Origin of the sequence: Microbispora sp. H10885 (assembly GCF_014161415.1) — a bacterium.
GTDB classification, from domain to species: Bacteria; Actinomycetota; Actinomycetes; order Streptosporangiales; family Streptosporangiaceae; genus Microbispora; species Microbispora triticiradicis.
Genome location: NZ_JABBWY010000003.1, coordinates 576,715 through 634,385, shown reverse-complemented (window position 1 = coordinate 634,385; position 57,671 = coordinate 576,715). Strand labels below are relative to the sequence as shown.

Here is a 57,671-nt window from a genome sequence, read left to right as displayed (position 1 = left end):
GCGGATGAAGTCGTCGTCGCTCAGCAGGTGCACCCGCTCGTCGCGGAAGGTCGAAGGCGCCCGGCGCCCCGACACCACCAGTGCGCGGGGGGCCGCTCCCTCCTGCGTCAGCCGCACGCCGACCTCGAAGGCCAGCGTCGCGCCCATGCTGTGGCCGTACAGGTAGACGGGCGGGCCGTCGCACCAGGGCTTCACCACAGGAGCCAGCACGTCGGCCAGCACGTGCAGGTCGTCGATCAGCGGCTCGGTTCGCCGGTCCTGCCGGCCGGGATACTGGATGGCCAGCACCTCGATGCCCGGCGAGAGCGTCCTGGACACCGGGAAGAAGTACGTCGAGGCCCCGCCCGCGTGCGGGAAGCAGATCAGGCGGGCGGCGGCGCGCGGCGCCGGGTGGAACCTCCGGACCCAGCCGTCGCTTCCGTTCAGTTCTGACATCTCACTCAGCTTCCCTTCGTCGTCGCACGCCGGGCGGCGTCTCCCCGCCGCCAGGAGGACGGGCCGAGGGTATGCCGCGTCATTCATTGAAACCGTGCGGGAGCGGCGGCGCCACCGGAGATTCGCCCCTAAACACCGGCGCGCGTCCCCTTATCCGGAAAACAGCATGGGTACGGCGTCGCGGGGCACCCGCGACGCCGTACCCATTGAATTAGGTCTGGCTGAATTCAGGATTATGCGCGAATGACTTTCGTCCGGCGGTCAGGTGGGCAGGGCTGCCTCCAGCGGCCGGTTCCGCAGCGTCCGCAGCACCGCGACCAGGGTGCCTCCCAGGGTCAGGACCGCCGCCGCCCCTGCGATCAGCAGGAATATCAGCGGCGACCCCGCCGGCACGAACTTGCCCGTACGCCCGAGGGCGAACGTCACGAACGCGAGCGGCGCGATGACGGCGCCGAGGCCGATGCCGATCAGCGCCGTCAGGGCGCCCTCCACCGCCGTCATCCGCAGCACCTGCCTCCGGGTGGCGCCGATGAGCCGCTGCAGGCCGAACTCGCGCCTGCGGTGGCCGGTCGCCAGGAACAGCGTGTTGATCACGGAGATCGCGATGAAGCCCATCAGCAGCGCGAGGAAGAGGTAGTTGACCAGCTCCTCCGCGCCGAGGTGGTGCTCGAACGACCCGCGCAGGGTGTACCTGTCGACGATCTGCGCCCCGGGGAAGGCGGCGACGACGCCGCTCAGCGCGGCCGACAGCTGCGCGACCGACGTCCCGGGCTGGGGCGCGGCGAGGATGTACAGCGGCAGGCCGGTGGTGGTGTGCTTGGACAGCAGGTCGATCGGCAGAATGATCGACTCGAAGCTCACCTTCTCCGACATCAGCCCCACGATCTTGACGTTCACCCTGGAGTTGTCGCCGAGGCGCAGCGTGATCGTGTCGCCGACGCCCCTCTTCAGCTCCTTCGAGTAGACGTCGTTGATGACGACGGTGTCGCCCTTCAGCTCGGTGAGCGAGCCCGCGGTCATCGTGGCCGCGCCCACCTTCTCGGCGGCGTCGGCGGTGAAGCCCTTGAACTGCCAGCCGCCGAGGTCCGCGCCGGCCCGCGGGTCCGGCGGGTCGTCGACGAACCCGGCGCTCGCGGTGAACTCCGACGCCGCCGCGACCCCGGCCACCTCGCGGATCTTGGGCAGGGCCTCCGGGCCGAACCCGCCCGGCGGCGCCTTGATGATGACGTTGCCGGCCAGGCTCTCGGTGTAGATGTTGATCGACGCCGCCTCCGTCGTGATGACATAGGTGGTGGCGGTGGCGACCGAGGTCATGAGCATGATCGGGGTGATGACCGCGGCCAGTTGCGGCACCCGCGCCTTGGCGTTCAGCGCGGCGAGGTAGCCCGACACCGAAGACATCCGCCGCAGCGGCGGGGTGAGCACCGCGACCAGGACCCGGGTGATGTCCCGGCCGAGGAGCATCACGCCGAGTGCGAACAGGATGGCCGCCCAGTTGGCCGGGCCCGCGATGAAGGGTCCGGTGACCAGGTTCAGCGCGACGAAGACCAGCCCGCCGCTGTAGGCGAAGAGCACCAGGCCGATGATCCGCCGGACCCAGCCGGTCCGCTTGACCGCCGTGTCGGTGCCGGCCATCGCGGCGGTGGGCCGGGCGCGCAGGGCCCGCTTCCCGGCGATCAGGCCGGCCCCGAGCGAGGTCGCCACGGCCAGCACGTACGCGATGACCGGGAGCACCCATCCGCGCTCGTAGGACAGTTCTTCGGGGGCCACGCCGATCCTGACCACCATCCGGTACAGGAACTCGCCGACGAACCATCCCGGCAGGACGGAGAGCGTGGTCGCCAGCAGCGACACCACCAGCGCCTCCGCGAGGATCATCCTGCGCGTCTGCCAGGGCGTGGCGCCGATCGCGCGCAGCACCGCGATCTCCCGCTCCCGGTTGCTGGCGACCAGCGAGAGCGTGGATGCGACCGCGAGCAGCCCGGCGACCAGCGACAGCGCGACGAAGATGCCGGCGATCAGGATCAGGTCGTGGACTTCGAGGGAGGCGGGGAACTCGGCGTTGCCGCGGTCGTTCCCGGTGAGGACCGCGATGCCGGGGCCGCCCACGGCCGCCGTGGCCTTCGCGCTGAGCGCGGCGGCGTCGGTGCCGGGCTGGGCGACGAGGGAGATCGTGTCGACCCGGGCGGGATCCCGCGCGAGCCGCTGGACGTCCGGGCCGGTGAAGAAGATGGAGCGCTCGGTCGTCGGCTGCGCCGGGGCGACGATGCCCGTGACGGTGAACTCGCCGACGGCGCCGTGCGCGCCGATCTTGATCTTGTCTCCGGCGGACACCCCGATCCGGCGCGCGGTGTCGGTGTCGAGCGCGACCTCCCCCGCACGCTGCGGAGCGGCGCCCGCGCCGATGGAGTAGGGGCTGAGCACCGCGGATCCCCAGTCACGCCCGTGGGCCTCCGTGTCGACGGGGCTGCCGTCGCGGAGCACGAAGGTGTCGAAGGCGACGTCGGGGATGGCCGCTTTCACGCCGGGGAGTGCGGCGAGCTTGGTCACCAGGTCGCGGTCGACCTGCACGCGTTCGTTGAGCGCGCCGACCGGGTTGTCGGCCAGGATGTAGCGCGGGTCGCCCGCGACCACCACGTCCGCCCCCGCGAGGCGCTGGGGCAGGACGGTCTGCCGCAGGCCGGTCTCCATCATCCCGCCCGCGGCGACCAGCATCATGCTGCAGAAAAACATCCCGATGAAGGTCGCGACATATCCCCCCCACCGATAGCGGAGGGTTCTCCGGGCAAGCTGGAACATCAGCGACCGCCCTCCGCGCGCGCGACCGACCGCTGCTTCGCCCACTCGCCCAGCCGGGTGAGCTGCTCGGCGACCGACTCGGCCGTGGGGTTGGCCATCTCGGTGACCACCGTCCCGTCGACGAGGAACACCACGCGGTCGGCGTAGGACGCGGCGACGGGGTCGTGGGTGACCATCACCACGGTCTGGTCGTAGAGGCGCACCGACTCACGCAGCAGTTCGAGGATCTCGCGGGCGGTCTTGGAATCCAGCGAGCCCGTGGGCTCGTCGGCGAAGATCACGGCCGGGCTGGCCACGAGCGCCCTGGCGATGGCCACCCGCTGCTGCTGTCCGCCGGACAGCTCGCTCGGCCGGTGGCCGGCCCGGTCGCCCAGGCCCACCTGGGTCAGGACGTCCCTCGCCTTGGCCTTGTCGATCTTGCGTCCGGCCAGCCGCAGCGGCAGGACCACGTTCTGCTCGGCGGTCAGCGCGGGCATCAGGTTGAACGCCTGGAAGATGAATCCGACCTTGTCCCGCCGCAGCAGGGTCAGGGCGGTCTCGCTGAGACCGGTGATCTCCTGGCCGTCGAGCTTCACCGATCCCTCGGTGGGCTCGTCGAGCCCCGCCGCGCAGTGCAGCAGGGTCGTCTTGCCGGAACCCGACGGGCCCATCACCGCGGTGAGCGTGCGCCGTTCGAAGTTCACCGTAACGGATTCGAGCGCGACCACGCTGTTGTCGCCCGTGCCGTAGACCTTGCGAATTCCGGACAGCGACACCGCATGCGGCGTCGGGGATTGCCGACTGCTCATGTGAACTCCTCACATGCTCGTGTGTCGTGTGGGGATGCACTGGACGTCGCCGCGGGCAGAGATTGAACGCCGGGATCGAAGACGCCGAGAGGGAAGAGGGGTCCGGCTTTCCGGCGGCGCCGGTGAAAGCCGGACCCCTGTGCGCGGGCCGGACGGCGAGGGTGGGGTTCGGGTGGGGCTCGCCGGCCGCCGCGTCGTGCCGGTCAAATCGTGGTGGGGACCTCGGGAGTGACCGGCCCGGGGAGCACCTCCTCTCCTTCCTTCGTGTACGTGACGTGGCTCAGCCGGGTGACCAGCAGCACGGCCGACACGAGCGCGATCACGATGCCGAGGATCGCGGTGAGGCTGGTCGCCTTGGCGAACGCCTCACGGGCGACCGCGAGCAGCGCTCGCGCGGCGTCGGGCGCCAGCGACTGGGTCACGGCGACCGCGCCACCCATGGTCTGCCGGGCGGCGCGCACGGCCTCGGCCGGCACGCCGTCGATCCGGGTGCCCAGGTAGTTCCGGTAGATCGCGGCGCCGATGGTGCCGAAGATCGCCAGGCCGAGTGCGCCGCCGAACTCCTGCAGCGTCTTGGTGAGCGCGGAGACCGCGCCGACCTGCCGCGGCGGGGAGATCGCGACCGCCATGTCGGTCAGCAGGGCGAACAGCAGCGCGGTGCCGACGCCGATGCCCACGATGCCGCTCACGACCAGGAAGATGCCGCTGTCGGCGGTCACCTGGGTCATGATCCCGAAGCCGATCGCGGCGAGCACGAACCCGGACGCCATCAGGTAGGCGGGCTTGACCTTGTCGACCATGCCCATGGCGACCGGCACGAGGCTGCCCGAGATCACCGGGGACGCCATCGACCACAGCGCGGCCGGCAGCGGCCGCAGGCCGATGACCTCCATCAGGAACTGCGTGGTGAACACCGAGAACCCGATGACCAGGAAGAACCCGGTGGCGCTGACCGTCAGCACCGGCAGGAAGCCGCGGGTCCTGAACAGCTTCGGGTCGATCATGGGGTGGGTCAGGTGGCGCTGCCGCACCACGAAGATCACCGCGAGCACGAGGCCGCCGACGACCGCGCCGAGCGGGACCGCCTCCACGCCGTTGATCGCGAGCTCCTTGACACCCCAGATCACGCTGAGCACCGCCACCAGCGACAGCAGCGCGCTGAGCCAGTCGAACTGGCCGACCTGGTCGCGCGGCAGCCGGAAGGCGGGGACGAGGAACGGCATCGCGATCAGCAGGATCGCGATGATCGGAGCGTTGATCAGGAAGATCGAGCCCCACCAGAAGTTGTTCAGCAGCACGCCGCTCAGCACCGGCCCGAAGCCCGCGCCGGCCGAGATGGCCAGCGAGAACACCGTGATGGCGGTGCGGCGCTGCTTGTCGTCGGTGAAGATGACCGGCAGCAACGCGAGCGAGGACGGCATCAGCGCCGCTCCGCCCAGGCCCTGCACCGCGCGGCACACGATCAGCATCTCGGGGCTCGTGGCGAACGCCGAGCCGAGGGACGCGAGCCCGAAGATGGTGCAACCGATCATCAGGGTGCGCCGGCGGCCGAACAGGTCGCCGAGGTTACCCATGGTCAAGAGCATGCCGGCCAGCACGAACCCGTAGATGTCGATGATCCACAGCTGCTGCGTGCTGGTGGGCTTGAGGTCTGCCGCGATGGACGGGACGGCGAAGTAGAGCACCGTGATGTCGATGGCGACCAGCAGGGGCGGCACCGCGAGTGCGACGAGCGCCAGCCATTCCTTGCGTCCGGCGAGTTGTTTAGTAGTCATGATTTAATCATACGTCCGTATTAGACCCTTGTATAGACCGAGTTGCCGAGGCGCCCGAGCGCCTGTGATGCCGAGGAGCGAGCAGGCAGGACCGGCGGCACGACCGCGAGCCGCGTGAGGCGCACCGCCGGCGGGCGGCGACCTCGACGCCGAGCGCACCGGGTCCGGCGCCGCGATCGGCCGGTGGACCGGACACCCAGGGCTCTCGGACAGGGCGGCGGGAATCACGATCATGTCGTCGCTCCGTCTCGTCACCCGGGGGGGTGACAGGGAGGTGAACACGGGTTCCGCACCGCAAGACAACCACGCCGTCACGACGATCTGAAGGCAAAAGGCACAGGTCAGGGGTGTAGTAGGGGTCCGGCGCCCGGCGCACCCCTACCGCGCGGCGAGGCCTGGCGACGATGACAGGGGTGCTTGCGGGACGCGACGGACATGCCCGGCACGACATCCTGTTCGGGAGATTCCTTGACGCACATACCACAGGAGGGCCGTATGGGCCGCGTGGAAGGCAAGGTCGTTGCGATCACCGGTGCGGCGCGTGGGCAGGGACGTAGCCACGCCGTCCGGCTGGCGGAGGAAGGCGCCGACATCATCGCGCTGGACGCCTGCACGGACATTGAGGTCGCCCAGTATCCGATGGCCACTGTCGAAGACCTGAAGGAGACCGTCCGCCTGGTCGAGCAGACCGGCCGCCGGATCTTCAGCCGGCAGGTGGACGTCCGCGACCGCGCCGAACTGCAGAACGCGATCGACGACGGTGTGGCGGAGCTGGGCAGGCTGGACGTCGTGATCCCCAACGCCGGGATCAGCGTCCTCGGGCCGGACCGGCCGCTGACCGCGTTCACCGACACCGTCGACATCAACCTGGTCGGCGTGATCAACACGATTCACGCCACGTTGCCGCACCTGAGCGAGACCGCGTCGGTCATCGTGGTCGGCTCCATGGTGGGCCTGATCCCCGACCGCGGGGACCCGGGCCCGATGGGCCCCGGCGGCCTCGGATACAGCCTGGCCAAGTCCACGCTGATCCAGTACGTGAACACGCTGGCGCTCCAGCTCGCGCCCTCGGGCCGGCGGGTCAACGCCATCCACCCGACCAACGTCGACACCGACATGATCCAGAACGAGTCCGTGTGGCGGCTGTTCCGGCCGGACCTGGAGCACCCGACCCGGGAGGAGGGCAACGCCTCCTTCGCCATGATCCACGGCATGCCCATCCCGTGCCTGGACCCGTCCGACGTCTCGCACGCGGTCGTCTACCTCGCGTCGGACGAGTCCCGCTACGTCACCGGCAACCAGTTCAAGATCGACGCCGGTGCCCTGCTCAAGAGGGGCGTGTGGTAAGTCATGCGCTTTGGGTTGTTCTACCACCACCAGGTGCCGAAGCCGTGGACCGAGGACAGCGAGGAGCGGGTGCTCAAGGAGTCCCTTGAGCAGATCGAGCTCGCGGACCGCCTCGGCTACGACTACGTGTGGGAGACCGAGCACCACTTCATGGAGGAGTACTCCCACTCGGCCGCCCCCGAGGTCTTCCTGGCCGCCGCCGCGGCGAGGACGAAGAACATCCGGCTCGCGCACGGGATCGTCTCGATTCCCCCGAACGTGAACCACCCCGTACGCGTGGCCGAGCGCCTGGCGACCCTCGACCTCATCTCCGGCGGCCGGGTCGACTTCGGCAGCGGCCAGGGCAGCACCCAGCTCGAGGTGGGCGCCTTCGACGTCGAGCGGGACAAGAAGCGCGAGCAGTGGCGGGAGGCGATCGACGTGATCACCCGCATGCTCACCGAGGTGCCGTTCACCGGCCACCAGGGCCAGTGGATCAACGTCCCGCCGCGCAACGTGGTGCCCAAGCCCAAGCAGAAGCCCCACCCGCCGCTGTGGGTCGCGTGCAGCTCGCCCGAGACGGTGGAGTACGCGGCGCGCAACGGCATGGGCGCGCTGTCGTTCGCGTTCGTCTCCCCCGAGGAGGCGAAGGAGCGCGTCGAGACCTACTACGACCTGATCGCCTCCGAGGAGTGCGTGCCGGCCGGCTACGCCGTCAACCCCAACTTCGCGCTGGTCATGCCGTTCATGTGCCATGAGGACGAGGAGACGGCGCTGGACCGCGGCGTGCACGGCGCCCACTTCTTCGCGTACTCGTTCCTGCACTACTGGATGCACGGCGCGCACCGGCCGGGCGCCACCGACATCGCCAAGGACTTCGCGGAGAACCGGGACGCCTTCGGCTTCAGCCGGCACCTGCCCCCGGAGACCCGGGCCGAGATGGACCCCGACCTGCTCGCCCGCATCGACAACCTCCGCAAGGCCATCGGCACGCCCGACCAGCTGCGCGAGCTGGTCCGGTCGTACGAGGCGGTCGGCGTCGACCAGATCATCTTCCAGGTGCAGATCGGCGCCAACAAGCACGAGCACATCTGCGAGTCGCTGGAGCTGTTCGCCCGGGAGGTCATGCCCGAGTTCGCCGAGCGCCGCGAGGAGCTCGACGCGGCCAAGGCCGCGCGTCTCGAGGTGCCGATCAAGGACGCGCTCTCGCGTCACCAGCCGGCCACCGTCGACGTCTCCCACGTGGTGATCAGCGCGGAGCAGGCGGAGATGCTGGAGAACACCGACGACGAGGACGACTGACCACGTCGCACGGCAAAGGCCCGGAAGGCGCTACCTTCCGGGCCTTTGTCGTTGCCGGCGGTCGAATGCGCTCGGGAGAACGTACCCGGGCGCTCAGACGTGCTCGGGTTCGGGCTCCCGGGTGCCGCCGTTCCACATCAGGCCGGCGGCGATCTGACGCAACGCCGCGGTGAGGTCGTGCCCGGACGGCGCCCGGCCGGGGTCGATCAGCCACTGGACCATGACCCCGGTGACCAGGGCCTGGTAGAACGACCCGACGGCGCGGGCGGTCTCCTGGTCGGTGTCCTCGCTCACCGTGCCGAACAGCCGGCCGAGGCCCTCCCTGCCCTGCTCCAGCCCGTCGGCGAGCACCTGGCGCACGGTCGGAACATGCTCGATCTGCGCGAACACCTCGATGTTCGCCGCGCACAGGGCCCGGTCGTTGGCGAACAACTCGACGAGGCGGCTCCAGATCGACTCGAACCGCTCCAGCGCGCCGCCGGCCTGGCTCATGGCCGCGGCGAGCGCGCCCTCCAGCTCCTTGCCCCACTCCCCCAGGGCATCGATCAGCGCCTCGTTGAGCAGGTTCTCCTTCGACCCGAAGTGGTACCCGATCGAGGCGAGGTTCGTATTGGAGACCGCCACGATGTCACGGGTCGTGGTACGGGCGTACCCCTTCTCGCGCAGGCAGCGCTTGGCGCCCTCCAGCAGGTCCTCGCGGTGTCCCATAATCGAAATCCTTACGCCGTCTAATACAGTTGTCTTAATCATACGTAAAAATCCGCGGCCGCCAAAGGGCGCCCGCTCGGTGAGCGGGCGCCCAGCAGGGCCATGACCATGGGTTACAGCGTCTCAAGCTCGTTGTCGAGGATCGCGAACAGTTCGTCGGCGGTGGCCGAGCCGAGATCGACCTCCGGCGCCGGGAGCTTGGCGGCGAAGAGGTCCACCAGGTGGCGGGCGACCGCCGCGGCCGTCGGGTAGTCGAAGATGAGCGTGGGGGGCAGCCGGTGCCCGGTCGCCGTGTTGAGCCGGTTCCGCAGCTCCAGCGCGCTCAGCGAGTCGAAGCCGAGGTCGAGGAAGCCGCGGTCCGGGCCGATCGCCGTGTTCCTGTCGTGGCCGAGCACGGCCGCGGCGTGGGTGCGCACCAGGTCGAGCACCACCCGCTCGCGGTCGGCCGGGGCCAGCTCGGCCAGGCTCGCGGCGAGGTCCGAGGCGGCCGGTCGGCCGTCCGCCTCGGCGGCCACCCGCCGGATCCTCCGGCTGCGCAGGCCGCGCAGCAGCGCGGGCACCTCGTCGGTGCGGGCGTCAAGCGCGGTCTGGTCCACCCGCAACGGCACCAGCGCCGGGGTTCCGGCGCCCAGCGCGGCGTCGAACAGCGCCAGCCCGTCGGAGGGTGACAACGGCGGCAGTCCCTGCCGCCGCATCCGCTGCCGGTCGGCCTCGCCGAGCCCCGTGCTCAGGCCGGTGTCGACGTCCCACAGCCCGAACGCCATGGACGTCGCGGGCAGGCCCGCCGCCGTACGGTGGACGGCCAGCGCGTCGAGGAAGACGTTCGCGGCGGCGTAGCCGGCCTGTCCGGCGGCGAGCACCTGGCCGCCGGCCGAGGAGACGAGGACGAACGCCGACAGATCCAGCCCGGCGGTCAGCTCGTGCAGGTGCCACGCCCCGTCGGCCTTGGCTCGCAGCGACAGGTCGACGTCGGCCGGGGTGATCGTGTTGATCAGGGCGTTCTCCGCGACGCCCGCCGCGTGCACGACGCCGGTCAGCGGGCGCTCGTGCGGGACCTCGGCGAGCAGCGCCGCGACGGCGTCCCGGTCCGACACGTCGCAGGCGGCCACGGACACCTCCGCGCCGAGCCCGCGCAGCTCCTCGGCCAGTTCCGCCGCGCCGGGCGCGGCGGGGCCGCGCCTGCCGGCGAGCAGCAGGCTCCGCACGCCGTGCTCGGCGACCAGGTGCCGGGCGATCACGGCGCCGAGCCCGCCCGTGCCGCCGGTGATCAGCACCGTCCCCGTGGCCGGCCACGGGGTCCTGTCCTCGGCCGCGAGAGCGTCGGCGGTCACGGGTGCGGGCACGCGGGCGAGCCTGGGCACCAGGACCTCCCCGCCCCGCACCGCGACCTCCGGCTCGCCGGACGCCGCGGCGGCGGCGATCACCCGCTCGCCGGCCTCCGCGTCGACGTCGACCACGGCGAACCGGCCGTGGTTCTCCGCCGCCGCGGCCCGCGCCAGGCCCCACACGGGCGCCTGGCCGACGTCGATCGCCTCGTCGTGGACGCGGACGCCGTTCCGGGTCAGCAGGACCAGCCGGGAGTCGGCGTACCGCCGGTCGGCCAGCCACGCCTGGACCGCGCCGAGCGCCCGCCCGCAGGCGGCCCTTACGGCGGCGGGCACGTCCGCGGTGTCGCCGCCGTCGCCGAAGCACCGGAAGGCCACCACCTCGGGCACGCTCGCGCCCAGCTCGGACAGGTCGTCCACGACGGGGACCGCGTCCGCGCCCGGCGGCGGGACGTCCGGCCTCGTCCACTCCACCCGCAGCAGCTCCGCGCCGGTCGGCGTGCGCAGCGCGCCGGCGTCCACGGCGCGGGAGACCAGCGCGTCCACCGACAGCACCGGCCGCCCGGACCAGTCGGCCACCAGGACCCCGGTGACCTCCTCGCGGCCCTGGCGGCGGATCCGCACCCGCAACGCGGAGGCTCCCGTCGCGTGCAGCGACACCCCCGTCCACGCGTACGGCAGGAGGGTCTGCCCCGCGCTTTCCTCGTCCAGCAGGTCGGCGTGCATCGCGGCGTCGAGCAGCGCCGGGTGGATGCCGAACCGGCCCGGTTCCACGTGCTCGGGCAGCACGACCTCGGCGAACCAGTCGTCGCCGTCCCGCCAGGCGGCCCGCAGGCCCTGGAACGCCGGGCCGTAGTCGTACCCGCGGTCGGCGAGGCGCTCGTACGCGCGGTCCAGGTCCACCGGAGTCGCGCCGGGCGGCGGCCACTCGGCGAGCTCCGGCTCGGGCGCCGGCGCGACCGCCGCCGAGAGCACGCCCTGCGCGTGCCGGGTCCAGGGGGCGTCGAGCGGCCCGCCCGCGGTCCTGGAGTAGACGGTCACCGCCCGGCGGCCGGTGTCGTCCGCCACGCCGAGACTCACCTGCACCTCGACCGGCGCGTCGCCGAGCACCAGCGGCGCGTGCAGGGTGAACTCGTCCAGGGTGGGGCAGCCGACGTGGTCGCCCGCGGCGATCGCGAGCTCGACCAGGCCGGTCCCGGGGAACAGCACGGTGCCGGAGATGGCGTGGTCGGGCACCCACGGCTGGGCCTGCGCGGACAGCCGCCCGGTCAGCAGCAGCCCGCCGGTGTCCGGCACGGCGACCACCGCGGTGAGCAGCGGATGGTCGACGGCCCGCTGCCCGAGGCCCGTCGCGTTCGCGGTCGTGCCGCACTCCTCCTCGGACCAGTACCGGCGGCGGGCGAAGGCGGTGGTCGGCAGGTCCGCCACGCGCGCGCCGCGGCCCTCGAACAACGCGGGCCAGGAGACGGGCACACCGCCGGTGTGCAGGCGGCCGAGGGCGGTGAGCAGTGCCCGCGTCTCTGGCACGGTGCGGGCGAGCAGGGCGACGGTCTCGGCCCGGCCGGGTTCGAGCATCTCCCCCGCCAGGCCGGCGAGCGCGCCGTCCGGGCCGATCTCGACGAACCGGTCGGCTCCGGCGCCGGCCAGGAAGCGGACGGCGTCGGCGAAGCGGACCGCGTCCCGCGCGTGCCGCACCCAGTAGTCCGCCGACCAGGTGCCGGCGGGCGCCGGTTCGCCGGTCACCGTGGACACGACGGGGACGCGCGGCTCGCCGTACGCGATCTCGGCCGCGACCGCCGCGTACTCGGCGAGCATCGGCTCCATCAGCGGCGAGTGGAACGCGTGCGACACGCGGAGCCTGCTGGTCTTGCGGCCGAGGGCGGCGAAGTGGGCGGCGATCGCCTCCGCCTCTTCCGCGTCGCCGGAGACGACGACGGAGCCCGGGCCGTTGACGGCGGCGACGCCGACCCGGCCGGTGAGCAGGGGCAGCACCTCCTCCTCGGCCGCCGCGACGGCGATCATCGCGCCGCCCGGGGGCAGCGCCTGCATGAGCGTCCCGCGCGCCGCGACGAGCCGCGCCGCGTCGGACAGGGACAGCACACCGGCGACGTGGGCCGCGGCCAGTTCGCCGATCGAGTGGCCGGTGAGGTAGTCGGGCGTCACGCCGAACGACTCCAGCAGCCGGTAGAGCGCGACCTCCAGCGCGAACAGCGCCGGCTGGGCGGACCCGGTCCGGGCCAGCGCCTCCGCGTCGCCGCCCCAGACGACCTCCCGCAGCGGGCGGGCCAGCCAGCCCTCCAGCGCGGCGACCGCCTCGTCGAACGCCGACGCGAAGACCCCGAACGTGCCGTGCAGCTCCCGGCCCATGCCGAGCCGCTGCGTCCCCTGCCCGGCGAACAGGAAGGCGGTGCGGTGCGCGGCGGCCTCGCCGCGCCACAGGTTCGGCCGGGCGCCGCCGTCGGCGAGCGCGGACAGCCCGGCCACCGCCTCGTCCCGGTCCGCGGCGATCACGACGGCGCGGTGTTCGTGGACGGCCCGGCCGGTGGCCAGGGTGGCGGCGATGTCGAGCAGGTCCGGGGCCGACACGGCGGCCGGCCCGGCGACCAGGCGGGTCCGCAGCGAACCGGCCTGCGCGCGCAGGCTCTCCTCCGTACGGGCGGACACGAGCAGGGGGACGACCGGCAGGGGCAGGCGGGCGGGCGCGGGCGGCTCCTCCGGGGCCTCGCCGATGATGACGTGCGCGTTGGTCCCGCTCATCCCGAACGACGACACCCCCGCGTAGCGCGGCCGCTCGCCGGCCGGCCACTGCCGCACCTCCCGCAGCGGCTCCGCCCGGCCGGCCGACCAGTCCACGTGCGGGGTCGGCTCGTCGAGGTGGAGGATCTTCGGGAGCACCCCGTTGCGCAGCGCCTGCACCATCTTGATGACCCCGGCGACGCCCGCCGCGGCCTGGGTGTGACCGAGGTTCGACTTGATCGAGCCGATCAGCAGGGGTGAGCCGTCCTCGGGCCGCTGCCTGCCGTAGGTGGCGAGCAGGGCCTGCGCCTCGATCGGGTCGCCGAGGGTGGTGCCCGTGCCGTGGGCCTCGACCACGTCCACGTCGGCCGGGGAGAGCCCGGCGTTGCGCAGCGCCTGGCGGATCACCCGCTGCTGGGACGGCCCGTTCGGCGTGGTCATCCCGCTGGACGCGCCGTCGGAGTTGATCGCCGACCCGCGCAGCACGGCGAGCACCGGATGCCCGTTGCGGCGCGCGTTCGAGAGGGTCTCCAGCAGCACCACGCCGGCGCCCTCGGAGCAGCCCGTGCCGTCCGCGTCGGCGGAGAACGACTTGCACCGGCCGTCCCTGGCCAGGCCGCGCTGGGTGTTGAAGAAGACGAACATGTCCGGGTTCGCCATCACGGTCACGCCGCCGGCCAGCGCGAGCGAGCACTCCCCCGTACGCAGCGCCTGGGCGGCCAGGTGGACGGCGACCAGCGACGACGAGCAGGCGGTGTCGATCGTGACCGCCGGGCCCTGCAGGCCGAGGGTGAACGCCACCCGGCCGGTGACGTCGCTGCCGCCGCTGGTGCCGAACCCGTAGTCGTGGTACATCACGCCGCCGAACACGCCGGTGGTGCTGCCGTTCAGCGAGGCCGGGTCGATGCCGGCCCGTTCGAAGGCCTCCCAGCTCACCTCCAGCAGGAGCCGTTGCTGCGGGTCCAGCGTCAGCGCCTCCCGCGGCGAGATGCCGAAGAAGTCGGCGTCGAAGTCCGCCGCGTCGTAGAGGAACCCGCCCTCGCGGGCGATGCTGTGGCCGGGTTTGCCGGGCTCCGGGTCGTACAGGCCCTCCAGGTCCCAGCCCCGGTCGGCCGGGAAGGCGGACACCCCGTCCCTGCCGTCCACGGCGAGCTGGAACAGCTCCTCGGGCGTGGTGACCCCGCCCGGATACCGGCACGCCATACCGATGATCGCGATCGGCTCGGTCGCCGCCGCCGCGAGTTCCGCGTTGCGCTGCCGCAACGCCTCGTTGTCCAGCAGAGATTTCCGCAGCGCCGCGACAATCTCCTCAACCGGGACGTCCATGTACCCCTCCTGCTCAGTTCGACCCGGACAACGCCGCGCGCACAAGGTCGCTGACCGTCATGTCGTTGATTTCCTGCATCGTCGGCAGGCTCGGCTCCGCCTGCCCCTCCTCCGGAGACGCCTCGTCGGGCAGGCCGGGCAGCAGCTCCTCCCGCAGGTAGCCGGACAGCTCCCGCGGGTTCGGATAGTCGAACATCAGCGTCGCCGGCAGCCGCAGCCCGGTGGCCGCCGACAGCCGGTTGCGCAGTTCGATCGCGGCCAGCGAGTCCAGGCCCAGCTCGGTGAAGCCCCTGGCGACGTCGATCGCGTCCGGGTCGGCGTGCCGCACGGCCGCCACCTCCGCCCGCACCAGGTCGAGCAGGATCCGGTCCCGGTCGGCCGGTCCGGCGTCCGCCAGCCGCTCGGCGAGGGTCCGCTCCGCCGGCCGCGCCGCCTCGGACCGCGCCTTCGCGGGGACGAAACCGGCCAGCATGGGCGGGACGGACTCCGCGGCGGCGAGCGCGGCCCGGTCGAGCCGGAGCGGCACCAGCACCGCGTCCGGCCGGGTCAGCGCGGCGTCGATCAGCGCCAGCCCGTCCTCGGTGGACAGGGCGGGCATGCCGAGCGCGGCCATCCGGCGCTCCTCCGACTCCCCGTCGACGGCCTCGCCGCCGAGCCCGGTCCGCGTCGCCCAGAGCGGGAAGGCCAGCGACGTCGCGGGCCGCCCGGAGGCCGCCCGATGGGCGGCGAGGGCGTCGAGGAAGCGGTTGGCCGCGGCGTAGTTGCCCTGCCCGGCGCCGATCAGCAGTCCGGCGAACGAGGAGAACAGCACGAAGGCGGTCAGATCGGCGTCGGCGGTGAGCTCGTGCAGGTGCCAGGCGCCGTCGACCTTGGGCCGCAGCACCGCCTCGACCTGCGCCGGCGTCAGCGACCCGATCAGCGCGTTGTCCATCACGCCGGCCGCGTGGACCACCGCGCGCAGCGGCCGGTCCGGCGGGATCGCGGCTAGCACGCCGGCCAGCGCGGCCCGGTCGGCCACGTCGCACGCCGCGATCGTCACCTCCGCGCCGAGGCCGGTCAGCTCGCGCTCCAGGCGCCGCGCCTCCTCGGTGTCCCGGCCGCGGCGGCTGGTCAGCAGCAGGTGCCGCACGCCGTGGGCGGTGACGAGGTGCCGGGCGAGGTGCGCGCCGAGCCCGCCGGCGCCGCCGGTGACGAGCACGGTGCCGTCCGGGTCCCACGGCGGCGTCTCACGGTCCGCGGTCGCCGGGGCAAGCCGGGGAACGCGGGCGACGCCCTGCCGCAGCATGATCTCCGCCTCCCCGGACCGGATCGCGGGCAGCAGCACGGCCGTCGACGCCGGGGTGCCGTCGGTGTCGACGAGCACGAACCGGCCGGGGTTCTCCTGCTGGGCCGCCCGGACCAGGCCCCAGACCGGCGCGTGGGCCAGCCCGTCGGTCCCGTCCGCGTCGCCGACGGCGTGCCTGGTGAGGATCACCAGCCGGGAGGCGGCGAGGCGCTCGTCGGCCAGCCAGGAGCGCAGCACGTCCAGCACCTCGTGGACGGCCGCCCGCGTCCGTACGGGGACCTCGGCGGGCTCGGCGAGGCACTGGTGGATCACCAGGTCGGGCACGGGGGCTCCGGCGTCGATCGCCGACACCAGGGCGGCGAGGCCGTCGTGCGCGCCACCGGCGCGCCGCGCGAGACCGAAGTGGTCGGCCCCGGCCAGCACCGGTGCGGTCCCGGCCGTCGCCCCCTCCAGCGGCAGGTCGCGCCATTCGAGCCGCAGGACCGACCCGCCCCGGGGGTCGCCGCCGGCCGTCCCGGTCACCTCCCGCGCGGCGAGCCGCCGCACCGTGGCGACCGTACGGCCCCTGTCGTCGGCCAGCGTCATGGTGGACAGTTCGTCGCCGCGCAGCCTGCGGATGTGCACCCGCAGCGCGGCGGCGCCACCCGTGTGCAGGGTCGTGCCGGTCCAGGCGAACGGGATGACCGTGCGGCCTTCCCGCAGGCCCTGCTCGTCCAGCAGGTCGGCGTGGAAGGTCGCGTCGAGCAGCGCCGGGTGCAGGCCGAACCTCCGCGCGTCGGCCGCGGCCCGCTCGGGCAGGGCGACCTCGGCGTAGACGTCGTCGCCGTCGCGCCAGGCCGCGCGCAGCCCCTGGAACGCCGGGCCGTACTCGTATCCGCGGGCGGCCAGCAGGTCGTACCCGCCGGTGATCGCCGTCTCGGCGGCTCCTGGCGGCGGCCACTGGGTGAGATCGGCGGCGGCCTCGGCGAGGGCGGGATCGTCCTCGGCGGTGAGCGTGCCGGTCGCGTGCCGCGTCCACCCGCCGCCGTCCTCCGGCCGGGTGTGGATGTGGATCACCCGCGCCCCGGCGGAGTCCGGCGGTTCCACGGTGACCTGCAGCGCCAGTGCGCCGCGGCCGGGCACGACGAGCGGCGCCTCCATGATCAGCTCGGCGACCGTGCCGCAGCCCACCTCCTGACCGGCGCGCAGGGCGAGCTCGACCAGGCCGCTGCCGGGCAGCAGGATCCGGCCCCGCACCCGGTGGTCGGCCAGCCAGGGCTGGGTGGCCGTGCACAGCCGCCCGGTCAGCACCACCCGGTCGTCGGGCATGGCCACGACGGCCGACAGCAGCGGATGCGTGGACGCCTGCTGGCCGAGCCCGGTCGCGTCGGCGGCGACCTGCGGCGCGTCGAGCCAGAACCGGCTGTTCTCGAAGGGATAGGTCGGCAGGTCCACCGGCCGTGCGCCGGTTCCGGCGAAGAACGCCCGCCAGTCGACGGCGACGCCGCCGGAGTGCAGGCGGGCGAGCGCGGTCAGGACGGCGGCCGGCTCGGGCCGGTCGCGCCGGGCGGTGGCCGTGAACAGCGCGGTGTCCGGCGCGCTCCGCTGGGCCAGGGCGGTGAGCACGCCGTCCGGGCCGAGTTCGGTGAAGCGGGTGACGCCCGCCGCCGCCAGGGCCGAGACGGCCGCGGCGAAGCGGACCGGGCGCCGGACCTGGTCGACCCAGTAGTCCGCGGTGCACAGCTCCGCCCCGACGACCTCGCCGGTGACCGTCGAGACGACCGGAATCGCCGGGGCCGTGTACGTGAGCGACACGGCGACCGCGCGCAGGCCGTCCAGCATCGGCTCCATGAGCGGCGAGTGGAAGGCGTGCGAGACCCGCAGCCGGGTGGTCTTGCGTCCCGCCGCCGCCAGCTCGGCCGCGATGGCGAGCACCTCGGCCTCGTCGCCGGACAGCACGACCGAGTCGGGCGCGTTGACCGCCGCGATGCCGGCCCGGCCGGTCAGCAGTGGTGTCACCTCGTCCTCGGTGGCCGCGACCGCGACCATCGCGCCGCCGGGCGGCAGCGCCTGCATCAGCGCGCCGCGGGCCGCCACCAGCGCGGCGGCGTCGGGAAGGGAGAGCACCCCGGCGACGTGGGCCGCGGCGAGCTCGCCGATCGAGTGCCCGGCGAGGTAGTCGGGCCGCACCCCCCAGGATTCGAGCAGCCGGTAGAGCGCCACCTCCAGCGCGAACAGGCCGCTCTGGGCGTACACCGTCTGGTTGACCAGATCGGCGTCCTCGCCCCACAGCACCTCGCGCAGCGGCCGGTCACCGTGGTGGTCGGGCCGCCGGTCCAGGTGCCGGTCGAGGTGCCGGTCCAGCTCGGCGAGCACGGCGTCGAACGCCTCCGCGAAGACCGGGAACGCCTCGTACAGCTCGCGGCCCATGCCGGGACGCTGGCTGCCCTGCCCGGTGAACAGGAACGCGGTCTGCCCGCCGGTGCCGGTCACCCCGGTGACGAGATCGGCCACGCCGGGGTCGACGGTGTCCGCGGCGGCCAGCGCGGCCAGGCCGCGCTCCGCCGCGGCGCGCCCGTCGGCGAGCACCACCGCGCGGTGGGCGTGCGCGGCCCGGCCGGTGGCCAGTGAGAAGCCGACGTCGCGAAGGTCCAGCTCCGGCTGGAGCTCCAGATGATTCAGGAGCCGGCCCGCCTGGGCGCGCAGCGCCCGCGGGGTCCGGCCGGAGACCACCAGAGGCACGATCGGCAGGCCGGCGGGACCGGACGACGGCGTCTCCTCGGCCGAGGACTCCTCGGCCGGCGCCTGCTCCAGGATCAGGTGCGCGTTGGTGCCGCTGAGCCCGAACGACGACACCGCCGCCCGGCGCGGCCTGCCCTCCTCGGGCCAGGCCACCGGCTCGGTCAGCAGCCGCACCTGACCGGCGTCCCAGTCCACCTGCGGCGACGGCTGGTCCACGTGCAGGGTGCGCGGCGCCGTCCCCGCCCGCATCGCCATCACCATCTTGATCACACCGGCCACGCCGGCCGCCGCCTGCGTGTGGCCGATGTTCGACTTCACCGACCCCAGCCACAACGGCCGCTCCCGGCCCTGCCCGTACGTCGCGATGATCGCCTGCGCCTCGATCGGGTCGCCCAGCGTCGTCCCCGTACCGTGACCCTCCACCACATCCACGTCAGCCGGGGAAAGCCCGGCCGCCGCCAGCGCCTGCCCGATCACCCGCTGCTGCGACGGACCGTTCGGCGCCGTCAGCCCATTCGACGCGCCATCCTGGTTCACCGCAGAACCACGGATCACCCCCAGCACCCGATGCCCACGCCGCCGCGCATCCGACAACCGCTCAAGCACCAGCAGACCGGCGCCCTCGCCCCACGCGGTGCCGTCGGCCCCTCCGGCGTACGACTTGCACCGGCCGTCGGCGGCCAGCCCCCGCTGGCGGCTGAAGTCGACGAACACCTCCGGCGTCGGCATGACCGTGACACCTCCGGCCAGCGCCAGGTCGATCTCGCCGCGTTGCAGCGCCTGGTGGGCCATGTGCACCGCCACCAGCGACGACGAGCACGCCGTGTCCACGGTGATGGCCGGGCCCTCCAGGCCGAAGGCGTACGCGACCCGTCCGGAGGCGACGCTGGCGGCGCTGCCGTTGCCGAGGTAGCCGGCCAGCTCCTCGGGGACCTCGCGCAGCCTGCTGGCGTACTCGTGGTACATCACCCCGGCGTAGACGCCGGTGCGGCTGCCGCGCGCGGCCCTCGGGTCGATGCCCGCCCGCTCGAACGCCTCCCAGGCCGTCTGCAGCAGCAGCCGCTGCTGCGGGTCCATGGCCAGCGCCTCACGCGGCATGATGCCGAAGAACTCGGGGTCGAACTCGGCGGCGTCGTACAGGAACCCGCCCCGGCGCGTGTAGGTCTTGCCGGGCACACCCGGTTCCGGGTCGTAGACGCCGTCGTCCCAGCCGCGGTCGGCGGGGAACTCGCCGATCGCGTCGACGCCGTCGGCGACCAGCCGCCACAGGTCCTCGGGCGACCGTACGCCTCCGGGGTAGCGGCAGGCCATGCCGACGATCGCGATCGGCTCGTCCGCGACCGGCTCCGCGGCGCGGGTGGCCGGGACGTCCGCGGTGGCTCCACCGGCCCGGTCCGCCACGCTGTCACCCATCAGGACGGCCAGGCGGTCGGCGAGGTGCACGGCGACCGCGCGCGCGGTCGGGTGGTCGAAGACCAGCGTCGCGGGCAGCGTGAGGCCGCTCGACGCGCCCAGCCGGTTGCGGAACTCCATCGCGGCCAGCGAGTCGAAGCCGAGGTCGGTGAACGGGCGGTCCGGGTCGATCTCGCCGGACCCGGCGTGACCGAGCACCGCCGCCACGTCCACGCGTACGAGATCGAGCAGGATCCGGTCGCGGTCGGCGGCGGGCCGGCCGGCCAGGCGGTCGGCGAGGGCGTTGCCGGCCGCCGGCTTCGTGACCGCCTGCGCCTTGGCGCGGGCGGCGAAGGCGCGCAGCGGCGCGGGCAGTTCGTCGGTACGGGCGCGCAGGGCGGCCCGGTCCAGCCTGATCGGCAGTTGCACCGGGTCCGTGCCGCGCAGCGCGACGTCCAGCAGCGCGAGGCTCTCGTCGGCCGACAGCGGCGTGATGCCCTGCCGTTCGATGCGGGCGATGTCGCTCTCGCTGAGCCCTTCCGCCATTCCGGCGCCGGTCCACAGGTGCCACGGCAACGAGAGGGCGGGCAGGCCGTGGGCGTGCCGGTGGGCGGCCAGGCCGTCGAGGAAGGCGTTGGCCGCGGCGTAGTTGCCCTGGCCCGCCCCAGCCAGCGTGCTCGCGGTGCTGGAGAACAGGACGAAGGCGCTGAGGTCCCGGTCGCGGGTCAGCTCGTGCAGGTGCCAGGCCGCGTCGGCCTTGGGCGCGAAGACGGTGTCCAGCCGGTCCGGGGTCAGCGACTCGATCAGCCCGTCGTCCAGCACCCCGGCCGCGTGGACCACCGCCGTCAGGTCCGGCACCTCCTCCAGCAGCCGCGCCACCGCCTCCCGGTCGGCCACGTCACAGGCCACCACCCGCACCTGAGCGCCCAACCCGGTCAGCTCCGCCGCCAGCAGATCGGCCCCGGGCGTGTCCAGGCCGCGACGCCCGGCCAGCACCAGCGACCGCACCCCGTGCGCCGTCACCAGATGCCGCGCCACCCGCGCCCCGACCCCACCGACACCCCCGGTCACCACCACCGCCCCAGCACCGAAACCCACCGGTTCGGTCTCGGGGGTCACGGTGGTCAGGCGCGGGACCCGCACCTGGCCCGCCCGGATCAGCAGTTCGGGCTCACCGGCGGCAACCGCCGCGGCCAGCACCGCCTCCGACTCCTCGGTCCCGTCGATGTCGGCCAGCACGAACCGGCCCGGGTTCTCCTGCTGGGCCGCGCGGACCAGGCCCCACACCGGCGCCGCCGACACGTCCACGTCCTCACCCGGCAGCCCCACCGCACCCCGCGTGACCACCACCAACGGCCCGCCAGGCTCCGGAACGGCCACCTGCTCCTGCACCCGCTCCAGCACCCCGGCCACCACCGACCGCATCCCCGGAAGCGTCTGCGGGGCACCCGAGACGTCCAGGCGGGTGAACTCCTGCTTACCCGTGGCCGGCTGGACCGGGGCAGTAACCGGGGCGGGGACCCAGTCGACCCGGTAGACCCGCTCCCCCACCGACTGCGCCGACATCGCCCGGCACACATACGACTCCACCGACGCCACCGGCGAACCGGAGGCGTCGGCGATCTCCAACGCCACCGCATCCCCCGCGACATCCGCCACCGGAGCGATCCGCACCCGCACCAGCGACGCCCCCGCCGCGAACACACTCACCCCACCGAACGCGAACGGCAACCGCACCGCCCCCGCATCCACCCCCTCAGAACCACTCACCGGATCGGTGGCCACATCGGTCGCCTGCAACACCGCGTCCAGCAACGCCGGATGCACCGCGAACCCACCCGCCTGCACCCCCTCAGGCAACGCGACCTCCGCGAACACCTCCCCCGAACCCCGCCACACCCTCCGCAACCCCCGGAACGCCGGCCCGTACCCATACCCCCGACCGGCCAACTCCGGATACCACGACGACACATCCACCACCTCGGCTCCCCGAGGCGGCCACTCCGCCAGATCGAACCCCGCCACCCCCACGACCGGACCCACCACACCCGACGCGTGCCGCACCCACACCCCGTCCCCATCACCATCCGGACGGGAGAAGATCTGCACCGAGCGCGTCAGGCCGTCACCGGCGGGGCCGAGGACCACCCGCAGGGCGACCCCGCCCTCGGCGGGCAGCACGAGCGGCGCTTCGAGGACGAGCTCGTCGAGGCTGGGGCAGCCCGCCCAGTCGCCCGCCTGCGTCGCCAGCTCGATGAACCCGGTGCCGGGGAACAGGACCCGGCCCGAGATCACGTGGTCGGCCAGCCACGGATGCGTCCGCGGCGAGACACGGCCGGTCAGCACCGCCTCGCCGGACTCCGGCGACTCCACGGCGGCCGACAGGATCGGGTGCGTGATGTGGTCCAGCCCGGCGGCGCCGACATCGCCCGCGCCGTACGTGTACCCGTCGAGCCAGAACCGCCTGCGCTGGAAGGCGTACGTGGGCAGGTCCAGCCCGGCCGGGGCGTCGCCGCCGAAGTACGCGGCCCAGTCGACCGCCACGCCGTGCGCGTACGCCCGGCCGAGGCCGGCGACGAGTTCGCGCACCTCGTCGCGGCCCTTGCGGGCGACGGCGACGAACGCGGCCGCGTCCTCCGCGACGCAGGCCTGCCCCATCGCGGCGAGCACCGCGTCCGGCCCGAGCTCGACGAAGGCGGTGACGTTCCGGGCGGCGAGGTCACCTACGGCGGCGGCGAACCGGACCGGCTCCCGCACGTGCCGCACCCAGTGCTCCGGCGAGCCCAGCTCCTCGGCCGTGGCCAGTGTTCCCGTGAGCGTGGACACCAGGGGGATGGCCGGAGACGCGAACGACAGCTCCTCCGCGACCCCGCGGAAGCCGGCGAGCATCGGCTCCATCAGCGCCGAGTGGAAGGCGTGGCTCACCCGCAGGGGGGTCGTCCGGTGGCCGTCGGCCGCGAGAGCGGCAGCGGCCCGCGACACGGCCGCCTCGTCACCGGAGATGACGACCGACTCCGGCCCGTTGACCGCCGCGATGTCCACGCCGTCGCCGAGCAGCGGGCGCACCCGCTCCTCGGCCGCGCGTACGGCGACCATCGCCCCTCCGGTCGGCAGGGCCTGCATCAGGCTGCCCCGCGCGGCGACCAGGCGGGCCGCGTCCGCCAGGGACAGCACCCCGGCCACGTGCGCGGCGGCCAGCTCCCCGATCGAGTGCCCGGCGACGTAGTCCGGCCGCGTCCCCCACGACTCCAGCAGCCGGTAGAGGGAGACCTCCAGCGCGAACAGCGCGGCCTGGGCGTAGCCGGTCTGGTTGACCAGATCGGCGTCCTCGCCCCACAGCACCTCGCGCAGCGGCCGGTCCAGATGGCGGTCCAGCTCGGCGAGCACGGCGTCGAACGCCTCGGCGAAGACCGGGAAGGCGCCGTACAGCTCGCGGCCCATGCCGAGGCGCTGGCTGCCCTGCCCGGTGAACAGGAACGCCACCCTGCCCTCGCGGGCAGCCCCGGCGGGCGTGGAGCCGTCCGCCAGCGCGGCGAGGCCGGCCGCGAGCTCGGCCCGGTCCGCGCCGGTCACGACGGCCCGGCATTCGAGCGCGGCGCGTGTGGTGGCGAGGGCGCGGCCGAGCTCGCCGATCTCCGCGTCCGGCAGTGTCTCCAGGTACGGCAGCAGCCGTCCGGCCTGGGCGCGCAGCGCCTGCGGGGTGCGGCCCGACACGACCAGCGGCACGGTCGCGGGGGCGGGCCGCGGTTCCCGTACGGGTTCACCCGGCGCCGACTCGACGATCACGTGGGCGTTGGTGCCGCTGATCCCGAACGACGACACCGCCGCCCGGCGCGGCCTGCCCTCCTCGGGCCAGGCCACCGGCTCGGTCAGCAGCCGCACCTGACCGGCGTCCCAGTCCACCTGGGGTGAGGGCTCCGCGGCGTGCAGCGACCTGGGCAGCTCGCCATGGCGCATCGCCATCACCATCTTGATCACACCGGCCACGCCGGCCGCCGCCTGAGTGTGCCCGATGTTCGACTTCACCGACCCCAGCCACAACGGCCGCTCCCGGCCCTGCCCGTACGTCGCGATGATCGCCTGCGCCTCGATCGGGTCACCCAGCGTCGTCCCCGTACCGTGACCCTCCACCACATCCACGTCAGCCGGGGAAAGCCCGGCCGCCGCCAGCGCCTGCCCGATCACCCGCTGCTGCGACGGACCGTTCGGCGCCGTCAGCCCATTCGACGCACCGTCCTGGTTCACCGCAGAACCACGGATCACCCCCAGCACCCGATGCCCACGCCGCCGCGCATCCGACAACCGCTCAAGCACCAGCAGACCGATGCCCTCGCTCCAGCCGACGCCGTCCGCGCCCGCGCCGAACGACTTGCACCGGCCGTCGGCGGCCAATCCGCGCTGGCGGCTCATGTCCACGAAGGTGTCGGGGGTGGACATGACGGTGACGCCGCCCGCGAGGGCCAGGTCGCACTCTCCCCCGCGCAGCCCGGCGGCGGCCAGGTGGATGGTGACCAGCGACGACGAGCACGCCGTGTCCACGGTCATCGCCGGGCCCTCCAGCCCGAAGACGTACGCGACCCGCCCGGACGCGACACCGGCCAGGCTGCCGTTGCCGTGGTAGGCGGCGATCTCCTCGGGCAGCGGGCCGAGCCGCAGGCCCCAGTCGTGGTACATGACCCCCGCGTAGACGCCGGTGCGGCTGCCGCGCACGGACCTCGGGTCGATGCCCGCCCGCTCGAACGCCTCCCAGGAGACCTCCAGCAGCAGCCGCTGCTGCGGGTCCATGGCCTGTGCCTCGCGCGGGCTGATGCCGAAGAAGTCGGCGTCGAAGTCGGCCGCGTCGTACAGGAAACCGCCTTCGCGGGTGTAGCTGGTGGCGGGGCGGCTCAGCTCGGGGTCGTACACGTCGTGCGGCCAGCCCCGGTCGGTGGGGAATTCGCCGATCGCGTCGACGCCGTCGGCGACCAGCCGCCACAGGTCCTCGGGCGACCGTACGCCGCCGGGGTAGCGGCAGGCCATGCCGACGATCGCGATGTCCTCGGTGGGGGCGATGGCGACGGTGGTCTCCTGACGGGCCCGCACCGGCTTCGCGTCGATCGTCTCGGCCAGGTGGGTGGCGAGCGCGAGGGGCGTGGGGTAGTCGAAGACCAGGGTCGCGCTCAGCTTGAGGCCGCTGATCGCGTTGAGCCGGTTGCGCAGTTCCACGGCCGCGAGCGAGTCGAAGCCGAGTTCGTTGAACGCGCGCGCGGGCGCGACGGCGGCGCCGCTCTCGTGCCCGAGTACGGCGGCTGCCTCGGCGCGGACCACCTCGACCAGGGCGTCGACACGCGCGGCGCCGGACAGGCCGGCCACCCGCTCGGCGAGGCCGCCGGCACCGCCGGTGGAGGCGTTGCGGGCGCCGGCGCGCTTCGTCGCCGGGCGCACCAGGCCGCGCAGCAGCGTCGGGATCCCGTCGGCGCGTTCGCGGACCACCCGGTGGTCCACCCGGACCGGGACCACAGCGGGCAGTCCGCTGCGTATTCCGGCGTCCAGCAGCGCGAGGTTCTCCTCGGACGACAGCGGCACCAGCCCCGAGCGCGCGATGCGCGCCAGTGCGGCCTCGTCCAGTCCTGCGCCCATTCCCGCGCCGGCCCACAGGCCCCAGGCCAGCGAGGTGGCGGGCAGGCCGTGGGCGTGCCGGTGGGCGGCCAGGCCGTCGAGGAAGGCGTTGGCCGCGGCGTAGTTGCCCTGACCGGGCGCGTCGAACAGGGTCGCCGTGGAGGAGAACAGGACGAAGGCGCTGAGGTCCCGGTCGCGGGTCAGCTCGTGCAGGTGCCAGGCCGCGTCGGCCTTGGGCGCGAAGACGGTGTCCAGCCGGTCCGGGGTCAGCGACTCGATCAGCCCGTCGTCCAGCACCCCGGCCGCGTGGACCACCGCCGTCAGGTCCGGCACCTCCTCCAGCAGCCGCGCCACCGCCTCCCGGTCGGCCACGTCACAGGCCACCACCCGCACCTGAGCGCCCAACCCGGTCAGCTCCGCCGCCACCAGGTCGGCCCCGGGCGTGTCCAGGCCGCGACGCCCGGCCAGCACCAGCGACCGCACCCCGTGCGCCGTCACCAGATGCCGCGCCACCCGCGCCCCGACCCCACCGACACCCCCGGTCACCACCACCGCCCCAGCACCGAAACCCACCGGTTCGGTCTCGGGGGTCACGGTGGTCAGGCGCGGGACTCGCACCTGGCCCGCGCGGATCAGCAGTTCGGGCTCACCGGCGGCAACCGCCGCGGCCAGCACCGCCTCCGACTCCTCGGTCCCGTCGATGTCGGCCAGCACGAACCGGCCCGGCCACTCGGCCATCGCCGACCGCACCAGGCCCCACACCGGCGCCGCCGACACGTCCACATCCTCACCCGGCAGCCCCACCGCACCCCGCGTGACCACCACCAACGGCCCGCCAGGCTCCGGAACGGCCACCTGCTCCTGCACCCGCTCCAACACCCCGGCCGCCACCGACCGCATCCCTGACAGGACCCCAGAGGGTGCTTCCGCCTGCGCGTCCGGCAGCGCACTTGACGAGGCTTCGCGGGTGACGGGGACGTCAAAGCGGGTGAACTCCTGCTTCCCCGCGGCCGACTGGGCCGGGGCGGGGACCGGAGCGGGGACCCAGTCGACCCGGTAGACCCGCTCCCCCACCGACTGCGCCGACATCGCCCGGCACACATACGACTCCACCGACGCCACCGGCGCACCAGAGGCGTCGGCGATCTCCAACGCCACCGCATCCCCCGCCACATCCGCCACCGGAGCGATCCGCACCCGCACCAGCGACGCCCCAGCCGCGAACACACTCACCCCGCCGAACGCGAACGGCAACCGCACCGCCCCCGCATCCACCCCCTCAGAACCACTCACCGGATCGGTGGCCACATCGGTCGCCTGCAACACCGCGTCCAGCAACGCCGGATGCACCGCGAACCCACCCGCCTGCACCCCCTCAGGCAACGCGACCTCCGCGAACACCTCCCCCGAACCCCGCCACACCCTCCGCAACCCCCGGAACGCCGGCCCGTACCCATACCCCCGACCGGCCAACTCCGGATACCACGACGACACATCCACCACCTCGGCCCCCCGAGGCGGCCACTCCGCCAGATCGAACCCCGCCACCCCCACGACCGGACCCACCACACCCGACGCGTGCCGCACCCACACCCCGTCCCCATCACCATCCGGACGGGAGAAGACGTCGACCACTCGCCGGCCGGCGTCGTCGGGTTCGGCCACGACGACCTGGACCGACACTCCGCCGCGGTCGGGCACGACCAGCGGGGCGTGCAGGGTCAGGTCCTCGACCTGCGGGCAGCCGGCCTGGTCACCGGCGTACACGGCCAGTTCGAGCAGGGCGGTGCCCGGGAGCAGGACCCGGCCCGAGATCACGTGGTCGGCCAGCCAGGGGTGGGTCCGCAGGGAGAGGCGGCCGGTCAGCACGACGCGGTCCTCTCCGGCGGCGCGCAGCACGGCGCCGAGGAGCGGGTGGTCCGCGGGCGCCTGGCCGAGGCCCAGCGCGTCGTTCGGCTCCTGCGGAGACATCCAGAAACGCCTGCCCTGGAAGGCGTACGTGGGCAGGTCGACGCGGCGGGCCCCCGGGCCGTACGCCGATCCCTCCAGGGCGGCGCCGCGCGTGTGGGCGACGGCGACCGCGGTCAGCAGCTGACGCACCTCGCCGCGGTCCCGCCGCAGCACGGGCACGAAGGCGAGGTCGCCGGAAGCGTCGGCGAGGCAGTCCTGGGCCATCGCGCTGAGCACGCCGTCCGGCCCGATCTCCACGAACGTGTCCACGCCTCTGGCGTGCAGCGCGGCGACGCCGTCGCGGAACCGCACGGCGTCGCGGACGTGCCGCACCCAGTAGTCCGGCGAGCACAGCTCCTCGGCGGTGGCGAGTTCGCCGGTCACCGTGGAGACGACCGGCACGCTCGGCGGCGAGTACGTCAGGATCCCGGCCACCCGCCCGAACTCGGCGAGCATCGGCTCCATCAGCGGCGAGTGGAAGGCGTGGCTCACCCGCAGCCGCCTGGTCTTGCGGCCGTCGGCCTCGAAGCGGGCCGCGACGGCCAGCACCTCCGCCTCGTCGCCCGACACGACGACCGACCGGGGGCCGTTGACCGCCGCGATCCCGGCGCGGCCGGTGAGCAGCGGCGTCACCTCGTCCTCGGCGGCCTGGATGGCGACCATCGCGCCGTCGGCCGGGAGGGCCTGCATCAGACGGCCGCGCGCGGCGACCAGCGTGGCCGCGTCCTCGAGCGACAGCACCCCGGCCACGTGCGCGGCGGCCAGCTCCCCGATCGAGTGCCCGGCGACGTAGTCCGGCCGCACCCCCCACGACTCCAGCAGCCGGTAGGCGGCGACCTGCAGAGCGAACAAGGCCGGCTGCGCGTACGCCGTCTGGTGGAGGAGATCGGCCTCGGGGGTGCCGGGCTCGGCGAACAGCACGTCCAGGAGCGGGCGGTCGAGCTGGAGGTCCAGATATCCGGCGGCGTCGTCGAGGGCGGCGGCGAAGACGGGATACGTCCCGCACAGCTCGCGGCCCATGTGCAGGCGCTGGCTGCCCTGGCCGGTGAACAGGTACGCCAGCGCGCCGCCGGTGACGCTCCCCCTGACCACGTCCGGGCCGCTCTCGCCCTGGGACAGGGCGCGCAGCCCGCGCAGGCACTCGTCCCGGCCGGTGGCCAGGACGACCGCCCGGTCCGGGAACGCCGTACGGGTGGTCACCAGGGAGTATCCGGCGTCGGCGGGCGTCACGGTGTCGTCGGCCGCGAGCAGGTCGTGCAGCCGGGCCGCCTGGGCGCGCAGCGCGTCGTCTCCCCGGGCCGACACCGGAACCAGGCACGGCGCCGTCGTCAGGTCCGGCACCGTCTCTTCGGGCGCCGTCTCTTCGGGCGCCGTCGCCGTGTCCGCGGACGGTGCCGAGGGCGCCGCGGCGCCGTCCACCGGCCGCGTCCCGGTACCGGAAGTGTCGTCCGCCGGCGGCGTGGAGGCGGCGGCGGCGTCCGACGGCGGTTCCTCGATGATCACGTGGGCGTTGGTGCCGCTGACGCCGAACGCCGATATGCCCGCCCGTCGCGGCCGTCCGTTCTCCTGCCAGGGCACGGGCTCGGTCAGCAGCGACACCCGGCCCGCCGACCAGTTCACGGCCGACGACGGCTGGTCGACGTGCAGGGTCTTCGGCAGCACCCCGTGCCGCATGGCCAGCACCATCTTGATCAGGCCGACGACGCCGGCCGCCGCCTGGGTGTGGCCGATGTTCGACTTCACCGATCCCAGCCACAGCGGGTCGTCCTGCTCGCGGCCCTGGCCGTACGTGTCGATGATCGCCTGCGCCTCGATGGGGTCGCCGAGCGTGGTGCCGGTGCCGTGCGCCTCGACCACGTCCACGTCGGACGCCGCGAGCCCCGCGTCGGCGAGCGCCTGCCGGATCACCAGGCGCTGGGCGCGGCCGCTCGGCGCGGTCAGGCCGTTGGACGCGCCGTCCTGGTTGATCGCCGACCCGCGCAGGATCGCGTGCACGGTGTGGCCGTTGCGGCGCGCGTCCGACAGCCGCTCCAGTACCAGCACCGCCGCGCCCTCGGAGAAGCCGGTGCCGTCGGCGGCCTCGGCGAACGGCTTGCAGATCCCGTCCGGCGCGAGACCGCGCAGCCTGCTGAACGCGGTGAACACCCCGGGGCTGCTCAGCACGGCCACGCCGCCCACCAGCGCGAGGCCGCACTCGCCGTTGCGCAGGGCCTGCGCCGCGACGTGCACCGCGACGAGCGAGCCCGAGCAGGCGGTGTCGATCGCGAGCGCCGGTCCGAGCAGCCCGAGCGTGTACGCCACCCGGCCGGCCACCACGCTGGTCGCGTTGCCGGTGATCAGGTAGCCGTCGAGCCCGTCGGGCGCGTCGGCGATGCGGGGGCCGTACTCCTGGGGCTCGACCCCGATGTAGACGCCGGACCGGCTGCCCGCGAGCGAGGCCGGGTCGATGCCGGCGCGCTCGATCGCCTCCCAGGCGGTCTCCAGCACGAGCCGCTGCTGCGGGTCCATGGTCTGCGCCTCGCGCGGGCTGATGCCGAAGAAGTCCGCGTCGAAGAGCGTCGCCTCCGGCAGGAAGCCGCCGCGCCGCAGGTAGGTGGTGCCGGGCTGGTCCGGGTCGGGGTCGAACAGCCGCTCCAGGTCCCAGCCGCGGTCGTCGGGGAAGTCGGTGAGAACGTGCCGGCCGTCGTCGACCAGGCGCCACAGCCCCTCGGGCGAGTCGACCCCGCCGGGCAGGCGGCAGCCGATGCCGACGATGGCGATCGGCTCGTCAGCGGCCTGCCTCTCGCCGGCGACCGGCTCCGGGCCGGTCTCAGGGCCGGTGTCCCCGAGCAGTTCCGTACGGAGGAAGGCGGCGAGGGACGCCGGTGTCGGGTGGTCGAAGGCGGCGCTCACCCCCAGCGCGAGCCCGGTCACGGCGTTGAGCAGGCTCTGCAGTTCGACCAGGGCGATCGAGTCGAGACCGAGATCCCGGAACGCCCGGCGGGGCGAGACCTCGGCCGGGTCGTCCGGCCGGAACTTCCGCAGCACGGCCGCCGTCTGCGTACACACCAGATCGAGCAGCACGCGGTTTTGCTCGGCGAGCGGCAGACCGGTCAGGCGGGCGGCCAGCGCCGCTCCTCCGTCCGGTATGCGCGCTGCCCACGACCCGTCGAACCCAGACTCAGACATGGCGTACCTCTGCCGAAATATAGGTGCCTGAAAAGGCAGACACATCTCACCCACGATCTACGCAAACCCTAAGACAGGGAATCACCCGCCCAATAACCCCTATCGCCCCCTGACTTCGCCCGCGGCGGCGCCGTCGGCCGTTGCCGGAAGTCGCGGTGGAGTGTTATCAAAAAATGGTGATCCATGGCCATATGTCTCTGCACCGGATCCGTCTGGGTAACGATCTGCTGCACGAATTCTTATTGCAATGGGCGGAATGGACGCCGGACAGTCCAGCCGTCATACAGTCGCGCGGCGACGGCGAATTCGACGTCATCACGTACGAGGGCCTGCTGCGCCGGGTGGAGGAGTACGCCGCCGGGCTCGACGCGGCCGGCCTCGACGTCGGCGACCGGGTCGTGCTGGAGTCGGACACCACCGCGGCCGGAATCGCGATGTTCCTGGCCTGTTCGGCGCGGGGCGTCACCTACATCCCGGTGAGCAGCGAGACCCCGCAGGCCCGGCGGCTGTCCATCGTCCAGTCGGCCGAGCCCGCGCTCTACCTGCGCGCCGCCGGCCGGCCGGAGGTCGAGGTGCCGCCGGAGGTCGGGACCGGGGTGTTCGGCCCTGACGGGGTGTGGATCGACACCGCCCCCAGGGGCCGCCGGGCCGAGTGGCGCACGCCGATCCCGTCGGACCCGGCGTACATGATCTTCACGTCGGGCAGCACCGGCCGGCCGAAGGGGGTGGTGATGAGCCACCGGGCGGCGCTCGCCTTCTTCCGCGGGATGCTGGCCCACGAGATCGTCGGCCCCGGCGGGCGGGTGGCGTCCACGTCGCCGTTCCAGTTCGACTTCTCGCTGCTCGACATCGCGCTCGCCCTCGGCAGCGGCGCCGCCGTCGTGCCGGTGCCGCGCGACCTGCTCCGCTGGCCCAGGCGGTTCGTCGGGTTCCTGCGCGACGCGCAGGTCACGCAGGTCAACGGGGTGCCGTCGATCTGGCGGCCGGTGCTGCGGCACGAGGCCGGCGCCCTGGCGGAGCTCAACCGGATCACCGGCATCCTCTACTCCGGGGAGAACTTCCCGCTTCCCGAGCTGCGGCGGATCCAGGAGCTGCTGCCCGGCGTACGGATCGTGAACTGCTTCGGCAGCACGGAGTCGATCGCCGCCTCCCTGACCGACGTGCCCAACCCCCTCCCGCCCGACCAGAAGCGCCTCTCCATCGGCCGCGCGCACCAGGGCGCCGACCTGATGCTGATCGGCGAGTCGGGCAACCCGATCAACACGCCCGGCGTCGTCGGCGAGCTCTACCTGCGCAGCGCCGCCCTGTTCAGCGGCTACTGGGACGACCCCGAGGCGACCGCGAGGGCGCTCGTGCCCGACCCCCTCAACCCGCGCTCCGGCCAGCCGGTGTTCCGTACGGGCGACCTCGCCTATCTCGGCGAGTCCGGCGAGCTGTACTTCTGCGGCCGGGCCGACTCGCAGGTGAAGATCCGGGGCAACCGGGTCGAGCTCGGCGAGGTGGAGCGGCGGATCCTCGAGTTCCCCGGCATCGCCGGGGCCGCGGCGACGATGCTGCCGCGGCCGGAGGGCGACCCGGTGCTCGCCGCCTTCGTCGTGCTGGAGCCCGGCGCGCCCGCGCTGGAACACCGCGACCTGGAGGCGTTCTGCCTGGCCACGCTGCCCGACTACATGGCTCCGCAGCGCATCGTGCAGCTGCGCGAGCTGCCCCTCACGCCCAACGGGAAGGTGGACCGCCTGGCGCTGGCCGCCCAGCACGGGTGAGCCGCCCGGGCCACGAGCCGCGACCGGTCCTCGCGTCAGGCGCCTGACGCGGGGGCCGGTCGCCTTGTCGTCGTACGGGTTCGCCGTACGGAACCTGCACGGCCGGCCCGGCGGCGCGGAGACACGGGCACGGAGACCTGGGTGCGGGCATGCCACGGCCCTCCCCGGTGGCTGGGGGTGGGGTGGGACCACCGGGGAGGGCCGTGCCCTCGGGAGGGTGCTTCAGACGAGTCGGTGCTTCAGTCGGTGCTTCAGTCGATCGCGGCGGCCTCCCGGGCGAGCCGGGCCCGGTCGACCTTCCGGTTGGAGTTCAGCGGGAAGTCCTCGACGTGCCGGTACTCCCGCGGCAGCAGGCCGGACGGCAGCACCCGGCGCAGCCGGCCGGCCAGTTCGGCCTGCTGGGTGGGCACGCCGGTGTAGAAGGTCACCAGCTCGGTGGTGCCCTCGACCGTACGGGTCACCGCGACGGCGTCCTGGACGCCGGGGCAGGAGCGCAGGGCGTGCTCGATCTCGGCGAGCTCCACCCGCCAGCCCTGGACCTGCACCTGCGAGTCCAGCCGTCCCAGATAGACCAGTTCGCCGTTCGGCAGGACCCGCACGCGGTCTCCGGTGCGGTACCACCCGCGGCCGTCGTGGTGCAGGAACCGGCCCTCGTTGTCGTCCGGGTCCAGATATCCGGAGGTCAGCTGCGGGCCGGTGATGCACAGCTCGCCCTCGGTGTCGCTGTGCTCGCCGTCCGCGGTGCGCAGCAGCCAGTCGTGGCCCTCGTGCACAGTGCCGATCGGCGCCAGGCCGTTGACGCACAGCCCCGGCGAGGTCTCCGGCGACCAGCGGTGTCCGGTGACGGTGATGGTCAGCTCGGTGGGACCGTAGATGTTCTCCAGGGTCGACCCGGGGGCGGCGGCCTGCCAGTCCGCGGCGTCGTCCCCGCGCAGCGCCTCACCCGCGAACAGGCTCCAGCGGAGCGTCGGCATCGAGCCGGGCGTGAGACCGCCTCGCTTGCGGACCAGGACGATGCCGCTCGGCGTGGAGAACCAGACGGTCATCCGCCGTTCCGCCAGGAAGGCCGGCAGGTCGAGGTAGGCGGTGGCCGGCACCGGGTGCACGCTCGCGCCCGCGCCCCACGCGCAGAACATGTCGAACATCGCGCAGTCGAAGTTCAGGTCGAACGTCTGCGAGAACACGTCGTCCGGGCCGAAGTCGTAGCGCTCGTCCATCAGCCGGAAGTAGTGGGCGGTGCTGGCGTGCGTGATCGGCACACCCTTCGGCCGGCCCGTCGATCCGGAGGTGAACAGCAGGTACGCGATGTCGGTCGGCGCCACCGGAAGGGGGGCGTCGAGCGCCGTCCCGGCGGCCGGCCGGTCGAGGCCGATCACCGGGATGTCCGTGCCCGACGCGGCGATCTCGTCGAGCATCCGCCGCCCGTGGGCGTCGCCGAGCACCACGGAGACGTCCGCGGCGGTCAGCATGCGCCGGGTCCGCTCGACCGGGAAGTCCGGGTGCAGCGGTGCGACCGCGGCACCGGAGTAGAGACCGGCGAGGATGCCGGCGTAGCTCTCCACGGACTTGCCGGCCAGCACGCCGACCGCCTTCGGCCGCGCGCCCACGACGTCGAGCAGCGCGCCCGCCAGGCGGAGCGCGTGCTCGTGGAGCTCCGCGTAGGTGAGCACCCGATCGCCGTCCCTGACGGCCGGGCGATCGGGTGCCAGCGCGAGCCCGCGCAGGAACCGGGCGTACAGCGCGTGGTCGTCGGTCACGCCGGTCATGTCACGCTGCTGAGCGTCGCCCAGAGCGCGCCCGGAGTGGCGAAGTTGCCGAGGCTGAGCATGTCGTCGCGGAAGCGGACCTGGTAGGTGCTCTCCAGCGACGCGAGCAGGTCGACCATGCTCAGCGAGTCGAGGCCGAGGTCACGCAGGTCGCTGCCCTCCGTGAGCTGGGCCCCGTCCGGCAGGAACGGCAGGTGTTTGCGGAGTATGGTCTCGAATCGCTCGTCCCACATGATGACTCTCTCCACGGGGTGGTCTTCTAGGAAAGGCTCGCCCCGGCTCGGGCGAGGTTCTCTTGCGCGGCGCCGCGCTCCTGGGCGGCGCGGTGGAGCTGGGCCGTGCGGTGCTCCTGGGCGGCGCGGTCCCGCCGGCGCGGGCGCGTGGCCCAGCGCGGGTCGAGCGCGACGACCTCGAAGTTGCGGGTGGTGACGCCCACCCGGCCCCAGAGCTGGTCGGGTCCGGAGACGTACAGCTTCCCGACGCCCCGCTCCCGCAGTGTCCCGACGACGGCGGGCCAGCGGACCGGGCGGACGATCCCGTCCAGCAGGATGTCCCGGACGCCGGCCGCGGTGTCCCGCAGCGAGCCGTCCTGGTCCGCGACGACCGGAATCGCCGGGTCCGTGAACGTGAGCGTGGGAAACAGTTCGGCCTCCACCCTGTCCCGCAGGCCGCCGAAGGCGCGGCAGTGCAGGGGCGGGTCCATGACGTACAGCGGAAGCCCGCCGTGCGCCCGCAGCCGGCTCCGCAGGCCGTCGAGCACGTCACGGTGCACGGACAGCATGTGGAAGTCTTCGTCGACCTGGCAGGAGATCTCGTACCACTCGCCGCGTTCGTCCATCTCGGCGAGCAGTTCGGCCAGCCGCTCCCCGGGCACCCGGACGAACGACTGCGTCACCACGTCGGGGTGCTCGGCCGCGAAGTACTCGGTCTCGTACCGCACCAGTTCGGCGGTGAGCCGCACTCCGTCGGCGAAGCCGAGCGCGCCGGAGTGGACGGCGGCGGCCTTGCCGCCGAAACTCGCTCCGGCGCACAGGCCCGGCTCGACGCCGAACTCCTCCCGCGCCCACGTCGCGAGCGCCACGCAGTTGACGAAGAAGGCGACCTGCGCGTATTCGGAGTAGTCGCCGCTCGTCTCGCGGTAGCGCTCGAAGAGGTCATATCCCAGCACGTCGCCGGCGACCGCCACCAGCCGCCTCGCGACCGGGTTGACCAGCATGAACCTGGCCACGGTCGCGAAGTCGCACGGCCCCATGCCGGGAAAAACGATGGCGCTGTCCATGCTCAGAGGCGGCGGCCCGTGATCGGGAAACCGGGGAACATGCCCGGCTTGACCTGACCGTGCAGGGTGCTGTCGTTGATCGTGGCGGTGAACTTCAGCTTGATCGGCATGGGCTTGGTCACCTTGAGCTTCCAGGTGACGGCGTTGCCGGTGACCTTGCCCTCCAGCAGCTCGGGGTTGGGCTCGTCGGTTCCGGTAAGCGCGCCGACCAGTTCCTCCCCGTTCGACTTCAGGTCGAAGAAAAGGGTCTGCTTGCCCATGGGGCTCTGCATTTCGACCGCCCACTTGCCGTCGACAGGCATGGCATTCCTCACAATCGATTAGCGGCTGATTCGAATTTCAACGTACACCGGCGGGGAACACGGCGGCACCCTTAGTAACCCCAGACGAGACGAACACCGACAATTTCTCCTCGAGCAGGTCGAGTTCGTCGCGGATATGCGGCAGGGAAAGGGGCCGTTCGGCGTAGAGCGCGGCCTCGCGCTGTTCGGCGGTCTGGCCGTAGAGCATGCTGGTCGCCGCGCGGAAGCGCAGCGCGCCGGGGTCGTCGCCGAGGTGGTGGCCGCCGAGCACCGCCACCCCGAAGTCGTCGAGCAGCACCCGCTGCAGGGACGCCGAGTCGGTGACGCCGTGCCAGTCGAGCCTCTCGCGCAGCGGTTCGAAGTCGGGGTAGACGTAGAAACCGCCGGTCGGCGGGCGGCACAGCGCGCCCGCGCCGACCATGATCTCGTGGACGGCGTTCGCCACGATGCCGTGCAGGCGGGTGTCCGCGGCGATGCGGCGCACCACCTCGGGCGGTTCCGCGAACACGTACTCCGCCACGGCCTGCATCGGGCCGGCCAGGGTCGACCAGATCTCGCTGGCGACCGCGAGCACCTCGTCGCGGATCCGCTCGCCCCACGGGCCGGACGGGAACCGGGCGGCGCCGATCCGCCAGCCGCCGAGCGCGATGCTCTTGCTCAGGCCGGTCAGCACGATCGTCCGGTCCGGCACGACCTCCGCCGGGCTCAGCACCGGGCGCCAGGGGTCGTGCACGATGTCGCGGTAGATCTCGTCGGAGAGGATCAGCAGGTCCTCGCTCTCCGCGATCTCGCACAGCTCCCGGACGAGGGCCGGCGAGGCGACCGTGCCGGTCGGGTTGTCCGGCGTGGTGAGGATCAGGATGCGGGGGTTGTGCCCCGACGCGCGCGCGGACCGGATGGTCTCGCGCAGCGCCTCCGGCTCCGGCACACCGCCGCACTCGTCCGGGATCGGCACCCCGAACACCTGCTTGCCGGCCAGCCGCGCCTGCGGCGCGTAGGTGACCCAGGACGGCCTGGCCAGCAGGACGTCCCCGGGGAGCACCAGTTGCAGCGCCATCAGCAGTGGTTTGCTGCCCGGCGCGAGCACCGTCTGGTCGGCGTCGGTCGGCATGCGGCGGCGGGTGAAGTAGCCGGCCACCGCCGCGCGGGCGTCGGCGGATCCGGCCACCGGTCCGTACGCGTTGCGCGACGCGCCCTCCAGCAGGCGGGAGACCAGCGGCCGGAAGACCGGCAGCCGGGACTCGCCGAAGCCCAGGTGCACGATGGCGGCGCCCTCGGCTCTGCGCCGGGCGACGAGCTGGTCGAGCGCGAGGTTCGGGGAGACGTTACGACTGGACATGGGCCGCCTCCCTCGTCCACCGCCCGATCCGGGCCGCCCCGCCGTCGATGGCGGTCATGATGTCGTCGGGGGTGTCCGGGTCGAGTTCGAGCTCGGTGAGCCAGGCGGCCGTCGGCGAGTAGTGCGCCCGGAACGGCCGGCCGACCAGCGACGGCTGGCGGGCCTGCATGAACCGCAGCCGGAAGTAGCGGCCCTGCGGGGTCTCCTCGACCCCGTCCACGATCACCTTGCCGGGGGTCGCGGACATGACCGGTCCGCGCACCGTCCGCGCGAGGCCGGGCAGGGTGCGGAACGCCCCGTGGAAGATCTCCACCGAGCGGGCGAGCGGCACCCGGAAGTAGGCGTGCGGCCCGGTGTCCCGCTCGACGAACTGGTAGTACGGCACCGCACCGGCGGCGAACTGCAGCCGCCACAGCCGGGCCCAGGTGTCCACGTCGTCGTTGACGTACTTGATGAGCGGGGCCTGGCAGTACACCACGGCGCCGGTGCCGCGGACCCTCGCCAGCGCGGCGCGCGCCTCGTCGGTCTCCAGCTCGCGGGGGTGGCTGTAGTGCGCCATCAGCGCGAGCGTCCGGCCGGAGGCCACCACCCGCTCGAACAGCCGCAGCAGGTCGTCGGCGTCGGGATCGGTGGTGTACCGGTACGGCCAGTAGGCGGGCGACTTGCTGCCGATCCGGATCGTCCGCACGGTGTCCACGGCCAGCAGCGGTTCGATGTGGCCGCGCAGCCGCTCCGTCGTCATGATCATCGGGTCGCCGCCGGTGATCAGCACGTCCGAGACGTCGGGGTGCCGGCCGAGGTAGGCGATCAGCTGGTCGGGGTTCGGCGCGGCGAAGCGGAGATCGGCGTCGCCGACGAACTGTGCCCAGCGGAAGCAGTAGGTGCAGTACGCGTGACAGGTCTGGCCCTGGCTCGGGAAGTACAGGACCGTCTCGCGGTACTTGTGCTGAAGGCCGGGGATCGGCTCGTCGCCCAGGGTGGGCACGTTCAGCTCTTTCTGCCCGGACGGATGCGGGTTGAGGTCCGCGCGGATGGTCCGGACGGCCTCCTGGAGGCGGCTCCGGTCGCCGGTGGCGCTCAGCACGGACAGCATCCGCTCCTGCTCGTCCGACAGCATCCCGTGCTGCGGGAACACCAGCCGGTAGATCGGGTCGTCGGGGACGCGGGACCAGTCGATCAACTGGGACAGGACGTAGTCGTTGACCCGGAACGGCAGCACGAGCGAGATCAGCCGGATCGCCTCGCGGGCGTCCTCGGACAGCCCGTACCGGTCACCGATCTCATCAATATGACGAGGGCCGTAGGCGCGGAATCGCCCGACCTCCAAGGAACTGCCAGCAAGCAGCGTCATGCCGAAGTTCCTCCGATCTTCTGAGTCTGCTTGTTGCGAGCAATTGACGATAAATTGAATTCGGTCACCCGGTATACCCCTAAATACTCGTGCAGGCCCTTAGAATTCGCCCACCCGCACGGGCGTCGCACCGCGGTCCGGGATGTTCTCCAGGAACTCCCGGACGACCCGCAGGAAACGCTCCGGCTCCTCCAGATGCGGCAGGTGGCTGGAATCCTCGAAAATCTGCCAGCGGACGTCGGGAATGAGATCGGCGAACGGCTGGACGGCGGCCGGAGTCACCTCGTCGTGCCTGCCGGAGATGAGCAGCGTGGGCACGGCGATGTCGGGGCAGCAGTCGACCACGGAGTAGTCGCGCAGCGTGCCGTTGACGTGGAACTCACTCGGCCCGTTCATCGTGTAGTAGACGGCGGGGTCGTTGTGGATCTCCATCAGGGAGGCGATGAAGTCCCTGGGCAGCGGGTCGAGACGGCAGACGTGCCGGTCGTTGAAGACCTTGACGGCCCGCACGTACTCCGCGCTGTCGGTGGTGCCGGCCTCCTCGTGCCGGGTGAGCGTCTCCGCGACCTCCGGGGGGAGCGCGCGGCGCAGCACGGCCAGTTCGCCCAGCCACAGGGGGTACGACGCCGGGGAGTTCGCGATGATCAGGCCGCGCAGGCCGGCGGGCCGCGTCGCCGCGTGCCGCGCGGCCAGCACGCCGCCCCAGGAGTGGCCGAGCAGCGTGTAGTCGCCGGCGATGCCGAGCGCGCCCAGCAGATTCTCCAGTTCGTCCAGGAACAACTGGGGGGTCCAGAAATCGGCGCCCCGGCCGGGCAGGCGGGTCGAGCCGCCGTTTCCCAGCTGGTCGTAGTGGACGACCGGCCGGCCGTGCCCGGCGAGTTCCGCGATGTTGCGCAGGTAGTCGTGGGTGCTGCCGGGGCCGCCGTGCGCGACCACCAGCGGCGGCACGCCCGCCCGCAGATCGCCGGTCACCCGGTACCACGTCCGGTATTCACCGAAGGGCACGGTGCCCTTCGCGTTCGGCGCGAGAGCCATGGTTATTCCTCGAATCAGCCAGAGCTTGGATCAGCCGGAACCCGAAATCCGGAAATCGGCTGGAACGCGAAATCGATCAGGACTCGGATCAGCTGGAAATGGACTGCAGCCATTCGTCGACGACCCGCGCCGTGACGTGCGCGCGCTCGTCGATCATGGTGAAGTGGTTCGCCTGCACCTGCCGCACGGTGTGCGCCGCGTCCCACGACGTGGCCTGCCACCCGTCCGCGGGCTCGGTGCCGAGGAACGACTCGGTGCACTGCGCGAACAGCACCGGCGCGGACACCGTGCCGATGTCGAGGTCGGGCAGCATGTCGAACCAGCAGCCCATGCCGGAGAGCCGGGCGCTGTCGAAGCCGCCGAACATCTCCTCGACGTCGAACAGGCCGGCCGCGAGCTGCTGCATCGGGATCGCCTGCCCGGCGCCCTCGTGCAGCTTGAAGGTGTCGAGAAGGACCAGGCCGCTGGGCGAGATCCCGTACCGCTGCTCCAGGCACGCGGCGGCCGCGTGGGCGAGGGTGCCGCCGGAGGAGTAGCCGAGCAGCACGAACGGCTCGCCCTCCGCCGCCGCGATGACCGCCTCGGCCAGCGCGAGCACGCCCGCCTCCGGCGTCGCGGGCAGGCTGTCGCCGGCCGCGAATCCCGGCGTCGGGATGGCCGAGACGTGCCGCGGGGTGAGGTGCCGTACGAGCCGGGCGTGCTGGTGCACGCCGCCGGTGACCATCGGCGTCGACAGGCAGATCAGCCGCGGCCTCGCCGGGCCGTCGGCGAGTTGCACCGCCGGGATCGGCCCGCCGAGGTCCGCCGGGGTGGTGAACTTCGGCCGCAGGTTGGACACCGCGCGCAGCAGGTCGAACGCCCCCGCCACCTGGTTGTCGGTGATCGCCGCGCGGAACAGGGCGCTCAGCGTGTCGGGCGCCCGCTCCCCCGCGTTGGGTGTGGCGGCCGCCCCCGCCGCGGGGGCGCCGGACGGCGTGACCGCCATCTCGTCGTGCAGGTACGCCGCCAGCTCCCGCGGCGTCTTGCTGTCGAACACCACCATCGGCGGCAGCCGCAGGCCGGTGGCCGCGTTGAGGCCGTTGCGCAGTTCCATGGCCGACAGCGAGTCGAACCCGGACTCCAGGAAGTCCTTGTCGAGGTCGACGTCGGCCGCCCCGGCGTGGCCGAGCAGCACGGCGGCGACGCCCCGCACCAGTTCCTCCAGCGCGGCCTTCCGCTCCGGCTCGCCGAGACCGGCCAGCCGGTCGCGGAACGCGCCCGGGTCGGCCTGGCCGACGCTCGCCCGGCGCCGCCCCGTACCGGCGAGGCCGCGCAGCAGCGCCGGCGGCTCGCCGGGACGGGAGCGGAGCGCGGCGCGGTCGAGGCTCAGCGGCGTGAGCGCCGGGTACGGCGACGCCAGCGCCGCGTCGAACAGCGCCAGGCCCTCCTCGGCGGTCAGCGGCGGCAGGCCCTGGCGGCGCAGCCGGTGCAGGTCGGTGTCGCTGAGCCACTGGCTCAGCCCGGTGTCCACGTCCCAGAGGCCGAACGCCATCGCGGTGGCCGGCAGGCCGCTCGCGTGCCGGTGGACCGCAAGGGCGTCCAGGAACACGTTGGCCGCCGCGTAGCTGGCCTGACCGGCGGCGAGCACCTGGCCACCGGCCGAGGAGAACAGCGCGAACGCCGTCAGGTCGAGGTCGCGGGTCAGCTCGTGCAGGTGCCAGGCGGCGTCGGCCTTGGGCCGCAGCACGCCGTCCAGCCGCTCCGGCGTCATCGTGGCGACCAGGCCGTTGTCGCCGATCCCGGCCACGTGCACCACGCCGCCGAGCGGGTGCTCGGCGGGCACGGCCGCGAGCAGCCGGGCCAGCTGGTCGCGGTCGGAGACGTCGCAGGCCGCGACGGTGACCGTCGCGCCGTGCCCGGACAGCTCGGCCACCAGCTCGGGGGCGCCCGCGGCGGCCAGGCCGCTGCGGCTGGTCAGCAGCAGGTGCCGTACGCCGTGCCGCACCACGAGATGCCGCGCGACGAGGCTGCCGAGCCCGCCCGTGCCTCCCGTGACGAGCACGGTGCGGTCCGGACGCCACGGCGACTCCGGCGCTTCGGCCGGCGGCGGGACGGGCACCAGCCGGGGCACGCCGGCCACGCCGTTCCGCACGATCACCTCGGGCTCCCGCGACGCGACCGCCTGTGCCACGACGGCGGGAGTCTCACTGCCGTCCAGGTCGAGGATGGTGAACCGGCCCGGGTTCTCCGCCTGCGCGGCCCGCAGCACGCCCCAGACCGGTGCCGGTCGCGGGTCGACGGTCAGCGCGGCAGGTGAGGCGGGGGCGGCGTCGGAGGTCACCACGACCAGCCGGGAGTCGACGAGCCGCTCGTCGGCGAGCCAGTCCCGCACCACGGCCAGCACGGCGTTCGCCGCGCCGCGGACGTCGGCCAGGACGTCGCCGGTGTCCTGGGCGGGGCAGCGGAAGATCGCCACCTCCGGCGCCTCCGGAAGGCCGGCCAGCGCGGCGACGTCGTCCACGACAGGGATGCCCAGGCCGAGACCGTCGCCACCGAGCGCCATCCAGGCGTGGGTGGCCGGTTCGGCCTGCGTGCCGGGCAGCTCGCTCCATTCCGGGCGCAGCAGCGTCTCCAGTCCGCCCGGGCGGCTCGCGGCCAGCTGCTCTGGCGAGATCGCCCGCAGCGCCAGGCGCTCGACCGAGGCGACCGGCGTACCGGCCGGATCGGCGATGTCCAGCGCCAGCGTGTTCTCGCTGAGCCAGGTCAGCCGCACCCGCAGGGCCCGCGCGCCCACCGCGTGCAGGGCGACCCCGTGCCAGGCGAACGGCAGCAGCGTGCGTTCCGCGTCGTCCGCCTCGTCGGGGACGGCGAAGCTCAGCCCGTGCATGGCGGCGTCGAGCAGTGCGGGGTGGAGTCCGAAGAGTGCGGCGTCCTGGTGTTCCTGGTCGGGGAGGGCGACTTCGGCGAACAGTTCCTCGCCGCGTCGCCAGGCCGCGCGTAGTCCCTGGAAGGCCGGGCCGTAGCCGTAGCCGCGTTCGTGCAGGATCTGGTAGGCGTCGGTGAGGTCCACCGCGCCGGCCTCCGCCGGAGGCCACTGGCTCAGGTCCGCACCGGCCGGGTTCGCATCTGCCGGGTTGGTGGCCGGGTTGGTGGACAGGGTGCCCTCGGCGTGCAGCGTCCAGGGCAGGTCGGCCGGGGCCTGCGCGCCTCGTGAGTAGATCGCCACCGTACGGCGGCCATCCTCGTCGGCGGCGCCGACCACGACCTGCACCTGCACCGCGCCCTCACCGGACCCGGCGGCCCCGCCCGGGAGCACCAGCGGCGCGGCCAGCGTCAGCTCCTCCACCTGCGAGCACCCGGTGTGCTCGGCCGCGTGCAGCGCCAGCTCCACCAGACCGGTCCCCGGCAACAGCACACTGCCGAACACCTGGTGATCGGCCAGCCAGGGATGCGTGCGAACCGACAGCCGGCCGGTGAAGACCACCGCGTCCGAGTCGGGGGCGGGGATCGCGGCGCCGAGCAGCGGGTGCTCGACCGTCGCGAGCCCCGCCGACTCCGCGTTCACGCCATCGCGGTTCGGCGGCACCCAGTAGTGCTGACGCTGGAAGGCGTAGGTGGGAAGGTCGACGCGGGTGGCGCCGGTCTCGGCGTAGAAGGCCTGCCAGTCGACCGGGACGCCGGTGGTGTGCAGCTGCCCGAGCGCGGCGACGACCGTGCCCGGTTCGGGCCGTCCGGCCCGCATGGTGGCGGTGAAGATCGCGTTGTCGGCCTCGTCGAGGGTCTGCTGGGCCATCGCGGTGAGCACCGCGTCCGGGCCCAGCTCGACGAACCGGGTCACCCCCTGGGCGGCCAGGGTGGTCACGGCGTCGGCGAACCGCACCGCCCCGCGCACCTGGTCCACCCAGTACCGCGCGGTGCCGAACCCGTCGTCGGCGAGGCCGCCGGTGACGGTGGACACGATCGGGATCGACGCCGGAGCGTAATCCAGGGACTCCGCCACCGTCTGGAAGTCGGCGAGCATCGGCTCCATCAGGTGGGAGTGGAAGGCGTGGGAGACCCGCAACCGGCGCGTCTTCCGCCCCTGCTCCGCCAACCGAGCCGCCAGGGCGAGGACCGGTGCTTCCTGCCCGGAGACCACCACGGCGCGGGGGCCGTTGACCGCCGCGATGTCCACCCCCTCGGTCAGCAGCGGCAGCACCTCGTCCTCGGTGGCCTGGACCGCGACCATCGCCCCACCCGACGGCAGGGCCTGCATCAACCGGCCCCGCGCCGCCACCAACCGGCACGCGTCGGCGAGTGACAGCATCCCCGCCACGTGCGCGGCGGCCAGCTCACCCACCGAATGCCCGGCCAGGTAGTCCGGCCGCACCCCCCACGAGGAGACCAGGCGGAACAGCGCCACCTCCACCGCGAACAACCCCGCCTGCGCATACGCCGTCTGGTCCACCAGATCGGCGTCGGTACCCCAGATCACCTCACGCAACGGCCGATCCAGATGCCCATCCAGCTCGTCCACGACCGCGTCGAAGGCCTGCGCGAACACCGGGAACGCCGCGTGCAGTTCACGGCCCATGCCGAGCCGCTGGGCACCCTGACCGGTGAACAGCACACCGACCTTCCCAGTGGAGCGGGCGACACCCTGCACCACCCCAGGTGCGGTACGGCCCTCCACCAGCGCGGCGAGCCCCGCCAGCAGGGTAGCCCGGTCACCACCCGTGATGACCGCCCGACGCTCGAACGACGCCCGCGTCGTCGCCAGCGACAACCCGACATCCGCAACGCTCAGGGCGGGACGGTCCTGCACGAAGGACAGCACCCGCGCCGCCTGACCGGCCAGCGCGTCCGCCGTCTTGCCCGACACCACCCACGCCACCGGACCCACCAGAGCACCGGCCTGGACCTCGCCCTCGCCCGGCTGCGCGTCGGCGGCAGCGCCAGTGGGCTGCCCGATCTCGGCAGGGACGCCCGAGACCGGCGCACCGGCCTCCTCGGCGATCGCCGGGGAGGCGCTGCCGGCCTCGGCCGGCAGCAGGGCGGCGCCGGCGGACGGGACGAGGGAGAACTCTTCCGCTCCTGCCAGGTCGGCGGGGGCCTGCTCGATGATGACGTGGGCGTTGGTGCCGCTGATCCCGAACGAGGACACCGCCGCCCGGCGGGGACGGTCCACCTCCGGCCACGGCATCGCCTCGGTCAGCAACCGAACCTGACCCGCCGACCACTCCACGTGCGGGGACGGCTCGTCCACGTGCAGCGTCTTGGGCAACTCCGCGTGCCGGATCGCCTCCACCATCTTGATGACCCCGCCGACACCGGCCGCCGCCTGCGCGTGACCGATGTTCGACTTCAGCGACCCCAGCCACAGCGGCCGCTCCTCCGGACGGTCCTGACCGTAGGTCGCCAAAACCGCCTGCGCCTCGATCGGGTCACCGAGCGTCGTGCCGGTGCCGTGCCCTTCGACCACGTCGACGTCCTGAACCGACAGACGTGCGTTGGCCAGGGCCTGGCGGATCACCCGCTGCTGGGAGGGGCCGTTCGGCGCCGTGAACCCGTTGGACGCGCCGTCCTGGTTCACCGCCGAGCCCCGGATCACGGCGAGGACCCGGTGGCCGAGCCGCCGCGCGTCCGACAGCCGCTCCATGAGCAGCAGGCCGGCGCCTTCCGCCCAGGCGGCGCCGTTGGCGCCGGCCGCGAACGACCGGCACCGTCCGTCCGGCGACAGCCCCCGCTGGCGGGAGAACTCGATGAACATGGCCGGTTCGGACATCACGGTGACCCCGCCGGCCAGCGCCAGGGAGCACTCGCCCGACTTGAGCGCCTGCCCGGCCAGGTGCAGCGCCACCAGCGACGACGAGCAGGCGGTGTCGACGGTGAGGGCCGGTCCCTCCAGCCCGAGGGTGTAGGCCACCCGGCCGGAGACGAGGCTGCCGCCGCTGCTGCTGGCGACGCCGACGCCCTGCCCGTAGTCGTGGTACATCACCCCGGCGAAGACCCCGGTCTTGCTGCCCCGCAGCGCTCCCGGGTCGATGCCGGCCCGCTCGAACGCCTCCCAGGAGGTCTCCAGCAGCAGCCGCTGCTGCGGATCCATCATCACCGCTTCGTTCGGGCTGATGCCGAAGAAGCCCGGGTCGAACTCCGCCGCGTCGTACAGGAACCCGCCGTTGCGGGCATACGTCTTGCCGGGGACGCCCGGCTCCGGGTCGTAGATGCCCTCGACGTCCCAGCCGCGGTCGGCGGGGAACTCGCCCACCGCGTCCACGCCGTCGGTGACCAGCCGCCACAGGTCCTCGGGCGAGGTCACCCCGCCCGGGTACCGGCAGGCCATGCCGATGATCGCGATCGGCTCGTCGTCGAGCGGCGCCTGAACGGCGACGCCGGTCTCGTCCCGCGTGCCGCTGAGCGTCTCGCCGATGTGCTCGGCCACCGCGAGCGCGCTGGGGTAGTCGAAGACGAGGGTCGCGGGCAGCCGCAGCCCGGTGGCCTCGCCCAGCACGTTGCGCAGTTCGACCGCGGACAGCGAGTCGAAGCCGAGCTCCTGGAACGCGCGGTCCGGCTCGATCGCGTCGGCCGACGCGTGGCCGAGCACCGCCGCGACGGTGGACCTCACCAGGTCGAGCAGCGCGGCCGAAAGCTCGGCCTCGCCCAGCCCGGCCAGCCGCTGCCGCAGCGCCTCGCCGCCGCCCGAACGGGCCGCCTGCCGGATCGGCACCCGTACGAGACCGCGCAGCAGGTGCGGAAGCTGCTCCGGCTTGGCGCGCAGGGCCACCGGGTCGATGCGCAGCGGCACGCGTACGGCGCCGGGCGCGGCGAGGGCCGCGTCGAAGAGGGCCAGGCCGTCCTCCGCGGTGAGCGCGGGATAACCCATGCGCCGCATGCGGGTGAGGTCGGCGTCGCTCAGCAGCGCGCCGAGACCCGCGTCCACGCCCCACAGTCCGTACGCCATGGACGTCGCAGGCAGGCCGTTGGCGTGCCGGTGGGTGGCCAGCGCGTCGAGGAAGACGTTCGCGGCGGCGTAGTTGCCCTGACCGGCGGCCAGGACCATGCCGCCCGCGGAGGAGAGCAGCACGAACGCGGCCAGGTCCAGGTCCTTGGTCAGCTCGTGCAGGTGCCACGCGGCGTCGGCCTTCGGCGCGAGCACGGCGGCCAGCCGCTCCGGGGTGAGCGCGCCGACGAGGCCGTTGTCGGCGACGCCGGCGGCGTGCACGACGGCGGTCAGCGGACGCTCCACCGGGATGGCCGCCAGCACCCCGGCCAGCGCGTCGCGGTCGGCGGCGTCGCACGCGGCGATGGTCACTTCGGCGCCGAGCGCGACGAGCTCGTCACGCAGTTCCGCCGCGCCCGGCGCGTCCGGGCCTCGCCGACTGGTGAGCACCAGCGAGCGGACGCCGTACGCGGTGACCAGGTGGCGGGCGAGCAGGCCGCCGAGCCCGCCGGTGCCGCCGGTGATGAGCGCGGTCCCGTCGGGGTCCAGCGCCGGCGCGGCCGCCTCGGCCGGCGGCGTGGGCCGTACGAACCTGGGGACGAGGACCTCACCGGCCCGGATCGCGGCCTCCGGCTCGGCCGACGCCACCACCGCGGCGACCGCGTCAGGCGAGCCGGGGTGGTCGTCGACGTCCAGCAGGGCGAAGCGGCCGGGGTTCTCCGCGATCGCGGCCCGCACCAGGCCCCACACGGGCGCCTGGGTCAGCGCCACGTCGTCGGCCTCTCCGGTCGCGACCGCGCCCCGGGTGACCACGACCAGCCTCGAATCGGCGAACCGGTCCTCGGCCAGCCACTCCTGCACGATCTCCAGCACGGCGGCGGTCACGGACCGGACGCCGGACGGGACGTCCGCGGCGGGCGCGTCCGGCGCCTGCCAGACGACGGCGCCGGGCACGACGGCCGCGTCCGCCAGCGCCCGGAGGCTCTCGACGACCGGTACGCCCTCGGGGAACGGGCCCGAGCCCAGAACCACCCAGTTCGTGTCGTCCGACGCCGCCGCCAGAGGGCTCCACTCGATGCCGAACAACGCCTCGTCGGCGACGTCCCGCGTCGCGCTGAGCTGGTCGACCGACACCGGCCGGGACACCAGCGACGCGACCGTGAGCACGGGCCTGCCGGTCGCGTCGGCGACGTTCAGCGCCAGGCCCCGGGTGGCGGACGGCGCCAGGCGTACCCGCGCCGCGGGCGCGCCGGTGGCGTGCAGCGACACACCGCCCCAGACGAACGGGAGGACCGTCTCGCCCTCGCCCCGCCCGTCGCCGTCCACCAGGATCGCGTGCATCGACGCGTCGAGCAGCGCGGGGTGGAGCCCGAAGAGGGCGGCGTCCTGATGCGCCTGGTCGGGCAGGGCGACTTCGGCGAACAGGTCCTCGCCGCGCCGCCAGGCCGCCCGCAGGCCCTGGAAGGTCGGGCCGTAGCCGTAGCCCGCGGCGAGAAGCTCCTCGTACGCGCCCTGCACGTCGATCGGCGTCGCGCCCGGCGGCGGCCACTGTTCGAGCGACTCCCCGCGGACGTCCGGTCCCTCGGCCAGCACGCCCTGGGCGTGTACGGTCCAGTTCTCCGCGTCGTGGTCGGGGCGGGACCGCACCAGCAGCGGCCGGCGGCCGGCGTCGTCCGCGGCCCCGACGACGACCTGCACCGCCAGGCCGTCACGGTACGCGCCCTCCGGCAGCACCAGCGGCGCCTGGAGAGTGAGCTCCTCCAGGATCGGGCACCCGGCCTTGTCTCCGGCGTGGACGGCCATCTCCACGAAGCCGGTGCCCGGCAGCAGGACGTTCCCGTACACCTGGTGGTCGGCCAGCCAGGGGTGGGTGTGGACCGACAGCCTGCCGGTGAGGACCAGGCCCCCGGAGTCGGGCAGGGGGATGACGGCGCCCAGCAGAGGGTGCTCGACGGCCTCCAGCCCGGCGGAGGACAGGTTGCCGACGTAGTCGGCCGCCCAGGACTCCGACAGGTAGTCGTAGGTGTCGAGCCAGTAGCGCTCGCGCTGGAAGGCGTAGGTGGGCAGGTCGACCCTGGAGGCGCCGGTCTCGGCGTAGAAGGCCTGCCAGTCGACCGGGACGCCGGCGGTGTGCAACTGGCCGAGCGCGGCGACGACCGTGCCGGGCTCGGGCCGCTCGGCCCGCATGGTGGCGGTGAAGACCGCGGTGTCGGCCTCGTCGAGGGCCTGCTGGACCATCGCGGTCAGCACCGCGTCCGGGCCCAGCTCCACGAACCGGGTCACCCCCTGGCCGGCCAGGGTGGTCACCGCGTCGGCGAACCGCACCGCACCCCGCACCTGGTCCACCCAGTACCGCGCGGTGCCCAACTCCTCGGCGGCGAGGGCGCCCGTGACGGTGGACACGATCGGGATCCGCGGCGCGTCGAACGACACCGTGCCGGCCACCTCGGCGAAGTCGGCCAGCATCGGGTCCATCATGTGGGAGTGGAAGGCGTGGGAGACCCGCAGCTGGCGGGTCTTGCGTCCCCGGCCGGCGAACTGGGCGGCCAGGGCCAGAACAGGGCCTTCCTGCCCGGAGATGACCAGCGCGCTCGGGCCGTTGACGGCGGCGATGTCCACCCCGTCTCCCAGGAGCGGGGTCACCTCGTCCTCGGTGGCCTGGATGGCGACCATCGCCCCGCCGGCCGGAAGGGCCTGCATCAGCCGGCCCCGCGCCGCGACCAGGCGGGACGCGTCGGCGAGCGACAGCATCCCGGCGACGTGCGCGGCGGCCAGCTCACCGATGGAGTGCCCGGCCAGGTAGTCCGGCCGCACCCCCCACGACTCCAGGAGGCGGAACAGCGCCACCTCGACGGCGAAGAGCCCGGCCTGCGCGTACGCCGTCTGGTCGGCGAGACCGGGGTCCTCGCCCCAGATCACCTCACGCAGCGGCCGGTCCAGATGCGCGTCCAGCTCGTCCACCACGGCGTCGAAGGCCTGCGCGAACACCGGGAACGTCGCGTGCAGTTCGCGGCCCATGCCGAGCCGCTGGGCGCCCTGACCGGTGAACAGCATGCCGACCTTGCCACCGGAGCGGGCGATGCCCTGCACCACCCCGGGCGAGGTGCGGGTCTCGGCCACCGCGGCGAGCCTCGCCAGCAGGGTGGCGCGGTCGCCACCGGTCACCACCGCCCGCCGCTCGAAGGAGGTCCGCGTCGTCGCCAGCGAGTAGCCGATGTCGGCCACGCTCAGGCCGGGGTGCTCCTGCACGAAGGACAGCACCCGGGCCGCCTGACCGGCCAGCGCGTCCGGCGTCTTGCCCGACAGCACCCACGCCACCGGGGTTCCGGTCTGGTCCTCCCCCTCACCCGGGACCACGCCGGCGGGAGCGGGGGCCTCGGTGGGGGTGAGGTCGGCGGGGGCCTGCTCGATGATGACGTGGGCGTTGGTGCCGCTGATGCCGAACGACGACACACCCGCACGACGCGGCCGGTCCACCTCCGGCCACGGCATCGCCTCGGTCAGCAGCTGGACCTGGCCGGCCGACCACTCGATGTGCGGGGAGGGCTCGTCGACGTGCAGGGTCTTGGGCAGCACCCCGTGCCGGATCGCCTGCACCATCTTGATGATGCCGCCGACACCGGCCGCGGCCTGCGCGTGGCCGATGTTGGACTTGAAGGATCCGAGCCACAGGGGCCGGTCCTCCGGACGGTCCTGACCGTAGGTGGCCAGCACCGCCTGCGCCTCGATCGGGTCACCGAGAGTGGTGCCGGTGCCGTGGCCCTCGACCGCATCGACGTCCTGCACCGACAGCCTGGCGTTGGCCAGGGCCTGGCGGATCACCCGCTCCTGCGACGGGCCGTTCGGCGCGGTCAGACCGTTCGACGCGCCGTCCTGGTTCACCGCCGTACCGCGCACCACCGCGAGCACCCGGTGCCCGAGCCGACGGGCGTCCGACAGCCGCTCCACCAGCAGCACGCCGCAGCCCTCGGCCCACGCCGTGCCGTTCGCGCCGGCCGCGAACGACCGGCACCGGCCGTCCGGTGACAGTCCGCGCTGGCGGGAGAACTCGATGATCGCCTCCGGGGTGGCCATCACCGCCACACCACCGACCAGCGCCAGCGAGCACTCCCCGGATCGGAGCGCCTGACCGGCCAGGTGCAACGCCACCAGGGAGGAGGAGCAGGCGGTGTCGACCGTGACCGACGGGCCTTCGAACCCGAAGACGTACGACACCCGGCCCGAGGCGATCGATCCGGTGTTCGCGTTGGCGGCGTAGTCGTGGTACATCATCCCGGCGAACACGCCCGTGGACGAGCCCCGCAGCGAGCCAGGGTCGATCCCCGCCCGCTCCATCGCCTCCCAGGAGGTCTCCAGCAGCAACCGCTGCTGCGGATCCATCACCAGCGCCTCGTTCGGCGAGATCCCGAAGAACCCGGCGTCGAACTCCGCCGCCTCGTGCAGGAACCCACCCGACTTCACATAACTGGTGTTCGGCCGCTCCCCACTCGGATCGAACAACCCCTCGACATCCCAGCCACGATCAGCCGGCCAATCCGAAATCGCGTCCACACCATCGGACACCAGCCGCCACAAATCCTCCGGCGAGGACACCCCACCCGGATACCGGCACGCCATTCCGATGATGGCGATCGGCTCATGCTGGGCGGCGATGATTTTGCGGTGCTCGCCGCGGAGCCGTTCCGTCTCCTTCAGCGAGGCCCGTAGCGCCTCGACCAGCTTGACGTCGGAGTCACTCATCGCCAACCTCACAATTCCTGCGTCATATCGTCGAATTCCAGGCCCTGGAACGCCATGTTGATCAGACTCTCGGCGTCCATTTCGTCAATGGAAGCCGCGGGTGCCGAATCGGCGGCCGATTCGGCGGACTCGGCGCGGGCTCCGCCGAGTTCCAGCAGGGTGTCCAGCAGGCCCGCGTCGCGCAGCCTGCTCAGGGGAATCGCATTCAGGATCCGGCGGACCCGTTCCTCGGTGTCCGCGGAGCCGTTCTGTCCGTCCGCGTCGGTCGCCAGCTCTCGGTCGAGGTGGGCGGCGAGCACGAGCGCGTTCGGGTAGTCGAAGACCAGCGTCGCCGGCAGGCGCAGCCCGGTGACCGTGTTCAGTCCGTTGCGGAACTCGACGGCCGACAGCGAGTCGAAGCCCAGCTCGCCGAACGCGCGGTCCGGCTCGATGGCCTGCGAGCCGCTGTGCCCCAGCACCAGAGCGGCCTGGGTGCGCACGATGTCCAGCAGCGCCGCCTGGCGTTCGGTCTCGGACAGACCGGCCAGGCTGCTCCGCAGGGCGGCGGCGGCCGACGCGTTCCCGGTGCCGCGCCGGGCCGGGCGGCGTACGAGGCCGCGCAGCAGGGCCGGCGGCTCGTTGCCGGCCGCGACCGCGGCCAGGTCGAGCCGGATCGGCACCACCGTGGCCGCGTCCCCGGCGCAGGCCAGGTCGAACAGCGCGAGGCCCTGCTCCTCCGTCAGCGGTTCCACACCGGTACGGCTGAGCCGCTGCCGGTCGGCGTCGGTCAGTCCCCCGCCGATGCCGCCTTCGTCGTCCCACAGGCCCCAGGCCTGTGACTGCGCGGTCAGACCGGCGGCCCGGCGGTGGAGCGCCAGCGCGTCCAGGAAGGCGTTCGCGGCGGCGTAGCTGCCCTGACCGGGGTTGCCGAACACGCCGGCGGCCGAGGAGAACAGCACGAACGCCGAGAGGTTCCGGCCCGCGGTGAGTTCGTGCAGGTTCAGCGCCGCGTCGACCTTGGCGCGCAGCACGTGGTCCACGCGCTCGGGGGTGAGCGAGGAGATCACGCCGTCGTCGAGCACACCGGCGATGTGCACGACGCCGGTGACGTCCACCGCCGACAGGAGCTCGGCGAGCGCGGCGCGGTCGGCGGTGTCGCAGGCGGCGACCGTCACGTCGGCGCCCAGCGCGGCCAGTTCGTCGCGTAGCTCGGCGGCCCCCGGGGCGGCGAGCCCTCGGCGGCTGGTCAGCAGCAGCCGCGGCACGCCGTACCGGGTGACCAGGTGCCGGGAGACGAGCCGGCCCAGTGTGCCGGTCGCACCGGTGACCAGGACGGTGTCGTCCGGCCCGAAGGACCCGGCGGGCGTGTCGTCCTCGGCGGCGGCCGGCGGCCGGGCGAGCCTCGCCGCGTACATCGCACCGTCGCGCACGACGACCTGCGGCTCGTCCGTCGCCAGAACCGTCGCGAGGTCCACCGAGTCGTCGGTGTCCAGCAGCAGGATCCGGCCCAGGTTCTCCGACTGCGCGGACCGCACCAGTCCCCAGACCGCGGCGCCCGCGAGATCGACGGAGTCCTCTCCCGGCAGTGGTACGGCGCCCCGCGTGGTCACGGCCAGCGTGGAACCGGCGAACCGGGAATCGGCCGCCCAGGCCTGCAGTACGGCGAGCGCCCGGTGCGTCGCGGCCCGCACCGCCGCCGCGTCGCGGCCGTGGCCGGCGTCCAGCACGACCACCTCCGGAGGCACGGCGTCGTCGGCCAGCTCGGCCCAGGCCGCCCACGACACGGGAAGCGCCGCCGGGGCGCCGGCGATCGGCGTCCAGGACAGCTGGAAGAGCGAGTCGCCCGCGCCCGGTTCCGCCGCCCGAAGCTGCTCGGTCGAGGTCGCGCGCAGGGTCAGGGACTCGACCGACGCCACGGGTACGCCGTACCGGTCGGTGATCTCCATGGACAGCGAGGTGTCGCTCAGCCAGGTCAGCCGCACGCGCAGCGCGTCGGCTCCGGCCGCGTGCAGCGCGACCCCGCGCCAGGCGAAGGGCAGCAGCGCCTGCTCCCGGTCGGCCGCGCCGTCCGGAGGCACGAGACCCAGCCCGTGCAGCGCGGCGTCCAGCAGCGCCGGGTGCACGCCGAACGCGGCGGCGTCCTCCCGTGCCTGTGCCGGAAGCTCCACCTCCGTGAAGATCTCCGCGCCGCGCCGCCACGCCGTCTTCAGGCCCTGGAACGTCGGGCCGTAGCCGTAACCGCGTTCGTGCAGGATGTCGTACGCGTCGCTCACGTCCACCGGGGTGGCGTCGGCCGGGGGCCACTGCAGGTGGCCCGTGGACGCGGTGGGCGCGGAAGCGGTGAGGGTGCCTTCGGCGTGCAGCGTCCAGGGCTCGTCCGCCGGGGCGTTCTCCCTGCGGGAGTAGACCGCGACCGTACGGCGGTCGGTGTCGTCGGCGGCGCCGACCACGACCTGCACCTGCATCCCGCGATCACGTGAGCCGGGATCACCCTCGGGCAGCAGCAGCGGTGCCGCGAGGGTGAGCTCCTCCAGGACGGTGCAGCCGACCTGCCCTCCCGCCGCGACCGCCAGCTCCACGAAGCCCGTGCCGGGGAAGAGCACGTTGTCCAGCACCTGGTGGTCGGCCAGCCAGGGATGCGTACGGACCGACAGCCGGCCGGTGAACGACATCCCGTCCGAGTCGGGGGCCGGGATCGCGGCGCCGAGCAGCGGGTGCTCGACGCGCTCCAGGCCCATGGCCGCCGCGTCCACACCCTCCTGCTCGTGTTCGAGCCAGTAGAACTCGCGCTGGAAGGCGTAGGTGGGCAGGTCGACACGGGTGGCGCCGGTCTCGGCGTAGAAGGCTTGCCAGTCGACCGGGACGCCGGCGGTGTGCAGCTGTCCGAGCGCGGCGACGACCGTGCCGGGCTCGGGCCGTCCGGCCCGCATGGTGGCGGTGAAGACGGTGGTGTCGGCCTCGTCGAGGGTCTGCTGGGCCATCGCGGTGAGCACCGCGTCCGGGCCCAGCTCCACGAAGCGGGTCACCCCCTGGCCGGCCAGGGTGGTCACCGCGTCGGCGAACCGCACCGCGCCGCGCACCTGGTCCACCCAGTACCGCGCGGTGCCGAACCCGTCGTCGGCGAGACCGCCGGTGACGGTGGACACGATCGGGATCGACGCCGGAGCGTAGGTCAGCGACTCCGCCACCGTCTGGAAGTCGGCGAGCATCGGCTCCATCAGGTGGGAGTGGAAGGCGTGGGAGACCCGCAACCGGCGCGTCTTGCGTCCCTGCTCCGCCAGCCGTGCGGCCAGGGCGAGGACCGGGGCTTCCTGTCCGGAGATCACCACGGCGCGGGGGCCGTTGACCGCGGCGATGTCCACTCCGTCGGTGAGCAGGGGGGTCACCTCGTCCTCGGTGGCCTGGATGGCGACCATCGCCCCGCCGGCCGGGAGGGCCTGCATCAGCCGGCCCCGCGCCGCGACCAGGCGGGACGCGTCGGCGAGTGACAGCATCCCGGCGACGTGCGCGGCGGCCAGTTCACCGACCGAGTGACCGGCCAGGTAGTCCGGCCGCACCCCCCACGAGGAGACCAGGCGGAACAGCGCCACCTCGACGGCGAACAACCCCGCCTGCGCGTACGCCGTCTGGTCGGCGAGACCGGGGTCCTCGCCCCAAATCACCTCACGCAGCGGCCGGTCCAGGTGCGCGTCCAGCTCGTCCGCGACCGCGTCGAAGGCCTGCGCGAACACCGGGAACGTTGCGTGCAGTTCGCGGCCCATGCCCAGGCGCTGGGCGCCCTGACCGGTGAACAGCACACCCACCTTCCCACCGGAACGGGCGACACCCTGCACCACCCCAGGTGCGGTGCGGCCCTCCGCCAGTGCGGCCAGCCCCGCCAGCAGCCCGGCCCGGTCACCACCGGTCACCACTGCCCGCCGCTCGAACGACGCCCGCGTCGTCGCCAGCGAGTAGCCGATATCGGCCACGCTCAGGGAGGGACGGTCCTGCACGAAGGACAGCACCCGCGCCGCCTGACCGGCCAGCGCATCCGCCGTCTTGCCTGAGACCACCCACGCGACCGGAGCCGCGCTCTCGCTCTCGACCAGGACCTGCGTGGTGCCGTCGGTCAGCTCAGGCGTGGCGGGGAGGACGGTGCCGGCGAGCAGGGCCGGGGAGGGAGCCTCAGCGAGGAGAACATCGGCGGCGAGGTCGGCGGGGGCCTGCTCGATGATGACGTGGGCGTTGGTGCCGCTGATGCCGAACGACGACACACCCGCACGACGCGGACGGTCCACCTCCGGCCACGGCATGGCCTCGGTCAGCAGCCGCACGTGTCCGGCCGACCACTCGATGTGCGGGGAGGGCTCGTCCGCGTGCAGCGTCTTGGGCAGGACGCCGTTGTGCATGGCCATGACCATCTTGATGATCCCGCCGACGCCGGCGGCGGCCTGCGTGTGGCCGATGTTGGACTTGAGCGACCCCAGCCACAGCGGCTGCTCCTCCGGGCGGTCCTGGCCGTAGGTGGCCAGCACCGCCTGCGCCTCGATCGGGTCACCGAGAGTGGTGCCGGTGCCGTGGCCCTCGACCACGTCCACGTCCTGCACCGACAGCCTGGCGTTGGCCAGGGCCTGGCGGATCACCCGCTCCTGCGACGGACCGTTCGGCGCAGTCAGCCCGTTCGACGCGCCGTCCTGGTTCACCGCCGTACCCCGCACCACCGCGAGCACCCGGTGGCCGAGCCGCCGCGCGTCCGACAGCCGCTCCACCAGCAGCACACCGCAGCCCTCGGCCCACGCCGTGCCGTTCGCGCCCGCGCCGTACGCGCGGCAGCGGCCGTCGGGCGACAGCCCCCGCTGGCGGGAGAACTCGATGAAGGTGTCGGGGGTGGCCATCACCGCGACTCCGCCGACCAGCGCCAGCGAGCACTCCCCGGATCGGAGCGCCTGCCCGGCCAGGTGCAGGGCTACCAGGGAGGAGGAGCAGGCGGTGTCGATTGTCACCGACGGGCCCTCGAACCCGAACACGTACGACACCCGGCCCGAAGCGATCGACCCGGTGTTCGCGTTGGCGGCGTAGTCGTGGTACATCATCCCGGCGAACACCCCGGTCGCCGAACCCCGCAGCGAGCCCGGATCGATCCCGGCCCGCTCCATCGCCTCCCAGGACGTCTCCAGCAGCAACCGCTGCTGCGGATCCATCACCAGAGCCTCGTTCGGCGAGATCCCGAAGAACCCGGCGTCGAACTCCGCCGCCTCGTGCAGAAACCCGCCCGACTTCACATAACTGGTGTTCGGCCGCTTGCCCTCGGGGTCGAAGATCTCTTCGATGTTCCAGCCGCGGTTGACCGGCAGGTCGGAGATCGCGTCCACCCCGCCCGCGACCAGCCGCCACAGGTCCTCCGGCGAGGACACCCCGCCCGGATACCGGCACGCCATGCCCACGATCGCGAGCGGCTCGTCGACCGAACCGGCCGTGGCCGCCACCGCCGTACGCCTGGTGTCCGCACCGACCACCTCGGCCGCGATGTGCTCGGCGACGGCGAGCGCGTTGGGGTAGTCGAAGACCAGCGACGCCGGCAGCCGCAGCCCGGTGACCGCGTTCAGTCCGTTGCGGAGTTCCACGGCGGAGAGCGAGTCGAAGCCCAGTTCGCCGAACGCCCGGTCGGGCTCGATCGCCTCCACCCCGGCGTGCCCGAGGACGGCGGCCGCCTGCGTACGCACGATGTCGAGCGCGGCGGCGACCCGCTCGGCCGCGGTCAGTCCGGCGAACCTCTCCCGTACGGCGGAGGCCGCGCCGCCGGCCGCGGCGGCCACCCGGCGAGTGGGTACGCGGACGAGGGTGCGGAAGAGGGACGGGAGCTCCGCTCCCGCTTCGGCGAGGGCGGCGAAGTCCAGCCGGATCGGCACCAGCGTGCCGGAGTCCACGGTGCAGGCGACGTCGAACAGCTCCAGCCCCTGCCGGGCCGACAGCGGCTCCACACCGTTGCGGCTCAGCCGCTGCCGGTCGGCGTCGCCCAGCTCACCGGCCATCCCGGCGTCGTCGGCCCACAGTCCCCAGGCCAGGGACTTGGCGGTGAGGCCGTTCGCCCGGCGGTGTGCGGCGAGTGCGTCCAGGAAGGCGTTGGCCGCGGCGTAGCTGCCCTGACCCGGCGTCCCGAACACTCCCGACGCCGAGGAGAACAGCACGAACGCCGCCAGCTCACGATCACGCGTCAGCTCGTGCAGGTTCAGCGCCGCGTCCACCTTCGGACGCAGCACCCGATCCACCCGCTCCGGCGTCAGCGACCCGATCACACCGTCGTCCAGCACACCCGCCAGATGCACGACTCCCACCAGTGGGTGCTCCGCCGGGATCCCCGCCAGCACCCCTGCGAGCGAGGCGCGATCAGCGGCATCCGCCGCCGCCACCGACACTTGCGCGCCGAGGTCCGCAAGCTCGCCGATCAGGTCGGCCGCGTTCTCGGCCGAGGCGCTCCTGCTGGTGAGCAGCAGGTGACGCACTCCATGCGCCACGACCAGGTGCCGCGCCACCAACCGGCCCAGCATCCCGGTGCCACCCGTGACCAGCACCGTCCCCTCCGCCGGGAACGACGTCAGCGGTGTC

The 57,671-nt window shown here is 73.4% G+C and carries 19 protein-coding genes (2 of these 19 only partly in view); 3 read left to right on the top strand and 16 right to left on the bottom strand.

The window, feature by feature from the left end:
* From HHX37_RS10950 to HHX37_RS10935, 4 genes are all read right to left on the bottom strand, one after another.
* On the bottom strand, positions 1-435 hold the 5' portion of the coding sequence (locus HHX37_RS10950; RefSeq protein ID WP_117409923.1) for a thioesterase II family protein. The gene continues 357 nt to the left of window position 1, outside the view; the window shows 435 of its 792 coding nt (coding positions 1-435); the start codon lies at positions 433-435; its stop codon lies off the left edge, out of view.
* 261 nt (positions 436-696) lie between these two features.
* Positions 697-3,168, bottom strand: coding sequence for an FtsX-like permease family protein (locus HHX37_RS10945; RefSeq protein WP_165900888.1), 2,472 nt, complete (start codon positions 3,166-3,168; stop codon positions 697-699).
* A gap of 65 nt (positions 3,169-3,233) precedes the next feature.
* Complete coding sequence (locus HHX37_RS10940) at positions 3,234-4,022, bottom strand: ABC transporter ATP-binding protein (RefSeq protein ID WP_117409921.1); 789 nt, start codon at positions 4,020-4,022, stop codon at positions 3,234-3,236.
* 203 nt (positions 4,023-4,225) lie between these two features.
* Complete coding sequence (locus HHX37_RS10935; RefSeq protein WP_182885312.1) at positions 4,226-5,797, bottom strand: MFS transporter; 1,572 nt, start codon at positions 5,795-5,797, stop codon at positions 4,226-4,228.
* A gap of 495 nt (positions 5,798-6,292) precedes the next feature.
* Here HHX37_RS10935 and HHX37_RS10930 point away from each other — a divergent pair, with 495 nt between their 5' ends.
* Complete coding sequence (locus tag HHX37_RS10930; RefSeq protein ID WP_117409919.1) at positions 6,293-7,144, top strand: mycofactocin-coupled SDR family oxidoreductase; 852 nt, start codon at positions 6,293-6,295, stop codon at positions 7,142-7,144.
* A 3-nt stretch (positions 7,145-7,147) separates the two neighbouring features.
* On the top strand, positions 7,148-8,425 hold the full coding sequence (locus HHX37_RS10925) for an LLM class flavin-dependent oxidoreductase (RefSeq protein ID WP_117409918.1): 1,278 nt from the start codon (positions 7,148-7,150) through the stop codon (positions 8,423-8,425).
* A gap of 93 nt (positions 8,426-8,518) precedes the next feature.
* Here the strand turns inward: HHX37_RS10925 and HHX37_RS10920 are convergent, their stop codons facing one another.
* From HHX37_RS10920 to HHX37_RS10910, 3 genes are all read right to left on the bottom strand, one after another.
* Complete coding sequence (locus HHX37_RS10920; RefSeq protein WP_117409917.1) at positions 8,519-9,133, bottom strand: TetR/AcrR family transcriptional regulator; 615 nt, start codon at positions 9,131-9,133, stop codon at positions 8,519-8,521.
* A gap of 113 nt (positions 9,134-9,246) precedes the next feature.
* Positions 9,247-14,520, bottom strand: coding sequence for a type I polyketide synthase (locus tag HHX37_RS10915; protein ID WP_182885311.1), 5,274 nt, complete (start codon positions 14,518-14,520; stop codon positions 9,247-9,249).
* Between the two features lie 13 nt (positions 14,521-14,533).
* Positions 14,534-30,634: a type I polyketide synthase gene (locus HHX37_RS10910; RefSeq protein ID WP_182885310.1), complete on the bottom strand. Its 16,101-nt coding sequence runs from the start codon at positions 30,632-30,634 to the stop codon at positions 14,534-14,536.
* 242 nt (positions 30,635-30,876) lie between these two features.
* On the opposite strand from HHX37_RS10910, the gene HHX37_RS10905 reads away from it, so the two are divergent.
* Positions 30,877-32,397 carry an AMP-binding protein gene (locus tag HHX37_RS10905; RefSeq protein WP_208759279.1) on the top strand — a complete coding sequence of 507 codons (1,521 nt, stop codon included), beginning with the start codon at positions 30,877-30,879 and terminating at the stop codon, positions 32,395-32,397.
* A 251-nt stretch (positions 32,398-32,648) separates the two neighbouring features.
* On the opposite strand, the gene HHX37_RS10900 is transcribed toward HHX37_RS10905, so the two are convergent.
* From HHX37_RS10900 to HHX37_RS36545, 9 genes are all read right to left on the bottom strand, one after another.
* A complete protein-coding gene (locus HHX37_RS10900; protein WP_182885309.1) occupies positions 32,649-34,163 on the bottom strand; it encodes an amino acid adenylation domain-containing protein in 1,515 nt (504 codons plus the stop codon).
* Complete coding sequence (locus HHX37_RS10895) at positions 34,160-34,411, bottom strand: phosphopantetheine-binding protein (RefSeq protein WP_220499459.1); 252 nt, start codon at positions 34,409-34,411, stop codon at positions 34,160-34,162. Before HHX37_RS10895 ends, HHX37_RS10900 begins: the two co-directional genes overlap by 4 nt.
* 11 nt (positions 34,412-34,422) lie before the next feature.
* The gene (locus tag HHX37_RS10890; RefSeq protein WP_220502760.1) at positions 34,423-35,442 is read right to left on the bottom strand and encodes an ACP S-malonyltransferase; all 1,020 of its coding nucleotides are present in this window, start codon (positions 35,440-35,442) and stop codon (positions 34,423-34,425) included.
* 2 nt (positions 35,443-35,444) lie between these two features.
* Positions 35,445-35,744 (bottom strand): hypothetical protein, encoded by a 300-nt coding sequence (locus HHX37_RS10885; RefSeq protein WP_182878168.1) that lies wholly within the window; start codon positions 35,742-35,744, stop codon positions 35,445-35,447.
* Between the two features lie 37 nt (positions 35,745-35,781).
* Positions 35,782-37,083, bottom strand: coding sequence for a pyridoxal phosphate-dependent aminotransferase (locus HHX37_RS10880; protein ID WP_182885308.1), 1,302 nt, complete (start codon positions 37,081-37,083; stop codon positions 35,782-35,784).
* Positions 37,070-38,434: a KamA family radical SAM protein gene (locus HHX37_RS10875; protein ID WP_182882215.1), complete on the bottom strand. Its 1,365-nt coding sequence runs from the start codon at positions 38,432-38,434 to the stop codon at positions 37,070-37,072. The genes HHX37_RS10880 and HHX37_RS10875 overlap by 14 nt, the downstream gene beginning before the upstream one ends.
* Positions 38,435-38,533: 99 nt before the next feature.
* Positions 38,534-39,469 carry a proline iminopeptidase-family hydrolase gene (locus HHX37_RS10870; RefSeq protein WP_182885307.1) on the bottom strand — a complete coding sequence of 312 codons (936 nt, stop codon included), beginning with the start codon at positions 39,467-39,469 and terminating at the stop codon, positions 38,534-38,536.
* 88 nt (positions 39,470-39,557) lie between these two features.
* A complete protein-coding gene (locus HHX37_RS36550; protein WP_182885306.1) occupies positions 39,558-51,107 on the bottom strand; it encodes a type I polyketide synthase in 11,550 nt (3,849 codons plus the stop codon).
* An 8-nt stretch (positions 51,108-51,115) separates the two neighbouring features.
* A protein-coding gene (locus HHX37_RS36545; protein ID WP_182885305.1) for a type I polyketide synthase crosses the window boundary here: on the bottom strand, positions 51,116-57,671 show its final stretch. 14,687 nt of this gene lie beyond the right edge of the window; the window shows 6,556 of its 21,243 coding nt (coding positions 14,688-21,243); its start codon lies off the right edge, out of view; it ends in the stop codon at positions 51,116-51,118.

Bases quoted from the DNA above. Each gene is read 5' to 3' on its own strand.
- HHX37_RS10870 (WP_182885307.1), bottom strand. From the start codon at position 39,469: ATGGCTCTCGCGCCGAACGCGAAGGGCACCGTGCCCTTCGGTGAATAC.
- HHX37_RS10925 (WP_117409918.1), top strand. From the start codon at position 7,148: ATGCGCTTTGGGTTGTTCTACCACCACCAGGTGCCGAAGCCGTGGACC.
- HHX37_RS10875 (WP_182882215.1), bottom strand. From the start codon at position 38,434: ATGACGCTGCTTGCTGGCAGTTCCTTGGAGGTCGGGCGATTCCGCGCC.
- HHX37_RS10940 (WP_117409921.1), bottom strand. From the start codon at position 4,022: ATGAGCAGTCGGCAATCCCCGACGCCGCATGCGGTGTCGCTGTCCGGA.
- HHX37_RS10880 (WP_182885308.1), bottom strand. From the start codon at position 37,083: ATGTCCAGTCGTAACGTCTCCCCGAACCTCGCGCTCGACCAGCTCGTC.
- HHX37_RS10885 (WP_182878168.1), bottom strand. From the start codon at position 35,744: ATGCCTGTCGACGGCAAGTGGGCGGTCGAAATGCAGAGCCCCATGGGC.
- HHX37_RS10930 (WP_117409919.1), top strand. From the start codon at position 6,293: ATGGGCCGCGTGGAAGGCAAGGTCGTTGCGATCACCGGTGCGGCGCGT.
- HHX37_RS10890 (WP_220502760.1), bottom strand. From the start codon at position 35,442: ATGGACAGCGCCATCGTTTTTCCCGGCATGGGGCCGTGCGACTTCGCG.
- HHX37_RS10935 (WP_182885312.1), bottom strand. From the start codon at position 5,797: ATGACTACTAAACAACTCGCCGGACGCAAGGAATGGCTGGCGCTCGTC.
- HHX37_RS10900 (WP_182885309.1), bottom strand. From the start codon at position 34,163: ATGACCGGCGTGACCGACGACCACGCGCTGTACGCCCGGTTCCTGCGC.
- HHX37_RS10915 (WP_182885311.1), bottom strand. From the start codon at position 14,520: ATGGACGTCCCGGTTGAGGAGATTGTCGCGGCGCTGCGGAAATCTCTG.
- HHX37_RS36550 (WP_182885306.1), bottom strand. From the start codon at position 51,107: ATGAGTGACTCCGACGTCAAGCTGGTCGAGGCGCTACGGGCCTCGCTG.
- HHX37_RS10945 (WP_165900888.1), bottom strand. From the start codon at position 3,168: ATGTTTTTCTGCAGCATGATGCTGGTCGCCGCGGGCGGGATGATGGAG.
- HHX37_RS10910 (WP_182885310.1), bottom strand. From the start codon at position 30,634: ATGTCTGAGTCTGGGTTCGACGGGTCGTGGGCAGCGCGCATACCGGAC.
- HHX37_RS10920 (WP_117409917.1), bottom strand. From the start codon at position 9,133: ATGGGACACCGCGAGGACCTGCTGGAGGGCGCCAAGCGCTGCCTGCGC.